At 58.5% G+C, this 57,671-nt stretch carries 47 protein-coding genes, 3 tRNA genes and 1 riboswitch (2 of these 51 only partly in view); of the genes, 42 read left to right on the top strand and 8 right to left on the bottom strand.

From position 1 onward, the window contains the following. The 11 genes from SELSP_RS08225 to SELSP_RS08175 form a co-directional block, all read left to right on the top strand. Window positions 1–62 (top strand) — tRNA-Asp (locus SELSP_RS08225); it begins 15 nt to the left of the window's first position. A gap of 6 nt (window positions 63–68) precedes the next feature. Further along, window positions 69–143: transfer RNA gene (locus SELSP_RS08220), tRNA-Gly, on the top strand. Between the two features lie 3 nt (window positions 144–146). After that, window positions 147–221: transfer RNA gene (locus SELSP_RS08215), tRNA-Cys, on the top strand. A 104-nt stretch (window positions 222–325) separates the two neighbouring features. Then, window positions 326–1,945, top strand: a complete 1,620-nt coding sequence (locus SELSP_RS08210; RefSeq protein WP_006191403.1) for a peptide chain release factor 3 — start codon at window positions 326–328, stop codon at window positions 1,943–1,945. A gap of 112 nt (window positions 1,946–2,057) precedes the next feature. After that, window positions 2,058–2,936: a YicC/YloC family endoribonuclease gene (locus tag SELSP_RS08205; protein ID WP_006191404.1), complete on the top strand. Its 879-nt coding sequence runs from the start codon at window positions 2,058–2,060 to the stop codon at window positions 2,934–2,936. A 9-nt stretch (window positions 2,937–2,945) separates the two neighbouring features. Continuing rightward, complete coding sequence (gene remA, locus SELSP_RS08200; RefSeq protein WP_006191405.1) at window positions 2,946–3,224, top strand: extracellular matrix/biofilm regulator RemA; 279 nt, start codon at window positions 2,946–2,948, stop codon at window positions 3,222–3,224. Next, window positions 3,221–3,838, top strand: coding sequence for a guanylate kinase (gmk, locus tag SELSP_RS08195; RefSeq protein WP_006191406.1), 618 nt, complete (start codon window positions 3,221–3,223; stop codon window positions 3,836–3,838). The genes remA and gmk overlap by 4 nt, the downstream gene beginning before the upstream one ends. Then, window positions 3,835–4,047 carry a DNA-directed RNA polymerase subunit omega gene (rpoZ, locus tag SELSP_RS08190; RefSeq protein ID WP_006191407.1) on the top strand — a complete coding sequence of 71 codons (213 nt, stop codon included), beginning with the start codon at window positions 3,835–3,837 and terminating at the stop codon, window positions 4,045–4,047. The genes gmk and rpoZ overlap by 4 nt, the downstream gene beginning before the upstream one ends. Continuing rightward, the gene (coaBC, locus tag SELSP_RS08185; protein ID WP_006191408.1) at window positions 4,047–5,249 is read left to right on the top strand and encodes a bifunctional phosphopantothenoylcysteine decarboxylase/phosphopantothenate--cysteine ligase CoaBC; all 1,203 of its coding nucleotides are present in this window, start codon (window positions 4,047–4,049) and stop codon (window positions 5,247–5,249) included. The genes rpoZ and coaBC overlap by 1 nt, the downstream gene beginning before the upstream one ends. A gap of 46 nt (window positions 5,250–5,295) precedes the next feature. After that, a riboswitch (SAM riboswitch) is annotated at window positions 5,296–5,400 on the top strand. A 192-nt stretch (window positions 5,401–5,592) separates the two neighbouring features. Further along, a complete protein-coding gene (metK, locus tag SELSP_RS08180; RefSeq protein WP_013740916.1) occupies window positions 5,593–6,780 on the top strand; it encodes a methionine adenosyltransferase in 1,188 nt (395 codons plus the stop codon). A gap of 115 nt (window positions 6,781–6,895) precedes the next feature. Next, window positions 6,896–7,096: a hypothetical protein gene (locus tag SELSP_RS08175; RefSeq protein ID WP_006191411.1), complete on the top strand. Its 201-nt coding sequence runs from the start codon at window positions 6,896–6,898 to the stop codon at window positions 7,094–7,096. Between the two features lie 85 nt (window positions 7,097–7,181). Here the strand turns inward: SELSP_RS08175 and SELSP_RS08170 are convergent, their stop codons facing one another. The 3 genes from SELSP_RS08170 to SELSP_RS08160 all read right to left on the bottom strand — a co-directional run bounded on the left by SELSP_RS08170 (window position 7,182) and on the right by SELSP_RS08160 (window position 10,700). Continuing rightward, a complete protein-coding gene (locus SELSP_RS08170) occupies window positions 7,182–8,423 on the bottom strand; it encodes an ATP-binding protein (RefSeq protein ID WP_006191412.1) in 1,242 nt (413 codons plus the stop codon). A 15-nt stretch (window positions 8,424–8,438) separates the two neighbouring features. After that, window positions 8,439–9,668 (bottom strand): LL-diaminopimelate aminotransferase, encoded by a 1,230-nt coding sequence (locus tag SELSP_RS08165; RefSeq protein ID WP_006191414.1) that lies wholly within the window; start codon window positions 9,666–9,668, stop codon window positions 8,439–8,441. Between the two features lie 150 nt (window positions 9,669–9,818). Next, on the bottom strand, window positions 9,819–10,700 hold the full coding sequence (locus SELSP_RS08160) for a LysR family transcriptional regulator (protein WP_006191418.1): 882 nt from the start codon (window positions 10,698–10,700) through the stop codon (window positions 9,819–9,821). Between the two features lie 596 nt (window positions 10,701–11,296). On the opposite strand from SELSP_RS08160, the gene motA reads away from it, so the two are divergent. From motA to SELSP_RS08105, 11 genes are all read left to right on the top strand, one after another. Next, window positions 11,297–12,073, top strand: a complete 777-nt coding sequence (motA, locus tag SELSP_RS08155) for a flagellar motor stator protein MotA (RefSeq protein WP_013740915.1) — start codon at window positions 11,297–11,299, stop codon at window positions 12,071–12,073. 3 nt (window positions 12,074–12,076) lie between these two features. After that, entirely contained in the window at window positions 12,077–12,988 is a 912-nt protein-coding gene (locus SELSP_RS08150; RefSeq protein WP_006191421.1) for a flagellar motor protein MotB, read from the top strand. Between the two features lie 116 nt (window positions 12,989–13,104). Then, the gene (acpS, locus tag SELSP_RS08145) at window positions 13,105–13,503 is read left to right on the top strand and encodes a holo-ACP synthase (RefSeq protein ID WP_037367426.1); all 399 of its coding nucleotides are present in this window, start codon (window positions 13,105–13,107) and stop codon (window positions 13,501–13,503) included. Further along, on the top strand, window positions 13,481–15,022 hold the full coding sequence (locus SELSP_RS08140; protein WP_006191423.1) for a bifunctional ADP-dependent NAD(P)H-hydrate dehydratase/NAD(P)H-hydrate epimerase: 1,542 nt from the start codon (window positions 13,481–13,483) through the stop codon (window positions 15,020–15,022). Before acpS ends, SELSP_RS08140 begins: the two co-directional genes overlap by 23 nt. A 108-nt stretch (window positions 15,023–15,130) precedes the next feature. Beyond that, a complete protein-coding gene (cdaA, locus tag SELSP_RS08135) occupies window positions 15,131–15,964 on the top strand; it encodes a diadenylate cyclase CdaA (RefSeq protein WP_006191425.1) in 834 nt (277 codons plus the stop codon). Continuing rightward, window positions 15,961–16,917, top strand: coding sequence for a CdaR family protein (locus SELSP_RS08130; RefSeq protein ID WP_006191426.1), 957 nt, complete (start codon window positions 15,961–15,963; stop codon window positions 16,915–16,917). The genes cdaA and SELSP_RS08130 overlap by 4 nt, the downstream gene beginning before the upstream one ends. Then, window positions 16,914–18,530, top strand: coding sequence for an NAD(P)/FAD-dependent oxidoreductase (locus SELSP_RS08125; protein ID WP_006191429.1), 1,617 nt, complete (start codon window positions 16,914–16,916; stop codon window positions 18,528–18,530). Before SELSP_RS08130 ends, SELSP_RS08125 begins: the two co-directional genes overlap by 4 nt. 36 nt (window positions 18,531–18,566) lie before the next feature. Continuing rightward, on the top strand, window positions 18,567–19,916 hold the full coding sequence (gene glmM, locus SELSP_RS08120) for a phosphoglucosamine mutase (protein ID WP_006191431.1): 1,350 nt from the start codon (window positions 18,567–18,569) through the stop codon (window positions 19,914–19,916). Next, on the top strand, window positions 19,916–20,710 hold the full coding sequence (locus tag SELSP_RS08115; RefSeq protein WP_006191433.1) for a sirohydrochlorin cobaltochelatase: 795 nt from the start codon (window positions 19,916–19,918) through the stop codon (window positions 20,708–20,710). The genes glmM and SELSP_RS08115 overlap by 1 nt, the downstream gene beginning before the upstream one ends. A gap of 131 nt (window positions 20,711–20,841) precedes the next feature. Beyond that, window positions 20,842–21,180 carry an OadG family transporter subunit gene (locus tag SELSP_RS08110; protein ID WP_013740913.1) on the top strand — a complete coding sequence of 113 codons (339 nt, stop codon included), beginning with the start codon at window positions 20,842–20,844 and terminating at the stop codon, window positions 21,178–21,180. A gap of 27 nt (window positions 21,181–21,207) precedes the next feature. Further along, window positions 21,208–22,344, top strand: a complete 1,137-nt coding sequence (locus SELSP_RS08105) for a sodium ion-translocating decarboxylase subunit beta (RefSeq protein ID WP_006191438.1) — start codon at window positions 21,208–21,210, stop codon at window positions 22,342–22,344. A gap of 276 nt (window positions 22,345–22,620) precedes the next feature. Here the strand turns inward: SELSP_RS08105 and SELSP_RS08100 are convergent, their stop codons facing one another. Continuing rightward, window positions 22,621–23,790, bottom strand: a complete 1,170-nt coding sequence (locus SELSP_RS08100) for an FprA family A-type flavoprotein (RefSeq protein WP_006191441.1) — start codon at window positions 23,788–23,790, stop codon at window positions 22,621–22,623. A gap of 130 nt (window positions 23,791–23,920) precedes the next feature. Continuing rightward, complete coding sequence (locus SELSP_RS08095; protein ID WP_232362317.1) at window positions 23,921–25,231, bottom strand: SGNH/GDSL hydrolase family protein; 1,311 nt, start codon at window positions 25,229–25,231, stop codon at window positions 23,921–23,923. 264 nt (window positions 25,232–25,495) lie between these two features. Here SELSP_RS08095 and nifJ point away from each other — a divergent pair, with 264 nt between their 5' ends. From nifJ to glyS, 5 genes are all read left to right on the top strand, one after another. Next, window positions 25,496–29,020: a pyruvate:ferredoxin (flavodoxin) oxidoreductase gene (gene nifJ / locus SELSP_RS08090; protein ID WP_006191446.1), complete on the top strand. Its 3,525-nt coding sequence runs from the start codon at window positions 25,496–25,498 to the stop codon at window positions 29,018–29,020. Between the two features lie 239 nt (window positions 29,021–29,259). After that, entirely contained in the window at window positions 29,260–31,008 is a 1,749-nt protein-coding gene (locus SELSP_RS08085) for an ABC transporter ATP-binding protein (protein ID WP_006191451.1), read from the top strand. Further along, the gene (locus tag SELSP_RS08080; RefSeq protein ID WP_013740911.1) at window positions 31,001–32,776 is read left to right on the top strand and encodes an ABC transporter ATP-binding protein; all 1,776 of its coding nucleotides are present in this window, start codon (window positions 31,001–31,003) and stop codon (window positions 32,774–32,776) included. Before SELSP_RS08085 ends, SELSP_RS08080 begins: the two co-directional genes overlap by 8 nt. A 303-nt stretch (window positions 32,777–33,079) precedes the next feature. Beyond that, window positions 33,080–33,961 (top strand): glycine--tRNA ligase subunit alpha, encoded by an 882-nt coding sequence (gene glyQ, locus SELSP_RS08075; RefSeq protein WP_013740910.1) that lies wholly within the window; start codon window positions 33,080–33,082, stop codon window positions 33,959–33,961. Then, window positions 33,958–36,024 (top strand): glycine--tRNA ligase subunit beta, encoded by a 2,067-nt coding sequence (gene glyS / locus SELSP_RS08070; RefSeq protein ID WP_006191458.1) that lies wholly within the window; start codon window positions 33,958–33,960, stop codon window positions 36,022–36,024. Before glyQ ends, glyS begins: the two co-directional genes overlap by 4 nt. 83 nt (window positions 36,025–36,107) lie before the next feature. On the opposite strand, the gene SELSP_RS08065 is transcribed toward glyS, so the two are convergent. From SELSP_RS08065 to SELSP_RS08055, 3 genes are all read right to left on the bottom strand, one after another. Further along, window positions 36,108–37,136 carry an AI-2E family transporter gene (locus SELSP_RS08065; protein ID WP_006191460.1) on the bottom strand — a complete coding sequence of 343 codons (1,029 nt, stop codon included), beginning with the start codon at window positions 37,134–37,136 and terminating at the stop codon, window positions 36,108–36,110. 99 nt (window positions 37,137–37,235) lie between these two features. Beyond that, the gene (locus SELSP_RS08060) at window positions 37,236–38,411 is read right to left on the bottom strand and encodes an aminotransferase class I/II-fold pyridoxal phosphate-dependent enzyme (RefSeq protein ID WP_006191462.1); all 1,176 of its coding nucleotides are present in this window, start codon (window positions 38,409–38,411) and stop codon (window positions 37,236–37,238) included. Next, entirely contained in the window at window positions 38,408–38,887 is a 480-nt protein-coding gene (locus tag SELSP_RS08055; protein ID WP_013740909.1) for an Lrp/AsnC family transcriptional regulator, read from the bottom strand. The genes SELSP_RS08060 and SELSP_RS08055 overlap by 4 nt, the downstream gene beginning before the upstream one ends. 174 nt (window positions 38,888–39,061) lie before the next feature. Between SELSP_RS08055 and SELSP_RS08050 the strand changes: the two genes are divergently transcribed. From SELSP_RS08050 to SELSP_RS07980, 15 genes are all read left to right on the top strand, one after another. Then, window positions 39,062–39,544: a YhcH/YjgK/YiaL family protein gene (locus tag SELSP_RS08050; RefSeq protein WP_006191466.1), complete on the top strand. Its 483-nt coding sequence runs from the start codon at window positions 39,062–39,064 to the stop codon at window positions 39,542–39,544. Window positions 39,545–39,595: 51 nt separating this feature from the next. Then, complete coding sequence (locus SELSP_RS08045; protein WP_013740907.1) at window positions 39,596–43,381, top strand: phosphoribosylformylglycinamidine synthase; 3,786 nt, start codon at window positions 39,596–39,598, stop codon at window positions 43,379–43,381. An 88-nt stretch (window positions 43,382–43,469) separates the two neighbouring features. Continuing rightward, window positions 43,470–44,003: an acyl-CoA thioesterase gene (locus SELSP_RS08040; RefSeq protein WP_006191477.1), complete on the top strand. Its 534-nt coding sequence runs from the start codon at window positions 43,470–43,472 to the stop codon at window positions 44,001–44,003. A 378-nt stretch (window positions 44,004–44,381) separates the two neighbouring features. Next, window positions 44,382–45,287, top strand: coding sequence for a DUF2156 domain-containing protein (locus tag SELSP_RS08035; RefSeq protein ID WP_006191479.1), 906 nt, complete (start codon window positions 44,382–44,384; stop codon window positions 45,285–45,287). Window positions 45,288–45,327: 40 nt separating this feature from the next. Continuing rightward, a complete protein-coding gene (locus tag SELSP_RS08030) occupies window positions 45,328–46,248 on the top strand; it encodes a DMT family transporter (protein ID WP_232362340.1) in 921 nt (306 codons plus the stop codon). A 110-nt stretch (window positions 46,249–46,358) separates the two neighbouring features. After that, on the top strand, window positions 46,359–47,498 hold the full coding sequence (gene ftsZ / locus SELSP_RS08025) for a cell division protein FtsZ (protein WP_006191481.1): 1,140 nt from the start codon (window positions 46,359–46,361) through the stop codon (window positions 47,496–47,498). Window positions 47,499–47,526: 28 nt separating this feature from the next. After that, window positions 47,527–48,267 (top strand): tRNA threonylcarbamoyladenosine dehydratase, encoded by a 741-nt coding sequence (locus SELSP_RS08020; protein WP_006191482.1) that lies wholly within the window; start codon window positions 47,527–47,529, stop codon window positions 48,265–48,267. A 136-nt stretch (window positions 48,268–48,403) separates the two neighbouring features. Beyond that, window positions 48,404–49,363 carry a TAXI family TRAP transporter solute-binding subunit gene (locus SELSP_RS08015; RefSeq protein WP_006191483.1) on the top strand — a complete coding sequence of 320 codons (960 nt, stop codon included), beginning with the start codon at window positions 48,404–48,406 and terminating at the stop codon, window positions 49,361–49,363. Next, the gene (locus SELSP_RS08010) at window positions 49,364–49,897 is read left to right on the top strand and encodes a DUF1850 domain-containing protein (RefSeq protein WP_006191484.1); all 534 of its coding nucleotides are present in this window, start codon (window positions 49,364–49,366) and stop codon (window positions 49,895–49,897) included. After that, window positions 49,897–51,840: a TRAP transporter permease gene (locus SELSP_RS08005; protein ID WP_407635840.1), complete on the top strand. Its 1,944-nt coding sequence runs from the start codon at window positions 49,897–49,899 to the stop codon at window positions 51,838–51,840. Before SELSP_RS08010 ends, SELSP_RS08005 begins: the two co-directional genes overlap by 1 nt. Window positions 51,841–52,066: 226 nt before the next feature. After that, entirely contained in the window at window positions 52,067–53,809 is a 1,743-nt protein-coding gene (locus tag SELSP_RS08000; protein ID WP_006191488.1) for a putative bifunctional diguanylate cyclase/phosphodiesterase, read from the top strand. Then, entirely contained in the window at window positions 53,785–54,282 is a 498-nt protein-coding gene (queF, locus tag SELSP_RS07995) for a preQ(1) synthase (protein WP_013740906.1), read from the top strand. The genes SELSP_RS08000 and queF overlap by 25 nt, the downstream gene beginning before the upstream one ends. Beyond that, the gene (locus SELSP_RS07990; protein ID WP_006191490.1) at window positions 54,279–54,851 is read left to right on the top strand and encodes a cob(I)yrinic acid a,c-diamide adenosyltransferase; all 573 of its coding nucleotides are present in this window, start codon (window positions 54,279–54,281) and stop codon (window positions 54,849–54,851) included. Before queF ends, SELSP_RS07990 begins: the two co-directional genes overlap by 4 nt. A 194-nt stretch (window positions 54,852–55,045) precedes the next feature. Beyond that, window positions 55,046–55,897, top strand: a complete 852-nt coding sequence (locus SELSP_RS07985) for an RpnC/YadD family protein (protein ID WP_006191493.1) — start codon at window positions 55,046–55,048, stop codon at window positions 55,895–55,897. A gap of 130 nt (window positions 55,898–56,027) precedes the next feature. Continuing rightward, window positions 56,028–57,671, top strand: partial view of an ATP-binding protein gene (locus SELSP_RS07980; protein ID WP_232362318.1) — the 5' portion only. It continues 312 nt past the right edge of the window; the window shows 1,644 of its 1,956 coding nt (coding positions 1–1,644); its start codon is at window positions 56,028–56,030; its stop codon lies off the right edge, out of view.

The raw sequence follows: 57,671 nt of genomic DNA, 5'->3' as shown, positions 1-57,671 counted from the left end.
TTGGTTAGAATGCCGCCCTGTCACGGCGGAGGTCAGGGGTTCAAGTCCCCTTCGGGTCGCCACTTCATGCGGAAGTAGCTCAGTGGTAGAGCACCACCTTGCCAAGGTGGGGGTCGCGAGTTCGAGCCTCGTTTTCCGCTCCATACGGCGACATAGCCAAGCGGTAAGGCAGGGGTCTGCAAAACCCTCATTCCCCAGTTCGATTCTGGGTGTCGCCTCCAAAACGATAGGTAAAGGAAGCACAGGTTTTCGGTGATTCCTTAGGACTGCTGCAGAGATTCTGCGGCAGTCTTTTTTCAAATATAACGGTGTGGGAGGATGTATTTTGTCGCAGGAAGAATTGAAGAAGGAAATAGAGAAAAGGCGCACGTTCGCCATCATTTCGCACCCGGACGCGGGCAAGACGACGCTGACGGAGAAGCTCCTGCTCTACGGTGGGGCAATCCACCTCGCAGGATCGATCAAGTCGCGCAAGACGCAGCGCCACGCCGTGTCCGATTGGATGGAGATCGAGAAGCAGCGCGGCATTTCCGTCACGTCGAGCGTGCTGCAGTTCGACTACGCGGGCTGCCGCATCAACATCCTCGATACGCCCGGGCATCAGGATTTCAGCGAGGATACGTACCGCACGCTGATGGCGGTCGACAGCGCCGTCATGATCCTCGATGTGGCGAAGGGCGTCGAGGCGCAGACGAAGAAGCTTTTCAAGGTCTGCCGTGAGCGCCATATTCCAATCTTCACCTTCGTCAACAAGCTCGACCGCTTCGGCAAGGCGCCGCTCGACCTCATGGCGGAGCTGGAAGATGTGCTGGGCATTCGCTCTTATCCGATGAATTGGCCGGTCGGTACGGATGGCAATTACAAGGGCGTCTACGATCGCGCGAAGCGCGAGGTCGAGCTTTTTGCCGCCGATGCGAGCCACGGGCAGACGGAACGCGTCTCCGTCTGCGGCTCGATTGACGACGAGGCTTTCATGGCGCAGCTGACGGAAGAGGAGTGCCGGACGCTCGCCGATGACATCGAGCTTCTCGATGCGGCGGGCGAGGACTTCGACCGCGGGAAGGTCGATCGCGGCGAATTGACGCCGACGTTCTTCGGTTCTGCCATGACGAATTTCGGCGTCAAGAATTTTCTGGAGGAGTATCTGCGACTCGCACCCGCGCCTGCGCCGCGCGCTTCATCCGACGGCGTCATCGAGCCGACGGACGAGCGCTTCTCGGCTTTCGTCTTCAAGATCCAGGCGAACATGAATCCCGCGCATCGCGATCGCCTCGCCTTCATTCGCATTGTGTCGGGCGCGTTCGAGCGCAACATGAGCGTCTGGCACGAAAAGAGCGGCAAGCTGATCAAGCTCGCGCAGCCGCAGCAGTTCCTCGCGCAGGATCGGCAGATCATCGACGAGGCATTTCCGGGCGACATCGTGGGGCTTTTCGATCCCGGCATCTTCTCGATCGGCGATACGCTGACGGACGCCTCGCACAAGTTCAAGTACGAAGATTTTCCCGTGTTTCCGCCCGAGAAGTTTGCACGCGTCTCGGCGAAGGACACGATGAAGCGCAAGCAGTTCGTCAAGGGCGTCGAGCAGCTCACGCAGGAGGGCGCGATCCAGCTTTTCATGCAGGAGGGCGCGGGCGCGGACGCATACATCGTCGGCACGGTCGGCACGCTGCAGTTTGAAGTGCTCGAATACCGTCTGAAGAACGAGTACAATGTCGATATCGTGCTGCAGATGCAGCCCTACGAGGTCGCGCGTTGGATGACATTCGCCGATGGGCGCGAAATCACGCCCGCAACCCTGCGCGGCGCAGACCGCGGCATGTTTGTGCGCGACCGCCGGGGCAATCCCGTGCTGCTCGTGAGCAACGAATGGGCGCTCGGCTGGATCACGGAGAACAATCCCGACCTCCTGCTTCATGCCGTACCCGTCGACCGTACGGAGGCATAAAGCCTTGTCGAAGAGGCGAAAAGTGTGGTAGAATACCATGATGTAACAAAATGAAGGAAACGCTGATGAGATTGGCGGTTCCCTGAATGAGCAGGAATGGGGGGCTGTTGGAATGAAGAGCATGACGGGGTTCGGCGCGGCGGGCCGGGAGAACGAGGATTACAAGGTTCATGTGGAAGTGAAATCGGTCAATCAGCGGTATCTGGACATATCGTTTTCCATGCCGCGCGCTCTCAATGTCTTTGAGAACGATATGCGCCATGTCATCAAGAAATTCTCGGCGCGCGGCAAGATCGATGTGAACATCGCCTTTCATGACAAGCGCGAAAAGGAAGCGACCATCGTCGTTGACAAGAACTTGGCACGCGCCTATCAGACGGCGCTTTACGAACTTGGCGATTTCCTGCATTTGACACCGCCCGCCGATGTATGTAAAATAGCCTTGTATCCCGACGTCCTGCGCGTGCACGAGGAGAGCCGCGATGTGCTTGACGCCCGCGAACTCGTCTTTGACGCCTTGGAAAACGCTTTGGAGCATTTCGCCCAAATGCGAAAGAAGGAGGGCGAGCATACGCGCCTCGACTTTGAGCCGCGCCTCGATTTCCTTGCCGAGGCAATCGAAAAACTCTCGGCCTTCGAGCCGGAGATCGTCGAGCGCTACCGCACGCACCTGAGGAACGTCCTCAGCGAGATGCTCAAGGGACAGGGAATTGATGAGATGCGCATCCTGCAGGAAACGGTGCTCTACGCTGACCGCATCAGCTACAATGAAGAGGTCGTGCGCCTCAAGAGCCACATCGCCCAGTTCCGTGAGACGATCGAGGTGGAGGAAGCGCCCATCGGCAGGAAGCTCGACTTTCTGATTCAGGAGATCAATCGCGAGACGAACACGATTGGCGCGAAGGCGAACTTCACGCAGGCGGCGAAACTTGTCGTCGAGATCAAGAGTGAGGTCGAGAAGCTGCGCGAGCAGGTGCAAAACATCGAGTGAGGGGTCAATATGGACATCAAGCTCATCAATATCGGGTTTGGCAACATCGTTTCGGCGAACCGCGTCGTGGCGATCGTCAGCCCTGAATCGGCGCCGATCAAGCGCATCATTCAGGAGGCGCGCGACGGCGGCAGGCTCATTGACGCCACTTACGGCAGACGGACGCGCGCCGTTGCCATCATGGACAGTGATCATGTGATTCTTTCTGCCGTGCAGCCGGAGACCGTGGCGCATCGCGTTCTTGAGTCAGACACTCCGGAAACGAAAGAAAGAGAGGACGGAAAATGAGAAAAGGACTTTTGGTCGTCGTTTCCGGCCCGTCGGGTGCGGGCAAGGGCACGATCTGTCAGGCGCTCTTGGAAAAGACGCCGCTTGCCTACTCCGTTTCCGCTACGACGCGAAAGCCGCGTGCGGGCGAGGTCGACGGCGAGAGCTACTATTTCCTCTCGGTCGAGGCGTTCGAGAAAATGATCGAAAAGGACGAATTGCTCGAATGGGCAAAGGTCTACGACAATTATTACGGAACGCCATTGAAAAAGGTGGAGGAAAAGCTCGCGGCGGGCGAGGATATCTTGCTTGAGATCGACACGCAGGGCGCGATGAAGGTGCGCGAGAAGTTTCCTGAGGGCGTCTACGTCTTCATCTTGCCGCCGTCGCTCGCCGAGCTGGAAAGGCGCATCCGCGGGCGCGACACGGAGACGGAGGACGTCTTGCAGAAGCGCCTCGCTGCGGCGATCGATGAGATTGAAGCGGGAAAGTGCTACAAGTACGTCGTCACGAACGACGAGGTCGATGGCGCGGTCGATTCCGTCTGCGCCATCCTTGCGGCGGAGAGGCGCCTTGTCGCACGCAATGGAGAGCTTTTTGACGAAATAGAAAAGGGAAGGGAAGATCCGATATGAGCATGGCAGATCCTTCGATCAACAAACTCTTGGAGGTAGTCGACAGCCGCTACACACTCGTCGTCTTGGCGGCGAAGCGTGCGCGTCAGCTTTTGAGCGGCGATGAGCCGAAGGTGGTGGCGAAGTCCTCGAAAGATGTGACGATTGCTCTGGAGGAGATTTCTGAAGGCGACATCCTTTATCGACGCAGCAAAGGCGGCATAAAGTAATGATTCTTGCGGACAAGAAGATCCTTCTGGGCGTCACGGGCGGCATCGCCGCCTACAAGGCGGTGGAGATTGCGAGCCGCCTGCGCAAGAAAGGGGCGGAGGTTCACGTCGTCATGACGAAGGAGGCCGCCTGTTTTGTCACGCCGCTGACCTTCCGCGAGATTACGGGACAGCCCGTGTCGCTCGACATGTGGGAAGAGCCTGCGCATTGGAACGTCGAACATATCGCTCTGGCGCGTCTGGCGGATCTTGTGCTCATCGCGCCCGCTACGGCGAACATCATTGCCAAGGCGGCGGCGGGCATAGCCGACGACATGCTGACGACGACGCTGCTTGCTGTCACATCGCCGATCTTCTTCGCTCCGGCGATGAACAGCGCGATGTATGAAAATCCCGTGACGCAGGAAAATATGGCAAAGCTCCAAGCGCGTGGCTGGCATAAGATCGAGCCGGCAGCGGGATACTTGGCTTGTGGCGTCTCGGGCGTCGGGCGTCTGCCTGAGCCTCAGGACATCGTGCGCGAGCTGGAAGAAGCGGGCGCGCGCGGCAAGACGCTCGCCGGCAAGAAAGTGCTCGTGACGGCGGGCGGCACGCTTGAAGCCATCGATCCCGTACGCTTCATCGGCAATCGTTCGAGCGGCAAGATGGGTTATGCCATCGCGCAGGAGGCGGCGCGGCGCGGCGCTGACGTCGTGCTCGTCGCGGGCGGCACCGTCGCGCTCGCCGATCCCGACGGTGTGCGCGTCCTGCGTACGGAATCGGCGCTCGCCATGCGCGATGCCGTGCTGCAGGAAGCCGAGGACGCTGCGATCGTCATCAAGGCGGCCGCCGTCGCCGACTATCGCCCGAAGACGCGGCAAGTGCAGAAGATCAAGAAGAACGACGCTGAACTCACGCTTGTCTTGGAGAAGAATCCCGATATTTTGCTGGAACTGGGCGGCCGAAAAAAGGAGAAGCAGATCCTTGTGGGGTTTGCGGCAGAGACGCAGAATCTCCTCGACTATGCGAAGGCGAAGCTCCAAAAGAAGAATCTTGACCTCATCGTGGCGAACGATGTGACATGCCCCGACGCGGGATTCAATACGGAGACGAATCTCGTGAAGATCGTGGCGCGTGACGGCTCCGTCGAGGAAGTTCCTTTGATGAGCAAGCAAAAAGTGGCAGAGGTTCTCCTCGACCGCATCGAATCCCTACAAAAATAGTTGACAATTGAAATATTTTCTCGTATAATAAAGCCGAATCGAATATCACTCATCAAGAGCAGTGGAGGGACTGGCCCTATGAAACTGCGGCAACCGTTGGCGTAGGCCAAAAAGGTGCCAATTCCTATAGGTATTGCCTATGAGATGGGAGCGAAGGAAGACTCTCTTTTCGTAGGAAGAGAGTCTTTTTTGATGGATGATGTATGCTGCGAATCGGCTTCTGCCGAAGACGTTTCGCGGACGATCTCATGAAAGCGGCGCTTTGAGGCCGCCGGGCAGGGAAGGTCGCACCTTGCTTTTCCAGATATTTGCTGCAGGCGACAGCGGCGGAATGGAGCATACCATGAGCAAAACGATGTTGTTCACTTCCGAGTCGGTGACGGAAGGTCATCCCGACAAGATGGCCGATCAGATTTCTGACGCCATTCTCGATGCGATCCTTGCAAAAGATCCGCAGGGGCGCGTGGCGTGCGAGACATTGGTGACGACGGGACAGGTGCATGTCGTCGGCGAGATCTCGACTTCGTGCTACATCGACATCCCGCACATCATCCGCAAGACTGTGGAGAAGATCGGCTACACGCGTGCGAAGTATGGCTTCGATGCAGCGACGTGCGGCATTCTCGTATCGCTCGATGAGCAGTCTGCCGATATCGCACTCGGTGTTGACAAGGCGCTTGAGGCGAAGGAAGGTGAGTCCGATGTCGCCGACTCCATCGGCGCGGGCGATCAGGGCATGATGTTCGGCTATGCGGCGAACGAGACGCCTGAGCTCATGCCGCTGCCGATTGCACTCGCACATCGTCTGGCACGTCGCCTTGCAGAGGTGCGTAAGAACGGCGAACTCGGCTACCTGCGCCCCGACGGCAAGACGCAGGTAACGGTGCGCTATGAGGACGGCAAGCCCGTCGCCGTCGATACCGTCGTCATCTCCACGCAGCACGATCCGGAAGTCGACCTGGCAACGATCCGCAAGGATATGATTGAAAAGGTCATCAAGGTCATCATTCCGGCAGAACTTCTGACGGCAGACACGAAGTATTTCGTGAACCCGACAGGCAAGTTCGTCATCGGCGGCCCGCAGGGCGACTCGGGCCTCACGGGCCGCAAGATCATCGTCGATACCTACGGCGGCATGGCACGTCACGGCGGCGGCGCCTTCTCGGGCAAGGATCCCACGAAGGTCGACCGCTCCGCTGCCTACGCCGCGCGCTATGTGGCGAAGAATGTCGTCGCCGCAGGACTCGCCGATCGCTGCGAGATCCAGCTCGCCTACGCCATCGGCGTCGCGCGTCCCGTATCGATCATGGTCGATACGTTCGGCACGAACAAAGTGGACGAAGCTCTGATCGAAAGGCTTGTGCACGAGAACTTCGATCTGCGTCCGGCCTCGATCATCAGCAACCTCGACCTGCGCCGCCCGATTTACGAGCAGACGGCGGCCTACGGCCACTTCGGCCGCACCGATGCCGATCTGCCGTGGGAGAAGACGGACAAGGCGGACGCCTTGAAGAAAGCTGCGGGAATCTGAAAAGGATACATATACAAAACGGGACAGCTGCAAGGCTGTCCCGTTTTGTCGCGCATCATAGCTTCCCTTGTAATGAAGATGTTTTCATGGTATAATGGCAATAGGAGGTGATTCCATGAAGAAGATGCTTTGCGCCGCCCTTCTGGCTATGCTTGCGGTGAGTGCGGCTCCTGTTTTTGCGGCTTCGATGTCATCGGCGAAAGATACGACAGGCGTGCAGCGCTATAATTGCTGCGGCAGCAGATACTATCGCGACAGCGAACAGAGCGGCCCCTACTGTGACGAGAACGGCTACTGCACTTACGATCGCAGATAAAGCCGAGGCTATGGAGCATTGCTCCGTGCGCCCCGCAGGAAAAAATCCCCTTCGCGACTCTTTTGAGAGAAGCGAGGGGGATTCTTCATTTCCGCATTTGTCCTAGATAGTGCACGACGAATTGCTGCGCCGTGCGTCCGCTGCGTCCGGAGTGCTCAAGCTCCCAGCGATGCGCGAGGATGCGAAGCTCTTCGGGGGCGAGACGGACGCCCTCTTTTTCAAGGTAGTGGGCGATGATGGCATGATATTGCTCTTGGTCGGGCGCGAGGAAGGTGATGATGAGACCGAAGCGGTCGGAAAGAGAGACGGTTTCGTTCACGCTGTCCTGACGATAGAGTTCGTCCTGCGCCTGATCGCGGTCGCGCCAGCTTTCCTTGATGAGGTGGCGGCGGTTGGACGTCGCGTAGATGAGCACGTTTTGGGGACGCGCCTCGACGCCGCCTTCGATGGCGGATTTCAGATACTTGTACTCTGTCTCAAATTCCTCGAACGAGAGGTCGTCGAGGAAGAGGATGAAGCGCTTGGAGGGAAATCGGCGAAGCGCTGCGAGAATGCGCGGCAGTTCGCCGAGCTGCGATTTCGCGAGCTGCACGAGTCGAAGACCGCGACCATAGTATTCGTGAGCGAGAGCCTTGACGGAGGAGGACTTGCCCGTGCCGCGTGCGCCGATCAAAAGGACGTTGTTGGCGGGACGCCCTTCAAGGAAGGCTTCTGTATTGTCTGTCAGCTGCTTCTTCTGGCGGTCGTAGCCGATGACGTCAGTGAGAGGAAGCGCTTCGAAGTGCTCGACGCCTTGAAGCTTGTGCTCTTTGTCGTTCCAGGAGAACGCCTTGCAGCTCGAAATCTCGCCGCAGCCGTAGCGCTGGTAAAAATCGAGGAAGGCGTCTGAGACTTCCTCTGCCGATGCCGCAGATGCCATGCGTTCGTGGAGGAAGGAGGACGCTTCGTTCGTGCAGCGCTTCGTCGGTTCGTAGTCGTCAAGGAGGTCGCATGGAAGCATGGCGCTTGGCGGCTCATGAAAGACATCGGCGAGGATTTCCATATCGCGCACGAAGGCGCGGCGAAGACTCTTGCCGACATTGCCGGAAGCTTGTTCCACCGTGCATGCGAAGGTGTTTTCCACATGAGCGAGCACATGGAGAAAATAGGAGCGCAGGATATTTCCGGAGAGACCGAGCGATTCCGCCTTCTCGATGAGCCCTGCGGTGAAATCGTAAGCGTGCGAAGTGTTCTCGGGATTTTCCAGAAAGCACAGGAATTTCCCGATGAGCGTATCCTCTAATATGGGACGGCAGATGCAGAGTTCCTGCAGGCGAGGTTTGAGCATGTCTTTCTCCTCTCGTCAGAACGTCAGTTTTTCCTTGATGCGCTCGACCGCTCGCTTCGTATTCTCTCGGTTGCCGAAAGCCGTGAGGCGGAAATATCCTTCGCCGCATGGACCGAACCCTGCGCCCGGCGTGCCGACGATGTCCGCGCCTGTGAGAAGGCGGTCGAAGAAGTCCCACGAGGAGAGTCCGTGCGGTGTCTTGAGCCAGATGTAGGGCGCGTTTATGCCGCCGTATGCCTCAAGACCGATGGATTCGAGGCCCTCGCGGATGAGTCGGGCGTTTTCGAGGTAGTAGGAGATGGCAGCCGCCGTCTCTCGCTTCCCTTCGGGTGTGAAGATGGCCTCTGCGCCGCGCTGGATGATGTAGGAGGTGCCGTTGTACTTCGTCGTGTGGCGGCGATTCCAGAGCGGGTTGAGGCTCTTCTTCGTGCCGTCGGCGCTCCTGCCCTGCACGCTCTTCGGCAGCACGATGTAGCCGCAGCGCGTGCCCGTGAAGCCCGCTGTCTTCGAGAAGGAGCGGAATTCGATGGCGACGTCCTTCGCGCCCTCGATCTCGAAGATGGAGTGCGGCAGATCGTCCTCGGTGATGAAGGCCTGATAAGCGGCATCGAAGAGAATGACAGACTCGTTCTCTCGCGCGTAGGCGACCCATCGGGAGAGAGACTCGCGCGTCATCGCCATGCCCGTCGGGTTGTTCGGCGAGCAAAGATAGATGATGTCGACATGCTCCGTGGGCAGCTCGGGCAGGAAGCCGTTCTCTGCCGTGCAGGGCAGGTAGACAACCCCCGAGAAGTGTCCGTTTTTCTGCAGTGCGCCCGTGCGTCCCGCCATGACATTCGTGTCGAGGTAGACGGGGTAGACGGGGTCGGTGATGGCGATTTTCGCTTTTTCGCTGAAGATTTCCTGGATGTTGCCGCAGTCGCTCTTGGCTCCGTCAGAAATGAACACCTCGTCCGACTCGATGCCGAGTCCCGGGAAGTTGTTTTCTATGATTTTTTCGATGAGGAAGCCGTAACCCTGCTCGGGCCCGTAGCCGCGGAAGGTCTCGGCTGCAGCCATCTCGTCAACCGCCTTGTGCATGGCGGCGATGCAGGCGGGCGGCAGGGGCTGCGTCACGTCGCCGATGCCGAGCGAGATGACGTCGGCCGCAGGGTTCTTTTCCTTATAGTCAGCGACACGGTGCGCGATCTCGCGGAAGAGATAGCTGCCGGCGAGTTTCAGATAGTTTTCGTTGATGTAAGCCATTGTGATTCCTCCTGTTGCTTCATGCAAGGCGGGCGGATACGGTTCGCGTCCGTCAGAGTTTACGGCTATCATTGTAGCACATTTCCCGCAAATTCCCATAAAATTTTTGAAAAAAAGACCGCCCTCTTCGGGGCGGCCGCCTAAAAGCGCTTATTTTTCTTTTTTCAGCGTGTTCTGGCAGAAGTCGATGAAAGCCTGCGCGGCCTTGGAAACGTAGCGATCCTTCTTCCACGCAAGCCCGACGTCGACGAAGACGGGCTTGTCGAAGGGCAGCGTCACGATTCCGGGCGTCTCCTCGACGATGAAGTCGAGCAGGAAGGCGATGCCCGCGCCGCTTGCAATCAGCCCCTTGATGGTCTCGATCTGGTTCGATTCGAGCACGATGTCGGGCGTGATGCTCTCCTGTTTGAAGGTGTCGAGCATGAGCTTTCGCAGGAAGGAACCGTCCTTGAGCATGATGAGGTTCACGTCTTCGATGTCGTGCAGGGAGATGGTCTTTTTTTTGGCAAGGGGGTGTTGCTCGGGCAGGCACGCGACGATCTGGCTCTTCGCCATGGGCAGCGTCTGCAGGCTCGCCGCCGCGTTGGAGAGGATGACGATGCCGAAGTCCAGCTCATCGCGTTCGAGCTGCTCGCGGATGCGCATTGAGCCTTCTTCGTAGAGATAGACGTCGAGATGCGAGTATTTCTTTTGGAAGCTGGAGAAAATCTTGGGGAAGAGGTAGGCGCCGATCATCGACGGAATGCCGATCTTGATCGTGCCTTTCTGCAGCTGTTTGTAGTCGTTGACTTCGAGCACGGCGTCCTGGATGTTGCGCAGCGCAAGCTCGATGCGGGTCAGAAATACAGCGCCCTCGGGCGTCAAAGACAGCTGTTTCTGACTGCGGTCGAAGAGCTGGATGCCAAGTTCCGCCTCAAGCTTCTTGATCGCGACGGTGATGTTCGGCTGTGATACGCGAAGCCTTTCAGCGGCGCGCGTGATGTTTTTTAGTCGGCTTGCCATTTGAAAGTATTCGAGTTGTCTTAGTTCCATGCTTGATCGCCACCCATTCCCTGTCGTCCATAAAAATGAATTATTTTCGTTAAACCTATCATACTTCAAAATCATCTATGATACAATAAGAAAAATTTATTTTTTATGATTAAAAACAGATGTAATTTTTTTGAAAATCTTCCTTTACAGCGACTCCAATCTAGTGTACACTGTAAAGGAATCACTGATAAATTCCGTCCCGCATCTTCGTACATCTAGGAGATTTCGTTTATCAGCGGTTCCTAAAGTACAAGCTTGAGGTTCGCGAGGACGGAAGTTCAAAGAAAAATAGTGGCAAAGTCCTTTAGCCGGTCATGAATTTTTTTTGCATTTGTTTCGATATATATTAGGCAGTGGATTGTGCTCTGCACTTTTGCCATGAAGTTTCGACGGTCATGACCTGCACAGGTCGAGCGGGCTTCGTGCGAGAGGAAGGGCAGCCAAGATGCTCTATCCGACGTACTTCGTCGGTCGCAAGCAAGGATGAAGACGCCGCAAAAATCATCTGCATCGTTTGCGGGTGCTGGATGCAAGTGGGCAGACGGCGTTGCAGGAGACGCCCTGCGTCTCTGCCATTAGGGAAGAGGGGGATTTTTTTGGAAAAATCAACGCTAATCGGACTGTTGTCGGGACTCATCGCTATCTTCGGCGGTATGATCCTCAAGGGTGCGCCAATTAGTTCGCTGAACAATCCGGCGGCATTCATGATCATCATCCTCGGCACGTTTGCCTGTCTTTTCACGGCTTTCCGCATGGATGAGATGAAGATGCTGCCGAAGCTGATCAAGATGACTTTCCAGGCGCCGCCTTCGCATCAGAAGGGCGAGCTTCTGCAGCTTTTCATCGAGCTTTCGCAGATTGCGCGTCGCGAAGGCATCCTGGCACTGGAGAGCCGCGTCGAGGACATCTCCGATCCGTTCTTCAAGACGGGTCTTAGCATGGTCATCGACGGCATGGATCCGGACTTCGTCAGCGACGTTCTCGACGCTGAGATTTCCGTCATGCAGGAACGTCACTCCCTGGGTCGCCTGATGCTCATGCAGGCAGGTACCTACGCGCCTACGCTCGGCGTTCTCGGCGCCGTTATCGGTCTGATCGCAGCTCTGAGTAACTTGTCGGACGTCAACGTCGTCGGTCACGCCATCGCGGCCGCGTTCGTCGCTACGATTCTCGGTATCTACACGGCATACGTCCTCTGGCTTCCGTGGGCGAACAAGCTCAAGATCATGTCGGATTCTGAAATCGGTCAGAAGCGCATGATCGTCGAGGGCATCCTGTCGCTGCAGGCAGGTGATTCGCCGACGGCCATCGAGGCGAAGCTCATGGTCTTCATCCCGCAGTCGGAGCGCGAAGTGTTGAAGAAGGAGGCGTAAGGCATGGCGAGAAAGAAGCGGCATGCACCGCATGAAGAAGAAGCGGGCGAGGCTTGGCTGCTGCCCTATTCCGACCTCATGACGCTGCTCCTTGCCACGTTCATCGCCCTCTATGCCATGTCTGCCACGGACTCGTCCAAGATGGCGCAGATGGCGCAGGCGTTCACGGCGGCTTTCAATACGGGCGGCCCTTCGTTCTTCAGTCAGATGGGGCCGAGCGAGAGCCGCCATGCGGAACGCGTGGCGACGGAGGACAAGGGCAACAGCGCCTACATCCAAGAAGCGAAAGCCTTGGAAGAGGTGCAGAAGGAGCTTGACAATTACATCAAACAGAACGGACTGCAAGGTGAGCTGAACACGACGATGACCGATGACGGACTGATGATCCGCATCAAGGAAAAGGCGCTTTTCCCCTCGGGCTCGGCGGAGCTCGTAGGCGAGGCGCAGAAGATCGGCCCTGTCGTCGCAGGCCTTCTCGCGAAGATTCCCGAGCGTGTCGTCATCTCGGGTCATACGGACAATGTGCCGATCGCTACGGCGCGCTACCCGTCGAACTGGGAACTGAGCTCGCAGCGCGCCTTGAATTTCATGAAATTCCTCTTTGCGAGCAATACGTCGCTCAATCCGGCACGTTTCAGCTCCATCGGCTACAGCGAGTATCGTCCGATCGCGGACAACAAGACGGACGAGGGCAGGTCGCAGAACCGCCGCGTCGAGGTTCTGATCGCTCGGACGTACCAGTTCAATCCCGACAGTTCGTCGACGGAGATATTGACGGCAAAACCTGAGCTGCCTGACGCTTCGCCCAACCTTTCGGGCGGCGGCACGAATCCCGTCATCACGCCGATGCGCCCGACGGCGCCCGGCAATGTGGAGCAGCCGCAGGCACCCGCGCCTGCACGGCAGGAACAGTAGAATAGTGGATGAAAGCTGGCTTTATCTGTTTCCGCATAAAGCCGGCTTTTCTTGTGGGATGTCTGATGCGCCGTGCAGTTTGGCGATGGACGGGGATTGCGAACTGGGGTGATGCAATGGTTTTGGGACTCGGCACGGACATCGTTGAGATCGGGCGCATGGAAAAAGCGATGGGAAAAGAGGCATTCCTTGCGCGCGTTTTCACGCAGGAAGAGCGCTCTTACTGCGATGGACGCGGTGCAGGGCGTGCGGCCTCGTATGCAGCACGCTGGGTCGGCAAGGAGGCTGTCTTGAAGGCGTTTGGCACGGGACTGCGCCGAGGAACGCTGCTGGACGTTGAGATCGTGCCCGATGCGCTCGGCGCGCCCGAGGTTCATCTTTCCGGGTTCTTTGCGGCGCTCGCGGAAGAAAGGGGCGTGCGGCACATACATCTTTCCTTGAGCCATGCTAGGGAATATGCCGTTGCACAATGTATTCTGGAGGGGGAGAAGCATGAAGATCGCTTTGGCAGATGAGATGAAGAAGATCGACAAGAGAGCCATCGAGGAATACGGCGTGCCGGAGATTCTGCTGATGGAGAATGCGGGACGCGAAGTCGCCGCCGCCTTTGAGGAATACTTGGGCGGCGTTTCGGGCAAGCGTATATGCGTGCTCGCGGGAAGCGGCAACAACGGAGGCGACGCCTTCGTCGCTGCACGCCACCTGATGAACCATGGCGCGCAGATCAGCATATTCCTCGTGGGCAGTCCTGCGCATCTGACGAAGAGTGCGGCGCTCAACCGCGACATCATCGTCAAGATGGGCATTGTCGTACACGTCCTTGAAACGGAGCGCGATTGGGACAAACTGCAGGTGACGCTGCGCTTCGTCGACGGTGTTGTCGACGGCATCTTGGGCACGGGATTCAAAGGCGGTCTGCGCGATGCAGCCGCACGCGTCGTGCGCATGGTCAACGGTCACGGCAAGCCGGTCGTCGCCGTCGACATTCCGACGGGCGTCGAGGCGGATACGGGGAATGCCTCTCCCGAGGCGATTCGCGCGGATCTTACCGTGACCTTCGGGCTGCCGAAGTTCGGGCATATGATTGGCGCAGGCGAAACGGCGACGGGAAAACTGCTCGTCGATGACATTGGCATACCGAAGGCCTTGCTCGAAGACGATACGATCCGCCAGACCTACCTTGACGATGTGACGGTGGCGCCGGTTCTGCTGCCGCGTCCGCTCGATGCGCACAAGGGCTCCTGCGGACGCATCCTCGTCATCGCGGGTTCGCGCGGCATGACGGGCGCGGCGGCGCTCGCCGCTTCTGCCGTTCTCAGAAGCGGCGCGGGCGTTGCTGTGCTGGCTCTGCCGCGGAGTCTGCAGGAGATGATGGCGGGAAAATTGACCGAGGTCATGACGAAGCCTCTTCCCGAGACGGACGAGGGCGCGATCGACATCGCGGCGCTCGGCGAGGCGCTGGCACTGGCGGAAGGTTTCGATGCCGTGCTCATCGGGCCGGGGCTGGGCAGGGCACAGGAGACGCAGAAGTTCGTGCAGGATTTCTGTGCCGCCGTCAAGAAGCCTTTGATTCTCGATGCCGATGCCATTTATGCGTTTTGCGGCAAGACGGACGCGTTCAAGGGCTTCGCTTTCGTGCCGATCTTGACGCCGCATCTCGGCGAGATGGCGCATCTCTTGGAGCTCTCTGTCGACGAACTGCGTGCGTCGCTCCTCGACATGACGCGCGAGGTGGCGCGTGAGTATCATGCCGTCTTCGTCGTCAAGAGCGAATGCACGATCATCGTCTATCCGGACGGGCAGGCGTTCCTTACATCGAAGGGTAATTCCGGCATGGCGACGGCAGGTGCAGGCGATGTGCTCGCGGGCGCTGTCGCGGGGCTTATGAAGCAGACAGCGGCGGGACTTGCGCCGCTCGCAGGCGTCTACATCCACGGTCTTGCCGGCGATCTGGCGGCGAAGGAGAAGGGATACGGGCTCATCGCTTCGGATATTCTGGAAAATCTGCCGCGTGCGCTCTGCACGCTGCTTTGAAATAGGTCTTTCGGGCAAATTCGTTTTTGCGAAAGGATTTCCCTGCACACGGGAAGAAGTAGGTTTTATGTTCAACTATGATGGGATGCTTTCCTAGGGGTTTTGTTTATGCCGTTCCATATTCCGATTCAATTTCAGGGAATCCTGTCGACGATCACCTTGCTGGACGTTCTTGACATCCTGATCGTGGCATTGATTCTCTACAAACTCTATATGATGCTGCAGGATACGCGCGCCATCACCTTGGTGAAGGGGCTGCTTGTGCTCCTAGGGCTCACGCTCGTCTGCAACTGGCTGTCTCTGCACGTCATTTACTGGCTCTTGCAGCAGACGCTGACCTTGCTCTTTGTCGCACTTCCCATCGTATTCCAGCCGGAACTTCGCCGCACGCTTGAGCATCTGGGGCAGGGACGCTTCTTCGGCAAATCGCTTTTCCTCGATGACAGTGAGGCGCGCTCACTCGTCAATGAGCTGGATAAGGCGGTGATGCTCCTGTCTTCGCGCAAGATCGGCGCCTTGCTCGTCTTTGAACGCGAGATGGGACTCAATGACATCAGCGCCACGGGCGTCCAGATCGACGGCCTCATCACGGCGGACTTTCTCATGAACGTCTTCATTCCGAACACCCCCCTGCACGACGGAGCCGCCGTCATACGCGGCAAGCGCCTGATCGCGGCGGGCTGTCTGTTGCCTTTGACAGAAAATCGCACGCTGAGCACGGAGCTTGGCACGCGCCATCGTGCCGCCATCGGCCTTTCTGAGCAGTGTGACGCCCTCATCGTCGTCGTCAGCGAGGAAACGGGCACGGTCTCCGTCGCGGAAAACGGCAGGATCGTGCGCCGTCTTAGCTCAGAGCATCTGAAATCTTATTTGCGTCCCATCTTCACGCCCAAGACAACAGGCATCAAGGACATGGTTCTGAATTGGAGGAAGGGGAAATGATGACACGATTGCGCGCTCTCTTCCAGCGCAACCTCCCGGCAAAGATCATCGCCCTTGTTGTCGCTGTCGTGCTCTGGCTCTTCGTCATGAATGAGCAGAACCCGCAGATAGAGGGAAGTTTCACCGTTGCGGTCGACCTCCGAAATGTACCCGAAGGATACAAGGTCACGCAGACGGAAAAAAGCGTGAAGCTCAAGGTGCGCGGAGCGCGCTCTTTCTTTGTTTCGTCAGAACGGGAAGGGTTCAAGGCGTATGCCGATCTTGAAGGGCTTGGCTCAGGCGAGCACGAGGTCAAGGTCAAGGCTGTTCTGCCGCAGGGATTCGAACTCGTCGACGCGCAGCCGGAGACCGTTTCGGTCACCTTGGACAAGATCGTGCGGCGAGCGGTTCGCATCGATCTCATCGTCACGGGTTCGGCGTCTGCTGGCTACACCGTGGGCAAGATTTCGCAGTCGGCGAACACCACGGTCATCGAGGGCCCCGAGTCGCGCGTAGCGGAGGTCGACCGCGTCATCGGCTACGTCGGCCTTTCGGGAAATCGTGACGACTTCACCTTGCAGGTGCCGTTGACGCCGATCAACAGCGACGGCAAGGCGGTCGACGATGTCGAGCTTCTCGCGCGTACGGTTGAGGTTTCCGTACAGCTTGCGCGCGGGCTGACGCGCAAGATCGTCAGCGTCCGTCCGGTTCTCGATGACGTTCTGCCCGAGGGCTTCACTCTGGGCGAAGTGCAGGTTGAGCCGACGAAGATCGAAATCGCGGGCGATGCCGCGCTCATCAGCAAGGTGGCGAGCATCGACACGGAGAAGATCGTCATCTCGGACATGAAGGAGAGCGGCAAGAAGATCGTACATCTTGCGATACCCAATGGCGTTGCGATTTCCAATCGAGAGGTCACGGTCACGGTCGAGCTGAAACCGAAGGCGCAAGCAAAGGGAGCGGACGCGCCATGATCCGAATCAGCAGTTATGCCGTTCCCTTGAGCGACGAACGCCCGCTTGCAGCTCTTGCCGCTGAGCGTTTGGGTATTGCTCCAGACGATATTCTTGCAGTGCGCATCGTGCGCAGGGCGCTCGATGCGCGACGCTACCGTGGAGCGCCGCTCGCCTTCCTCTATACGCTTGATGTGCGCATCCAGGGCAGTGAGAAAAAGCTTTTGGCGCGCTTGCGGCGCGACCGCCATGTTGCACTTGCCGAAAAAGAAGAGAAGCTCGACCTTGCACGCTTTTCCCCGCTCGCGCAGGGCGAGGCGCGCCCTGTCGTCGTGGGCTTCGGCCCTGCCGGCATGTTCGCCGCGCTGACGCTCGCACGCGCGGGTCTTTCCCCGCTCATCCTAGAGCGCGGCTATGATGTCGAGGCGCGTTATGCGGCGATCGAGCGCTTCTGGCAGACGGGAACGCTCGATGTGCGCTCCAACGTCCAATTCGGTGAGGGCGGTGCGGGGACGTTTTCCGACGGCAAGCTGACGACGCGCATCGGCGACTCTCTCGTGAGCGAGGTGCTCGACGCTTTCGTGGCGGCCGGTGCACCCGAGGAAATCAAGTATCTGCACAAGCCGCATGTCGGCACCGACCTCCTGCGCGGCATCGTTAAGAACATCCGTGAGGAGATCCGCCGCTTGGGCGGCGAGATTCGCTTCTTGGCGCAAGTGACAGACATCGAGCTGAAAGACGGTGCGCTCCTCGCGCTCATCGTCAACGGCGAGGAGCGCGTGAAGGTCGGAGCGGCTTTCTTCGCCATTGGACATTCGGCGCGCGACACATACGAGATGCTTCTTTCGCGCGGTCTTTTTCTGGAGGCGAAGGCGTTTGCCGTGGGCGTGCGCATTGAGCATCCACAAGGATTCATCGATCGCGCGCAGTACGGGGAGGATGCCGGGAATGTGCGCCTGCCTGTCGCCGACTACAGCCTCACGTATCAGGACAAGTTGCGCGGCAGGGGCGCGTACTCCTTCTGCATGTGCCCGGGCGGGCAGGTCGTTGCGGCGGCGTCCGAGCTTTCCCGCGTCGCGACGAACGGCATGAGCTGCTACAAGCGCGATTCGGGCGTGGCGAACGCCGCGCTTCTCGTGCAGGTCGGCCCGAAGGATTTCGGCGGCGGGGTGCTCGCAGGAATGGAATTTCAGAGGCAGTGCGAGAGCCTCGCCTTCAAGCTGGCGGGTGCAGACTACCGTGCGCCCGTGCAGTCCGTCGGCGACTTTCTCGCACACCAAAAGGGCGCAGCGGACTTCCTTGTGCAGCCGACGTATTTGCCCGGCGTGCGCCCTGCCGACTTGCACGAGTGCCTGCCGCGCTTCGTTACGGATACGCTCGAAGACGCGCTTCGCGCCTTCGAGCGGCGCATGAAGGGATTTTCCGCGCCCGATGTGCCGCTGACGGGCGTCGAGACGCGCTCTTCCGCACCGTGCCGCATCGTGCGCGAGAAGGAAAGCTTTTTGGCGCATGGCCTTTCGGGGTTTTATCCCATCGGCGAGGGTGCGGGATACGCGGGCGGCATCATGAGCGCCGCCGTCGATGGCATGAAGGCGGCGCTCGCATTCATGGAGCAAAGGGAGTCTATGGAATAAGATCGCCAGGGGCGATGAAGAATAGGAGAGAATTTCATGGCAAGACTTTTTGGTACGGACGGTGTTCGCGGAGAAGCAAATGTGGCGCTCTGCCCGGAACTCGCATATCGTCTCGGCTGGGCTGCAGCCCTGTACTTTGGCGAGAAGGTGCAGCAAAATCCCTTGATCATCATCGGGCGCGACACGCGCATCTCGGGCAACCTCTTCGAGTCCGCCCTTGCGACGGGCATCTGCTCGGCCGGCGGGCGCGTCGAGATCGTCGGCGTCTGCCCGACGCCCGCCATCGCCTATCTGGCGAGGACGCACGAGGCCGCTGCGGGCATCGTCATCTCGGCTTCGCACAATCCCTTCTATGACAACGGCATCAAATTCTTCGGCGGCGACGGCTACAAGCTGCCCGATGCTGTGGAGGACGAGATCGAGAGCCTCGTGCGCCGCATCGAGGCGGGCGAGAAGCTGCCGCGTGCGACGCGCGAGAACATCGGCCGCATCAAGCGCCGCAAGGAGTATGTGCGCGAGTACATCGACTTCGTGCAGGGCACGGCAGGCGTGCAGCTCGACGGCTTGAAGGTCGTGCTCGACTGTGCGAACGGTGCGGCGTACGACTGCATGCCGCGCGTCTTGCGCCGCTTGGGTGCCGATGTGCATGTGATCCATGCAGAGCCGGACGGCGTCAACATCAACGAGGCTTGCGGCTCGACGCATCTTGAATCGCTGCAGAAGACGGTGCTCGCGGATGGCGCGGACATCGGCATCGCGCACGACGGAGATGCTGACCGCTGCCTGTGTGTGGATGAGAAGGGCGAGGTCATTGACGGCGACCACATCCTCGTCATGTGTGCCAAGGACATGATGGAGAAGGGAACGCTCGCGGGGAATACCGTCGTGACGACGGTCATGGCAAACATCGGCTTTCACAAGGCGATCGAGAAAGCCGGCGGGCGTGCGGAGATCACGCAGGTCGGCGACCGCTATGTGCTCGAAAACATGCGCGAGCACGGCTACCGTCTCGGCGGCGAACAGTCGGGGCACATCATCTTTTCTGACTTCAGCACGACGGGCGACGGACTCATCACCGCCCTGCAGGTGCTCGCAGCGCTGAAGCGCACGGGTCGCAAGGCGTCGGAGCTTTCCGCCTTGATGAAAAGCTATCCGCAGCTTCTCGTCAACGTCGTCGTCGCTTCGAAGGAAGGCTGGGAGGAGAATGCGGCGATTGCTGCGGCCATTCGCGCGGGAGAAGAAGAACTTGGCAGCGATGGCCGCATCCTCGTGCGCCCGTCGGGCACGGAGCCTTTGATCCGCGTGATGGCAGAAGGCCCTGACCAGGCGCAGCTTGAGACGATATGCCGCCGCATCGCCGACGTCGTCAAGAAGGAGCAGGGCTGATGCGCCCTGCTATCGTCGTCACGAGCTTTGGCGTCAGTGCGTCCGAGGCGCGGGAGAAGAGCCTTGTGCCAATCGTGCGCGAGATCGCGGAGGGCTTTCCGGAGTTCACGGTTGTCGAGGCGTATACGTCCGCTTTCATCCGCCGCCGCCTGCAGGAGGCGGGAATCGATATGGCTTCTCTGTCGGAGCGCTTGGAAGAACTTTGCCGGGCGGGTGTGCGTGAAGTCTATGTGCAGCCGACGCATCTGACGCCGGGCGAGGAATACGAGAACAAGATTCTCAAGGAAGCGGAAGCGTTCTCTTCGCGCTTCGACGTGCTCAAGGTCGGCGAGCCTGTGTTCTTTCGCGCAGACGGTACGGAAAACGATGATATTGCGCACGGTTTGGCCGCGATCTTTTCCGGTCTTGCAGCGCAGGAAGGAGAGGGGATGGTGCTTCTCGGCCACGGTTCGCCGCACAGGCACAATCCCGTCTACGCGCTGCTGCAGCAGCGTGCCGATGAGGAGGGGCTTCCCGTACACATCGGCGTGCTGGAGGAGGCGGATGTGCCGAACTTCGCCATGGTGCTCGATCGCCTTGAAAAGAGCGGGGAAAAGCGCGTGCTGCTCGCCCCACTCCTCCTGGCGGGCGGACGCCATGTCACGCACGATCTGGCAGGGGATGAGCCCGCTTCGTGGAAGAGCCGCTTGCAGAAGGCGGGATTTTCCGTGCGGCTCGACAAGCGGACGCTTGGGGAAAGAGCTGCCTTTCGGAGAATCTATATGGAAAAAGTATGTCGTCTTATTGGAGGATAACTAAAAGTTATTCTATTTATTCGTATAATGTATTTTAAGTTTTTTGAAAATTCATCTATAATAGAAATGAGGAAACGATACACTTCCTTGCAAGACGCAGCATTTTCATCTATCAAGAATGAGGTGAGTGTATGTCACAGCCAGTAACAACGAATCCTTTGATCATCATGCTGATCAACATGACCGTCGTATTCATCGTCTTGATTTCGCTGAGTCTCCTGATTCGGCTGATCCATGCCGTTGATCCGACGCGCAAGAAGGAAACGCCGGTTTCCGTTGCAGCCCCCGCAGCAGCACCGATTGCCGCGCCGGAGCCTGTGCGCGCTCCCGAGCCGGAAGGCCTTTCGGCGGAGGTTGTCGCGGCGATTGCGGCGGCCGTCACGCTCGCGGGATTTTCGGCAGGCGCGATCCGCACGATCCGCCCGCTGGCGCGCGATGGCTGGAAGAACTCCGGCCGCGCCCTGCGCTAGACCATCGGATGCAAAGGAGGCAAAATCATGGAATTCCTCAATGCTTTTATCGTATCGCTGCAGGCCGTCTGGGCAGGATCGGGCTTTTCCCACTTCACGATGGGCAACGGCATCATGATTCTCGTCGGACTCGTGCTTCTTTATCTGGCCTTTGCCAAGGAGTTCGAGCCGTTGCTCCTTGGCCCGATCGCTTTCGGCTGTATCTTGGCGAATTTCCCGGAGACGGGCTTCTTCGCCGAAGAGATGAACGTCATGAAGGCAATCAACTTCGGCATCACCTACGAAATCTTTCCGCCGCTGATCTTCCTCGGCATCGGCGCGATGACGGACTTCGGCCCGCTGATCGCCAATCCGAACACGCTCCTCTTGGGAGCGGCGGCGCAGATCGGCGTCTTCGTAGCCCTTGGTCTCGCCATGGTCTTCGGCTTCTCCGTCGAGGAATCCGCCGCCATCGGCATCATCGGCGGCGCTGACGGACCGACGTCCATCTATCTGGCGACAAAGCTCGCGCCGAATCTCTTGGGGGCGATCGCTGTCGCAGCGTACTCCTACATGTCGCTCGTGCCGCTCATTCAGCCGCCCATCATGAAGCTCTTCACGACGAAGACGGAGCGCGAGGTTGTCATGGAGCAGCTGCGTGACGTCACGAAGTTCGAAAAGGTCATCTTCCCGCTCGTCGCGACCATCTTCATCAGCTTGCTGCTGCCGTCGATTGCAGCGCTTTTGGGCATGCTCATGCTCGGCAACCTCTTCCGTGAGTCGGGCGTCACCGACCGCCTTTCGGATACGGCGCAGAATTCGCTGTGCAATATCATCACGATTTTCCTCGCCACGGGCACGGGCATGACGATGTCGGCGGAGCACTTCCTCACGCGCGACACGCTGCTCATCATCATGCTCGGACTCGTCGCCTTCATCGGCGGCACGGCGGGCGGTGTCATCTTCGGCAAGATCATGTACGTCGTCTCGGGCGGCAAGGTCAATCCGCTCATCGGCTCCGCCGGCGTTTCCGCCGTGCCGATGGCAGCGCGCGTTAGTCAGGTCGTCGGTGCAAAGGCGAAGCCTGGCAACTTCCTCCTCATGCACGCCATGGGACCGAACGTCGCCGGTGTCATCGGCACCGCCGTCGCCGCAGGCACGATGCTCGCGATGCTCGGACGGTAGAGGTGGAATTTCATACGATTTATGTTGAAGCGGCAGGAGTTCGGACTCCTGCCGCTTTTATGTGGGATAAAGGAAGCACTGATAAATTCAGCCACCCATCTTCACACATCTGCGCTGTCCTCTCGTCGTCGACAAATCCTCGACGTAGCACCGCTACGCCTGTGGTTTGTCTCCTCGATAGATACAGCGCATCTGTGCAAATCTGGGCGACCTCATTTTATCAGCGCTTCCTAAAGAAAAACGCTGCTGAGCATTTTCAGCAGCGTTTTTGTATCGTTATTTCATCTCGATTCCCTTGACCTTCTCACGGACTTCATCGAGCTGCTCCTTGCTCGGCACGTTCGCGATGCGGATCATGTCGAGGCAGATGTTGCAGCCGGCGGCCTTGAGTTCGTCCTCGACGAGCTTGATGCTCTGTCCGCCCCAGCCGTAGGAGCCGAAGGCGAAGGCTTCGCGTCCTTTCGGCGCGAGTCCCTTGAGGTAGCAGAGGAAGCCCGCGATCGGCGGCATCATCTGATTGTTGATGGTCGGCGAGCCGACGGCAAGGTAGCGGCTCGTGAGGACGTCGACGACGATGTCGGACATGTGTGTCTTCTTGATGTCATAGAACTGCGTGGGCAGACCTTTTTCGGCGAAGGCCTCGGCGATGGCGCGTGCCATCTTTTCCGTCGAATGCCACATGGAGTCGAAGACGACGACCGCCTTGTCTTCCAGCTCGCCCGTGCTCCACTTCTGGTAGGCTGCGAGGATGTCGGGGATATGGGAGCGCCAGAGCCGGCCGTGTCCCGTGGCGATCATCTCGATGTCGATCCCTGCGAGCGCTTTCAAGGCCGTCTGTGCCTGGCGTCCGTAGAGCATGAGGATGTTCGCATAGTACTTCTTCGCCTCTTCCATGAGTACGGCGAAGTCCACTTCATCGTCGAAGAGCTTGGAAGCGGCAAGGTGCTGACCGAAAGCGTCGTTCGAGAAGAGGATCTTCTCTTCGGGGCAGTAGGTGACCATGCTGTCGGGCCAGTGGAGCATGGGCGTCGGCACGAACGTGAGTGTGCGCTTGCCGAGGCTCAGTGTGTCGCCTGCCTTGACGCCGTGGTAGGGAAGATCGCCGTAGTGGGCGGTCAATCCCTTGAAGCCGTTGGGATCGCTCGTGTAGATTTCCGCCTTGGGGCAAAGCTTCATCATCGCAGGGATGGAACCCGAGTGATCGGGCTCGACATGGTTCGAGACGATGATGTCGATCTTGGCAGGGTCGATGACGGAGGAGATGCGTGAAATCAGCTCATCGCGGAACGGTTCCTTCACCGTGTCGATCAGCGTAATTTTCTCGTCGAGGATGAGGTAGGCATTGTAGCTTGAACCGCGTCCCGTCTCGTAGCCGTGAAAACTGCGCATCGACCAGTCGATGGCGCCGACCCAGTAGATGTCCTTCTTGATTTCGATTGCCTGCATGATGATAGTACCGCCTTTCTTTTGGAACGGAGCATGTCCGTGTATTTTGAATCTATACTCTCTATTCTATATCGGAAGAGAGATAAATACAATATATTCTCCCTAATATATTGTCACCGCGCCCCAAAACCTACTGCGCAGGAAGTCGGTCAGCCTGCTGCTTAGCTTCCGGCCAGGCGCGGTTGACCGTCTGGGCGATGAGCTGCTTGCCGATCACGTCCTCGTGCAGTCCGTCCAGAGCCAGTTCCGTCGGCAGCAGGGGATGGGTGGAGAATGCCGCCGCCACATCGATGTGCACCTCGGTGCGCAGGAAGGCGTTGACGAGGGAGAACTGCGTCTGCCAGTCATCCGCTGTCGGCTCGTCAAAGGCGCGTGCGATGTTCTCGGGGTTGATCGGCGGCAGCGTGAGGAAGATGGGGCGGATGCCGTTCGCGAGGCAGCGCGTCTTGAGTTTTTCAAGGTCGGCGATGACCTCGGCGGCACTGACGCCTGCACGCAGGCTGTTCGTGCCGTTCAGAATGAGCAGGTAGCGCGGATGGAAGGGCAGAACATCTGCTTCGAAGCGTTCGAGCATTGTTTCGCTCGTATCGCCGCTCATCGAGAGGTTGATGGCGGGAAAGTTGAGATAGGAGAGCCAGCTGAATTCGTGGTCGGCGGGTCCGTAGGAGATATGGCCGCCGCCGTGGCTGATGCTGTCGCCGAAGACGGCGATTTCCCAGTTGTCCTTGGGGTCGTTGCGGAACTTCAGCACGGGAGACCAGTCGCTTGCGGGTTCGTCTGCCTCGTCGAGCGAGCGCACGTGCCAGTAGAAGAATCCAGGGCCGATGCGGGGGTTCTGATCGTAGATTTCAGAAAGCTGCGTCGTCATCGTGTCGATCGGCTCGGCGTCGGGATTTTCCGTCGGATCTTCTGCGTAGAGCGCGACCTCGAAGGCATGCGCACGATAGGGGCGCACCCAATGGTAGACGGGATAGAGAAGAGGTGCTGTGAGCTCGGAGGAGGCGATGGGAAGAGGCACGGTCATGACGCTCGGCGCGACGGCGGCGCTCGTATAGAGCGGCATGACGGCGCTGAAAAGCGATACGGGCGTGCCGTCGAAGTCGAGGGCGCGCACGCGCCAATAGAGCGGTGCGCGCCCCAAGAGATCGGCAGCGAAGAGGAAGAGCGGCGGGTTGTAGCTGCTCGCATAAACTTCATCGGAGTGCCAGACAGCTTCGGAGGACGCCGTATCGGGATAGCAAATGGCAGGCTGTTCGCGGAAGAATTCGATCTCGTAGTGCGTGGCATTGACGTTCTTCTCCCACGCGAGAATGGGGGAGAAGGACAAAGGATGCAGCATGGACGTCTCCGTTATGGCGCGAAGAGGCGCTTTGGCATAGAGCGCTTCGTCACTTTCGATGACGGTCGCCCAAAGGATCAGAGGGACGATGAGTGCGGACACGAGAGGCCTCAGGCGGTGAAGGTGATGCAAGCGATTCCACTCCTAGCTTTCTTGGCGGTCTTGGTGCAGTTTTCATAATGGTTTCTATTATATCGGGAGGCAGGCGTAAGGTCAATAAATCTGTGATTTTCTCCTATTTTTCCGAATTGTTCCTCATGCTGTTTATTTACAACAGGAATGGTTCGGTGTATAATAGGTCATAGCGGGTATTACCCACATTTATGTGTTTTGTATCTTTTTATAAAGAGGGGAGCAATTCAAAACATGAGCAAAAAAATGAAGACCATGGACGGCAACACGGCTGCGGGATATATTTCCTACGCATTCACCGATGTTGCAGCCATCTACCCGATCACGCCGTCCTCGCCGATGGCGGAGCATGTCGACGCTCTGGCGGCGAAGGGAACGAAGAACATCTTCGGCCAGAAGGTGCGCGTCATTGAGATGCAGTCCGAGGCAGGCGCTGCAGGCGCTGTGCACGGCTCTTTGCAGGCAGGCGCCCTGACGACGACGTACACGGCTTCGCAGGGCTTCCTGCTGATGATCCCGAACCTCTATAAGATTGCCGGTGAGCTCCTTCCCGGTGTCTTCCATGTGAGCGCCCGTGCTCTGGCGACTTCCTCCCTCAATATTTTCGGCGATCAGCGTGACGTCATGGCAGCGCGTCAGACGGGCTGTGCGATGCTGTGTGAGGCGAGCGTGCAGGAGGTCATGGATCTCGCCGCTGTCGCGCATCTCGTCGCCATCAAGGGCCGCGTGCCTTTCATCAACTTCTTCGACGGTTTCCGCACGTCGCATGAGATTCAGAAGATCGAAGTCATCGACTTTGACGATCTTGCGAAACTCCTCGACTGGGATGCGGTCAAGGAGTTCCGTGCACGCGCACTGAACCCGAACCATCCGGTCGTCCGCGGTACGGCGCAGAACCCGGACATCTACTTCCAGTCGCAGGAAGCCGCCAACAAGTACTATGAAGCGCTGCCTGAGCTTGTCGAGGAAGCCATGGCAGATCTCGCGAAGATCACGGGACGCGAGCACCATCTCTTCGACTATCATGGTGCAAAGGATGCCGAGCGCATCATCATCGCTATGGGCTCGATCTGTCAGACGGCCGGCGAAGCCGTGGATTATCTCAATTCCAAGGGTGAAAAGGTCGGCCTTCTTTCCGTGCATCTCTATCGTCCGTTCTCGCTCGAACATTTCTTCAAGTATCTGCCGAAGACGGTCAAGAAGATCGCCGTCCTCGACCGCACGAAGGAGCCGGGCGCGATCGGCGAGCCGCTCTACCTCGATGTCAAGGCGGCATTCTACAACTCCGACATGAACCCTGTCATCGTCGGCGGCCGCTATGGTCTCGGCGGCAAGGACACGACGCCCGATCATGTCCTCTCGGTCTACGAGGAACTCAAGAAGGACGATCCGAAGCACGGCTTCACGATTGCCATCGACGATGATGTCACGCATACGTCGCTCGCTGAGTATCCCGAGGATGTCGATCTCACGCCGGAAGGCACGACGGCCTGCAAGTTCTGGGGTCTTGGCTCGGACGGCACGGTCGGCGCGAACAAGAGTGCCATCAAGATCATCGGCGACAAGACCGACATGTATGCGCAGGCGTATTTCGCCTACGACTCGAAGAAGTCGGGCGGCATCACGATGTCGCATCTGCGCTTCGGCAAGTCTCCGATCAATTCACCGTATCTCATTCACAACGCGAACTTCATCTCGTGCTCGCAGCAGTCGTATGTGACGAAGTACGATCTTCTCGCCGGCCTCAAGCGCGGCGGCAAGTTCCTGCTCAACACGGTCTGGAACGAAGAGGATCTCTCGAAGCACCTGCCCGCCTACATGAAGCGCTACATCGCGAAGAACAACATCGAGTTCTACACGGTCAACGCTGTCGAGATCGCCAAGGAGCTCGGACTCGGCGGCCGCTTCAACATGGTCATGCAGTCTGCGTTCTTCAAGCTCGCGAACATCATTCCGATCGAGACGGCTGTGCAGTATCTGAAGGACGCCGTCGTTGCCTCTTACGGCAACAAGGGTCAGAAGATCGTCGACATGAACAACGGCGCCATCGACAAGGGCATCGAGGCTCTGCATCGCGTCAATGTTCCTGCGGACTGGGCGAATGCTGAGGACGAGAAGGAAGAAGCGCATGATATTCCGGCGTTCATCACGGGCGTTCAGAACGTCATGAACCGCCAGGAAGGCGATCGTCTCAAGGTTTCGCAGTTTGCTGAGGAAATGGTCGACGGCACGTTCCCCGTCGGCGGCGCGGCTTACGAGAAGCGCGGCACGGCGATCAATGTTCCCGTGTGGAACGCCGAAAAGTGCATCGGCTGCAACCAGTGCTCCTACGTCTGCCCGCATGCGACCATTCGTCCTGTGCTCACGACGGATGCCGAGAAGGATGCGGCCCCCGCTGGCTTCCCGTGGAAGAAGTCCAAGGCGATCAAGGACTACAACTTCACGATTGCCGTCTCCACGATGGACTGCCTCGGCTGCGGCAACTGCGCACAGGTCTGCCCGGCGAAGGCTCTCGACATGAAGCCGCTCGACGACGACCTCAAGGCGCAGCAGGTCTACTTCGATTACGGCGTCGACGCGAAGAAGGTCGCACCGAAGAAGAACCCGATGAAGAAGGACACGGTCATCGGCTCGCAGTTCGAGAAGCCGCTGCTCGAATTCTCGGGCGCTTGCGCAGGCTGCGGCGAGACACCGTACGCGAAGCTCCTCACGCAGCTCTTCGGCGACCGCATGATGATCTCGAATGCTACGGGCTGCTCGTCGATCTGGGGCGGCAGCGCGCCGGCGATGCCGTACACGAAGAACGAGAAGGGCTATGGCCCGGCTTGGGCGAACTCCCTCTTCGAGGACAACGCAGAGTTCGGTCTCGGCATGTTCCTCGGCGTTCGTGCGATCCGCGACCGCGTTGCGGCAGATGTCGATGCGGCTCTTACAGATGGCAAGGGAAGCGCAGACCTCCAGGCTGCTTTGAAGGACTGGAAGGACAACATGGCCGAGGGCGAGGGCACGCGCGAGCGCGCCGACAAACTGACGGAACTTCTCGAAAAGGAGAAGGGCACGGACGAGCTTCTGAACAAGATTTACGATGAGCGCGACTACTTCGTGAAGCGTTCGCAGTGGATCTTCGGCGGCGACGGCTGGGCTTACGATATCGGCTACGGCGGCGTCGACCATGTACTCGCTTCGGGCGAGGATGTCAACATCTTCGTGTTCGATACGGAAGTCTACTCCAATACGGGCGGTCAGGCTTCGAAGTCCACGCCGGCGGCTGCGATCGCAGAGTTCGCTGCGACGGGCAAGAGGACGAAGAAGAAGGATCTCGGCATCATGGCGATGTCCTACGGCTACGTCTACGTCGCGCAGGTCAACATGGGCGCCGACCACAACCAGGTCTTGAAGGCGATCAAGGAAGCCGAGGCTTATAAAGGACCGTCGCTCATCATCGCCTATTCGCCGTGCATCAACCATGGCATCCGCATCGGCATGGGCTGCAGCCAGGAAGAAGGCAAGCGCGCCAATGCTTGCGGCTACTGGGCGAACTATCGCTTCAACCCGACGCTCGTCGGCACGGACAAGAATCCGTTCACGCTCGACTCGAAGGAGCCGGATTTCAGCAAGTTCCAGGAATTCTTGCAGGGCGAAGTCCGCTATGCTTCCTTGAAGCGCAGCTTCCCCGAAGCAGCCGAGGCGCTCTTCGAGAAGACGGAGAACGACGCAAGGATGAGAATCGAAGGCTACAAGAAGCTCGCCGGCAAGTAAGGCGAGGTTTGCTGCAAAGAAAAGAGGCTGCCGCACAATTTGTGCGGCAGCCCTTTTTTCTTTGACGGATGCTGTTTTGTGTCGCAGAAAGGCGTTAATAAAACTTTATTCTTGAATTGCAGCGCGAAGTATGATATAACGATATAGATTATCATTGATAGTAGATTTGCATATCATTGCCCAAAGATTCGCTAAACTTATCATGGAATCCAACCGGAAAATATTGAGGAGGTGCGGATATGGATGCAAAAAGTGCTTTGCTGCGTCTGTGGGAGTTGGATGAAGAGGAGCATGGCAGGCTTCTCTTTTCGATTTTCCTTTCTGTTACGGCAGTGCTCTGCGGACTTGTGCCGTATTTCGTCGTATCGTCACTCCTCGCGGCGCTTCTGGCAGGACAGGGTCTGCAGAGGGATGAGGTTTTTCTGCTGTGCTTCGCCGCGTTCGTCGGCTATCTTCTGCGCAGCGTTCTCTATGCGTACGCGCTTTCCGTCTCGCATAAGGCGGCGTTCTCCGTCCTGCGCGAAGTTCGTTGGAAGATCCTGCAAAAATTGCCGAAGCTGCCGCTCGGCACGGTCACGGATCTGCCTGTCGGCGAGGTCAAGCACATCATCGTCGACCAGGTGGAGAGCACGGAGCGCACGCTCGCGCATCTTCTGCCCGAGTTGACGGCGAATCTCGTCGGCCCTTTCTGCATCTTCTTCTATCTACTTGTGCTTGATTGGCGCATGGCGCTCCTGGCAATCGTTTCCATCCCCGTCGGGCTCTTTTGCCTGAGCTTTGCCATGCGCGATTACAAGGAGCGCTTCGAGGCGTCGGTGGCGGCGACGGAGACGATGAATGCCGCTATCGTTGAGTACATCGGCGGCATCGAGGTCATCAAGGCGTTCAACCAGGGCGCGGCGTCCTACGAGAAATTCTCGCGCAGCATCGCGGCGAACGCCGCATATTTCTATCAGTGGATGAAGGACTGCCAATTTCCCATCTCCTTGGCGATGACGATTGCGCCGACGACACTGCTGACGGTTTTGCCCGGCGGCTGGCTTCTTTACATGCAGGACTGCATGAGCATGGAAGTGTTCGTGACGGCGGTGATTCTTTCTCTGGGAGTCGCAGGGCCGTTGATCGAGGCCATGGGGTTCATTGACACGGTGTCGCAGGTCGGGACAGTCGTCGCTTCGACTGACAAGCTGCTGAGAGCGGAGGAGCAGCATCATGGCACATCGGATGTCGAGCTTTTCGATGCGGGCATCGAGCTTACGGATGTGCGCTTTTCCTACCAAGACGGCAAGGAAGTGCTGCACGGCGTGAGCCTTGCGCTTGCACCGCATACCTTGAACGCATTCGTCGGACAGAGCGGCAGCGGCAAGACGACGCTCGCACGCCTGATTGCCGGCTATTGGGATATAGATTCGGGCAGCTTGAAGATCGGCGGCAGGGAGAGTACGGATATTCCGCTCGCGCAGCTCTATGATCTCGTTTCCTTCGTTGCACAGGATGCCTATCTCTTCGACGACAGCATTCGTGAGAACATTCGCATGGGCAGGCCGCAGGCCTCCGACGAGGAGGTCGAGCGCGCCGCGCGAGCTGCGGGATGCGAAGACTTCATCCTGCGGCTTGCGCATGGTTATGACACGCGCGTCGGCACGGGCGGCAGTCATGTATCGGGCGGCGAGCGTCAGCGCATCGCCATCGCGCGCGCCGTCTTGAAGGATGCGCCGATCGTCGTGCTCGACGAGGCGACGGCCTATGTCGATCCTGAGAACGAGGCGATCCTGCAGCGGGCGGTCGCACGCCTCATCGCGGGGAAGACGGTCATCATCATCGCACATCGGCTGTCGACGATTACGGACGCCGACAAGATCTTCCTCATAGAGGCGGGCATGGTTGCGGCGAGCGGCACGCACGAGGAGCTGCTTGAAAAGAGCGCAGCGTATCGCGCGATGTGGCACGCGCATGTCGGGGCAAAGGATGGTGATTGCCATGCTTGAAGCGCTGAAGATGATTTGGCATTTTGCGGGAAAGGAGCGGGGAAACCTCAACAAGTCGCTCGCTCTGGGCGTTGTTTACGCACTCTTCCACATCCTGCAGATCACGGCGATCTACATCGTCTTGCAGGCCTTGGTCGAAGGAAGGGCTACGGCGGAGGCGGCGCTTTCTTCTCTGGGGCTGCTCACATTGAGCGTGACGGGCAGGGCAGTTGCCCATTATTTTTCGCAGCTGCAGCGCGTCCATGCCGGCTACTTCATGGTGGCACAAAAGCGCATCGCCATCGGCGACAAGCTCAAGGCGGTTCCCATGGGCTATTTTGACGAAAGCAGCAGAGGTGAGCTTACGGGTGTTGCGACGACGGTTCTGAACGATGTGGAGAACACGGCGCCGCGCCTCTTGGTCACCCTTTTGAGCGGCTTTTTGAATACGCTGATCCTCATGCCCATGCTGCTTTTCTGGCAGTGGCGCATCGGCGTGCTCTTTATTCTCGGCGTCTTTTGCTACTTGTTCGTGACCTCCTCGGTGGAAAAGAAGTCGCGCAGCCTTGCACCGAAGCGGCAGAAGGCGCAGGCGAAACTGGTCGAGGCGGTTCTGGAGCAGATCGAGGGAATGCCCGTCATCAAGGCGTTCAACCTGCGCGGCAAGGGCGATGCGCGCGTGCGTGAAGCCCTTGATGAGAGCCGTGCGGCGAATCTCGCCATCGAAAGGATCTTCACGCCGTACGCCATCGCGCAGGAGACGACGCTGCGCCTCTTCAGCGTCTTGATCATGCTCGTCGCATTGTTTTCTCACGAGGCAGGTACGATGGATCTTCTGACAGCTCTCATGGGAATGGTGCTCTCGTTTCTGATTTTCTCGCAGATTGAGTCGACGGGAAGCATGTTGATGATCCTGCGCGTTGTGACAAGCTCCATCGAGCAGGCGGAGCGGGCGGCGGATCTGCCGCAGATGGATTCGGGCGGCACGGACATTGAGCCGGAGCATCACGATGTTTCCTTCGAACACGTCGACTTTTTCTACGGTACGCGCAAGATTCTTGATGATGTTTCATTGACGATTCCTGAGCGCGCCTTGACGGCGATCGTCGGCCCGAGCGGCTCGGGCAAGACGACGCTCTGCCATCTCATCGCACGCTTCTGGGATGTGGCGGACGGCAGCATCAAGGTCGGCGGACATGATGTGCGCGACTACACGCTCGAATCTTTGATGCGACAGATCAGCATCGTCTTCCAGAATGTCTATCTTTTCTGTGATACGGTAGAAAACAACATCCGTTTCGGCAAGCCGACGGCAACGCACGAGGAAGTTGTCGCCGCTGCACGCGAAGCATGCTGCCACGACTTCATCGAGGCGCTGCCCGAGGGCTACGATACCGTGATTGGAGACGGCGGTGCGAGCCTTTCGGGCGGTGAGCGCCAGCGTATTTCCATCGCGCGTGCCATCTTGAAGGACGCGCCGATCATCATCTTCGATGAGGCGACGGCGAATGTAGATCCCGAGAACGAAGACCGTCTGCAAAAGGCGATGGAATCGCTGACGAAAGGTAAGACGGTCATCATGATCGCGCATCGACTCAACACCGTGCGGAACGCGCGGCAGATTATCGTCGTCTCTGAGGGAAGGATTGTGCAGCGCGGCACGCATGAGGAACTTTTGCAAGAGCGCGGCATCTACGCCGATTTCATCCGTGCGAGGCAGGCGGCGCTCGGCTGGAAGGCGGCGCGTGGGGAAACGGGCGTTGGAACGAAGATTCATTCCTGCCATTGACAGCCGTCATGTCCTTTGCTAAACTAAACATGCGATGAAGGAGAAAAGGAACTTCCGTACAGCGAGACGGTGGCAGTGGAAGACCGTCAGGGCGGCGCACGATTTTTGCGCGGTTCTTGGGAGTGACGGGCGCTTTGGAGCAGCAGTTCAATAAAATTCAAGGTGGGCGTTTGCCGTAGCGTGCTTTGCTGTGCGGCGACGCCAATCAGGGTGGAACCGCGGGATACGTCTCGTCCCTGTGACATTTTTGTTGCGGGGCGGGGCGTTTTTTTGTCCGTTTCGCGAGATAAGGAGTTGTTCGATTTGAAGTTTCAGGAGATCATCCTCGCTCTGCAGAAGTTCTGGAGCGAGCAAGGCTGCATCCTGGCGCAGCCGTACGACGTGGAGAAGGGCGCGGGCACGATGAATCCGTCAACCTTCCTGCGCGTCTTGGGGCCGGAGCCGTGGAACGTCGCCTATGTCGAGCCTTCGCGCCGCCCGGCGGACGGGCGCTACGGCGACAATCCGAATCGTCTGTATCAGCACCATCAGTTCCAGGTCATCATGAAGCCGTCGCCTGACAATATTCAGGAGCTTTACCTCGAAAGTCTTGAAAGCCTCGGCATCGATCCCAAGCAGCACGACATACGCTTCGTCGAGGACAACTGGGAGTCGCCGACTTTGGGTGCATGGGGTCTTGGCTGGGAAGTCTGGCTCGACGGCATGGAGATCACGCAGTTCACCTATTTCCAGCAGGTCGGCAGCGTGGACGTCAAGCCCGTCTCTTCAGAGATCACCTATGGGCTGGAGCGTCTTGCCATGTACATCCAGGGCGTCGAGAACGTCTTCGACATCCAGTGGACGGCAGATTATACGTACGGCGACGTCTTCCATCAGAACGAAGTCGAGCAGTCGGCGTATTCCTTTGACCTGTCGGATGAGGCTCTTCTCTTCGATCTTTTTGACAAGTACGAGAAGGAGGCCGTGCGCATCATTGAGCTGGGGCGCGTCCATCCCGCCTACGATTACGTTTTGAAGTGCTCGCACGCCTTCAATCTGCTCGACGCGCGCGGCGCGATCAGTGTGTCGGAGCGCACGGCGTTCATCGGGCGCGTGAGAAGGCTCGCGCGTCTCTGCGCCCAGTGCTATCTGAAGCAGCGCGAGGAACTCGGCTATCCGATGCTGAAGAGGGGGGCAAAAGCATGAGCAAGGATTTGTTGTTGGAGATCGGTACGGAGGAAATTCCGGCACATGCGATGCCCGGGATGCTTAAAGAGCTTGGCGAGAACGCGAAGAAGGCTCTGAAGGAACTGCGCCTCGCGCACGGCGCGGTGCGGACGCTCGGCACGCCGCGCCGCCTCGCGCTCGTCGTCGAAGGACTCGCAGAAAAGCAGGAGGACGTCGCCGAGGAGAAGCGTGGTCCCTCCGTGCAAGTGGCGTTTGATGCGGCAGGCAAGCCGACGAAGGCGGCGGAAGGCTTCGCGCGCGGGCAGGGAATCAAGGCGCAAGATCTCGTCGTGCGAGACGGCTACGTCTATGCGCTCGTCGAAGAAGCGGGAGAGAGTGCGGAAAAGGTGCTGGCAAAGATGCTGCCCGAGCTCATTTCAGGTCTTCCGCTTCCGAACAGCATGCGCTGGGGCGACCTCGACTTCCGCTTCATTCGTCCCCTGCGCTGGCTCGTCGCGCTCTACGGCGATAGGATCGTGCCCTTCGAGCTTGCATGTGTCAAGAGCGGCAATACATCGCGCGGCCATCGTTTCCTCAGCACAGGCGACTTCACGATTGAGGATGCCGCGCATTACGAGGAGGCGTGCGAGAAGGCCTTCGTCATCGTCGATCCCGCGCGGCGCAAGGCTCTCATTGAGGAGGGACTCGTCGAAGCGGCGAAGGCGCATGGCGGCACGGCGGAAATCACGCCGAACCTCCTCGAAGAGGTGCTTTACCTCGTCGAGTATCCGACAGCGCTCGCGGGAAGCTTCGAGGACAAGTATCTCGCTCTGCCGCCCGACGCCGTCATCACGCCGATGCGCGACCATCAGCGCTACTTCCCCGTGAAGTCGGCGGACGGCAAGCTCCTGCCGCTCTTCCTCACGGTGCGAAACGGCGGGAAAGAGTACCTTGAGACGGTGCAGCACGGCAACGAGCGCGTGCTGCGCGCGCGCCTCGCCGACGCGCAGTTCTTCTTCGACGAGGACAGGAAGAAGAGTCTTGCAGAGCATTTGGAAAAGCTCAAGACCGTCGTGTTCCAGGAAGGGCTTGGCACGGTCTACGACAAGTCACTGCGTCTCGAAAAGCTCGCAGGAAAAATCGCTGACGCCATCGATGCGAATGATGCCGAGAAGAAAGCGGCGATGCGTGCAGCGCTCCTTTCCAAGGCGGATCTCGTGACGGGAATGGTCACGGAGTTCACGGAGCTGCAGGGCGTCATGGGCAAGGAGTACGCGCGTCTCGACGGCGAGGGCGAGGACGTAGCCCTCGCGATCGACGAGCACTACATGCCGCGCTTCGCGGGCGATGCGCAGCCAAAGACGCGTGCGGGACTCGTCGTGAGTCTCGCGGACAAGATGGACAACATCGTCGCGACGTTCAGTCGCGGCCTGATTCCGACGGGTTCTCAAGATCCCTTTGCCCTGCGCCGCCAGGCGCTCGGCATGGTGCACAGCATCATCGAGGCGGGCGTTGCCATATCCCTGCATGACCTCGTGGACTGGACGATGGATCTGCTCAAGATCACGGATGCGGCGGTGTGCGAGAAGATGCAGGCGGACGTCGCCGATTTCATGCGTCTGCGCCTCAAGAACGTGCTCGCCGAAGAGGGCATACGCTACGACATCGCTGACGCTGTGCTCGGCAATGTCGACGACGTGCGCCGCGTGCTGCTCGCGGCGAAGGCGGTCAGAGAGCAGCTTGCCGCGCCCGGCATGGCGGACGCCGTGCAGGCCTTCGTGCGCGTGGCGAACCTCGCGGCGAAGGCGGAGAAGGGCGAAGTGCACGTCGATGCAGCGCTCTTCGAGACGGACGAGGAGAAGGAACTGATGAAGGCCTACACCTCCGCTAGGAGTGCAGCTGAGAGCCTCATCGAGGCGCACGACTTCGTTGGCGCCATCGACGATTTCAAGGATCTCGCCGAGCCGATCAACGCCTTTTTTGACGCCGTCATGGTCATGGCAGACGACGAGAAGATTCGAAGAAATCGCCTGAGCCTCTTGAAGGGGATCGACGATCTCCTGCGCGAGGCCGCTGACTTCAGCAAGATTGTGCAGGCGTAAGAAACGCGGAATAGAAAAAGGGGCTGCTGCATGAGTCGAATCTGACTCATGCAGCAGCCCCTTTTTTAGATGCAGTGTTGTAATTACGTTTCTTCATCATTTTGCCGCACGACTTCTTGACGATCGTGGTAGATGTCGGCAATCACGAGCTTCACGATGACGATGAAGGGAACGGCCAGGAACATGCCGGCAGGCCCTAAGATTTCGCCTCCGAAGATGACGCCGAGGATGATGGCGACGGGGTGGAGGTTCAGCGATTTGCCGATGAGCGTCGGGTAGACGAAGTTGTGGTTGACCTGCGTGAGCACGATGTAGAAGAGGGCGGTCTGCAGAACGAGGCCGCGCGATTCGGTGGCAGTCAGAAAGATGCCGAATGCTGAGGCCGCCGTCGGTCCGAGCACGGGGACGAATTCACCGAGTCCCGACAGAAAGGCGAAGACAGAGGCGTAGGGAAGTCCCGTGAACTCGAAATAGAGGAAGACGACCGTGCCCGTGATGGCGCACATGACGATCTGGCTGAATATGTAGACGCGCAGCGCGCGCAGGATATCGTTGAAGAGGTTGAGCACGCGTCGCCGCGAGGCTTGTGGGAAGAGTCCGGCGAGCCAGTTTCGTATGTTCTTTCCATCCTTCAAGAGGTAGAAGGTCACGAAGATGATGATGACGAATGCCATGAACTTCCCGAAGATTTCCAGGAGGAAGGTCAGCGAGGATTTCAGCAGGTCTGTGCCGAGGCTGCGCAGATCTGCGAGGACGTCGCTCAGTTCGCTGCGCAGCAAGTCGGAATCTGACACGAAGGGGATGTTCTGCAGGCTCAAGGTGATGTTCGGCAAGTCGGAGACAAAGTTTCGGAAGGTAGGAACGAAGGAGAGTGAGAGAAGGACGACCAGACCCGTGAGAAGTGCGATGAAGGCGATGACAATGAGTCCCGCCGCGAGTACGCGCGGCACTCGTTTGCGCTGCAGGAAATCGACGGGGGGCTGCAGGAGGAGCTGCAGGAGGAGCGAGAGAAAGATGATGAAGGCGAGATCGGGAAAGAACCAGAAAGCGGAGAGCAGGAGCGTGAAGGTGATTGCCAAGATGATGGATGTGCGGTAGTTTGCAAAATGCATAGAGTGAACTCCTTTTTCTTGGAATCAGGAAGAGATGAGAAAGCCCCGCTTTGAAGGCCTCTCAGGCGAGAGGACGCATAGGCGAGGCTTTTCTTTCTCTTATTTCCGATGATTCTTGAGGAAGTTGCCGATCCTTGCGAGGGCCTCGGAAATCTTGTCGATGGAAGTCGCGTAGGAACAGCGGATGTGTCCCTTGCCGCTTTCGCCGAAGGCGCTGCCGGGGACGAGGGCGACGTGCTCCTTGATGAGCAGGTTTTCGGCAAATTCTTCATCCGTGTAGCCGCTCGACGTGATGTTCGGAAAGATGTAGAAGGCGCCTTTCGGCTCGAAGCACGAAAGACCGAGTTTCTGGAAACCGTCGTAGATGAGGCGGCGGCGGCGGTCGTATTCGGCGACCATTTTTTTCATGTACTTTTCGCCGCGGCGCAGAGCTTCGACGGCGGCGATCTGCGCCGTGATGGGTGCGCAGAGCATCGTGTACTGATGGATCTTCGTCATGGCGGCGATGAAGTCGGGGTTGCCGAGCGCATAGCCGATGCGCCAGCCCGTCATGGCGTAGGCCTTGGAGAAGCCGTTCAAGAGAATCGTGCGCTCCTTCATGCCAGGCAGCGAGGAGAATGCCGTGTGCTCCATGCCGCCGTAGGTGAGGTCGCCGTAGATCTCGTCGGAGACGACGATGAGATCGTGCTTTTCGGCGAAGGCGGCGATCTTCTGAAGGTCGTCCTTCGCCATGACGGCGCCCGTCGGGTTGTTCGGGTAGCCGATCAGAAGCGCCTTCGTTCGCTTCGTCACGTGCGGCTCAAGTTCTTCGGGCGTGATGCGGAAGTCGTTTTCGAGTTTTGCGGCGACGGGCACGGGCTTGCCGCCCGCAAAGGTCACGCAGGCTTGGTAGGAGACGTAGCAAGGCTCGGGAATCAAGACTTCATCGCCGGGCGAGAGTATGGCGCGCATGGCGATGTCGAGCGCCTCGCTGACGCCGACGGTGATGAGGATGTCTTTTGCCGGTTCATAGGAAATGCCGTAGCGGCTCGCGTAGTGCGCGGCAATTTCTTCACGCAGTTCGAGCATGCCGCGGTTCGCCGTGTAGGAGGTGTAGCCCTGTTCAAGCCCGTGGACACAGCTTTCGCGGATCGACCACGGCGTGATGAAGTCCGGTTCGCCGACGCCCAAGGATACGACGTCCTCCATCTCGGCGGCGATGTCGAAGTATTTTCTTATGCCTGAGGGCGGCACGGCATGGACGGCGGGTGAGATGCGCTCCTTCCAGTTCGTCATGGCGACACCACCAGCCGGCGATCCTTCTCCTTGTCGTCGATAATCGTGCCGTCCTTCTTGTACGCCTTGAGCATGAAGTGACTGCGCGTCTGCGTGACGCCATCGATCGTCGAGAGGCGCGTCGCGACGAAGTTGGCGACGTCCTGCAGCGATTTTCCCTCGATGATGACGAGGAGATCGAAGCTGCCGCTCATGAGGTAGACGGTGCGCACCTCTTCAAAGCGATAGATGCGCTCGGCGATGGCGTCGAAGCCGACTTCACGCTCGGGCGTGAGGTTGACCTCGATGATCGCCGTGACCGTGTCGTCGCCAAATTTCTGCCAGTTGATCAAGGTGTTGTAGCTGAGGATGATCTTGTCCTGCTCCAGCCCCCGGATGTCCTTTTCCACCTCGTACTCGCTTTTCTTGAGCACGGCAGCGATCTCGCCGACGGGACGGCGGGCGTCGTGCTCTAAGAGTTCCAAGAGTTCGCGCATAGTCATTTCTCCTTCTCTGCCCCAATTCACGCACTTGCGGATATTGGTCTTTCATCATATAATATAAAAGAAACGCTATAAAGGATAATAGCATAGAATAAATGGGGAAATCAATCGCTTTTTTGGGGAAGCGCTGAATTTGTCTGTGCTTCCTATAGCGAAGGAGGATTGCTTATGATGACGGGCATCATCGGGGTATCGAAGGATGAGCAGAAGGGATATTCGGCGGCTCTGATGAAAGCGCTTGCCTTCTTGCGCGCACAGGACTTCCGCAATATGCCGGAAGGGCGTCACGAGATTGACGGCGACAAGATCTTCGCGCTGCTTTCGCGCTATACGACGCGGCCGCAGGCAGAGTGCGCTCCCGAGGCGCATCGAAAATTCGTGGATGTTCAGTATGTCGCAGACGGCGAGGAGTTTCTCGGCTGGTGTCCGATGAGTCCCGACCTCGTGGAGATGGAGCCTTATGATGAGGCGCGGGACATCATCTTTTATCGCGCCCTGATTCCCGAGAGCAGCATCCTGCTCAAGGCGGGAAGCTATGCCGTGCTCTATCCGGAGGACGTGCATCGTCCGGGCGTTTCGGTGCTCGACGAGTATCCGGCGGACGTGACGAAGGTCGTCGTGAAGATCGATTTGGAGTTGATGAAGGGCTGACAAAACGAGAGAAGATCCAGGGGAACTGAACAGAGAGGATGGTTTGTGGGCATGAGTGTAAGAAGACTTTTTGTAGAGAAGAGGCAGGGTTATTTCGACATCCCCGCGCAGCAGCTTTGTGACGACCTGACGGAGACGTTCCGCCTGGCGACGGAGCTCAAGGCGGTGCGCATCTTCATTCGCTACGACATCGAGGGGCTTTCGGACGATGAATACAAGGCGGTGCGCGACGTCGTCTTCGTTGAGCCGCCCGTCGATACGGTCTACGAGGAGAAACTGCCCGACTTTCCTGAGTCGAAGGCGTTCGCCGTCGAGTATCTGCCGGGGCAGTACGACCAGCGTGCCGATTCGGCGGCGCAGTGCGTGCAGCTCGTGACGCAGAAGGAACGTCCGACGATTCGCACGGCGATCGTCTACGTGATCGTCGGCACGATTTCGGCAGATCTTTTAGCGAAGATTAAGGCGTACTGCATCAACAAGGTCGAAAGCCGTGAGGCCGCTTTGCAGAAGCCGGCGACGCTTGCGGAGAAGATCGAAGAGCCTGCCGATGTAGAGAAGCTTGCGGGATTCTGCCGCATGGATGCGGCGGCGCTCGGGAACTTGTTGAAAGAGCGCGGCTTTGCCATGAGTCTGGAGGACCTGCAGTTCTGCCAGAAGTATTTTGCCTCGGCGGAGAAGCGTGAGCCGACGATCACGGAGCTTCGCGTCATCGACACGTATTGGTCTGACCACTGCCGCCATACGACGTTCACGACGGTCATCGACAAGGTGGACTTTGGCAACGGCAAGTATGCGCCGATGCTCGCACAGGCATTGAAGCTCTACATGCTCGACCGCGAGAAGGTTCATGCGGGAAAGTCAGCGGACGTCTCCTTGATGGATCTCGCGTGCATCGGCATGAAGGCGCTGCGTCAGCAAGGGCTTTTGGAAGATCTCGACGCTTCTGATGAGGTCAACGCGTGCAGCATCGTTGTGCCTGTGGAGATTGACGGCAAGGAAGAAAATTGGCTCGTGATGTTCAAGAACGAGACGCACAACCATCCTACGGAGATCGAGCCGTTCGGCGGTGCGGCGACGTGCCTTGGCGGCGCGATCCGCGATCCTCTGTCGGGGCGTTCCTACGTCTATCAGGCGATGCGTGTGACTGGCGCTGCCGACCCGCGCGGCAAGATTGCCGATACATTGCCGGGCAAACTGCCGCAGAAGAAGATCACGCAGGGGGCGGCGGCAGGCTTCAGCTCCTACGGCAACCAGATCGGCCTTGCGACGGGCGAGGTGCATGAGTTCTACCACGAGGGCTACATGGCGAAGCGCATGGAGATCGGTGCCGTCATCGGCGCCGCGCCGCAGGCGGACGTCGTGCGCCAGGCGCCGGAGCCGGGCGACGTCGTCGTCTTGGTCGGCGGCCGCACGGGACGCGACGGCTGCGGCGGCGCGACGGGATCGTCGAAGGTGCACACGGAGGCCTCGCTGACGACGGCGGGCGCCGAGGTGCAGAAGGGCGATGCGCCGACGGAGCGCAAGATCCAGCGCCTCTTCCGCCATCCTGAGGTCAGCCGCTTCATCAAGCGCTGCAACGACTTCGGTGCGGGCGGCGTCGCCGTCGCCGTCGGTGAGCTTGCGCCGTCCCTGGCGATCGACCTTGATGCCGTGAAGAAGAAGTATGAGGGACTCGACGGCACGGAGCTTGCCATTTCCGAGTCGCAGGAGCGCATGGCCGTCGTCATGCGTCCCGAGGCTCTGCCCGTCCTCACGGCGTTTGCTGCTCGCGAGAATCTGGAGGCGACGCCGATCGCTCAGGTCACGGATACGGGCAGGCTTGAGATGGTCTGGCGCGGGCAGAGGATCGTGAGCCTCGCGCGGGTCTTCCTCGATACGAACGGCGTCAAGCAGCACGCGCGTGTCGCCTTGAAATCGCCCGACGTGGAGACGAATTATCTGCGCCAGCTGCCGCCTGCTGTCGTCAAGAACCAGCGCGACCTCACGGCGGCGTGGCATGCAAACCTTGCCGATCTCAATGTTGCCAGTCAGAAGGGTCTTGCCGAGCGCTTTGACTCTACGGTCGGCGCGGGCACGGTTCTGATGCCGTTTGGCGGCAAGGATCAGCTGTCGCCGCAGCAGGGCATGGTCGCAAAAATTCCCGTGAAGAAGGGCGAAACGGATACGGCGACGGCGATGACCTTCGGCTTCGACCCGTATCTGTCGGAGTGGAGTCCGTTCCACGGGGCGCTCTATGCCATCGTCGAGGCGGTCACGAAGATGGTGGCGCTCGGAGCGGACGCGGCGACGGTGCGACTCTCCTTTCAGGAGTACTTTGAGAGTCTCGGCAAAGATCCCGAGAAGTGGGGCATGCCGTTTGCGGCGCTTTTGGGCGCACTGTGGGCGCAGCATGAGCTTCGTGTGCCTGCCATCGGCGGCAAGGATTCAATGTCGGGCACATTTGAGAGTCTTCATGTGCCGCCTACGGTCGTCGCCTTTGCCGTCAACGTCATGAAAGCGAGCGAGGCGATTTCCGCCGAATTCAAGTACGCGAACAGCAAGGTATATGCCATCGAGGTGCCGATCGATGCGAACGACCTGCCTGTTTTTGCCAACCTGCGGCGCAACTATGAGCGCGTGCACGCACTGATGCAGAGCCGCCGCGTGTTCTCGGCGTCGAGCGTCGGCAGGGGCGGCATCGCGGCCGCTCTGACGAAGATGTGCCTAGGCAACGGTCTTGGTTTCAAAGCGGCGCCCGGCGCGATCAAGTTCGAAGACCTTTTCCGTCCCGCCTACGGCACGATCCTCTTGGAGATGAGCGAGGCGGTCAACGTGACGGATGCGCTTGCCGGCGTCAAGTGGACGCTCCTCGGGCGCACGACGACGGTCGCGAGCATCGTCTGCAACGGCATGGTGCAGACACTCGACGAGCTTCGTGAATCTTATGTGGGAGCACTTGACGGCATCTTCCCGGCGACGGTCAGAAGCAAGGGGAGGACGGCCTCGGCAGCCGCGCCGTTCCGCCGCGGCGTGCGTCAGCGCGCCAGCGATCGCTATACGAAGCCGCGCATCTTCATGCCCGTTTTCCCCGGTATCAACTGCGAGTACGAGACGCAGCGCGCCTTTGAGAAGGCGGGCGGCGAGGTCGATGCGCTCGTCATCCGCAATCTAACGCCGCAGGCGGTCGAAGAATCGGTGCAGGCAATCACCTCGGGCATCAATAAGGCTCAGATCCTCATGCTGCCGGGCGGTTTCTCGGGCGGCGACGAGCCGGACGGCTCGGGCAAGTTCATCGCGGCGACGCTCAGAAATCCGCGCATCGCTGAGGCGATCATGGAACTTCTGCAGAAGCGCGAGGGACTGATCCTCGGCATCTGCAACGGCTTCCAGGCGCTCGTCAAGCTTGGTCTCCTGCCCTATGGCAAGATCATGCCGCTCGATTGGGAGTCGCCGACGCTCACGCGTAATACGATCGGCAGACACGTCTCGTGCATGGTGCAGACACGCATCATGTCGAACCTATCGCCGTGGTTCAACAATGTCTCAGTCGGCGATATTCACACGATTCCTGTTGCGCACGGCGAAGGAAGGTTCGTCGCCGACAAGGAGGTCATCGCGAAGATGCGCATACGCGGGCAGATCGCGGCGCAGTATGTCGACGATGCGGGCGAGCCGACGATGGAGTCGCCGTTCAATCCGAACGGCTCGACGGAAGCGATCGAGGCGATCACAAGCCCCAACGGCCGCATCCTCGGCAAGATGGGGCACTCCGAGCGCGTCGGCGACAACATCTCGAAGAACGTTCCGGGCAACAAGGATCAGGGACTCTTCGACGCGGGTGTGCGTTTCTTCCGCTGAGATGGTGTCGAAGAAAAGGTAATAAGGAAGATGAAACTGCCGCATGAGTTATTTTTGCTTGTGCGGCAGTTTTGATAGGAGGAAATACATGAAGCATTTCAGTATGCAGGAAAGCCGCATCGTCATCAGCGAGGTCATGATGCCGAGCCAGGCGAACCCCAACGGCAACGTCCACGGCGGCGAGATCATGAAGCTCATGGATTCGGCGGCTTACGCGGCGGCGCGGCGCTATGCGCGCTCGAACGTCGTGACGGCGCGCGTCGATGAACTGGAATTCCATCTGCCGATCCGCATCGGCGATCTCGTCGTTGTGACGGCGGACGTCGTCTACGTCGGGCACAGCTCTATGGAGATCGCCGTCCATGTTATCGTCGAAGATCTCGATGACGGCAGCGAGCCGCAGCTCGGCCTGTCGGCGTATTTCACAATGGTGGCGCTTGACCGCAACGCACGGCCGAAAGCCGTGCCGCCCCTGGAGCTTGATACTGAAGAGGCACGCGTCGCTTTCGAGGAAGGAAAGCGACGCTATGAGGAGCACAAGGCGCGCAAGAAACGCAAAGTGGCAGTGCCGGCGGGAATTGTCAAGCGCGGTCAGGGGAAGTCTGAGGACAACGGGAAATAGATAAAAAAGAAGGGCAAGCCGCAAGGCGAGCCCTTCTTTTTCGGGATAGAGAAAGAATTAGATTTTCAAGCAGCAGGGAGGCACAGAAGTGTGGAAAGGGCCGCCGTTGCCGCTGGCATCGAGCCGGCTGCTGGATTCCTGCTCGATATAGAAAGTATAGCATGACAAGATTAAAGGAAAGGGGCAAGTGCAATTAAAAAGCAATTAACAATCCCGACTGAAATAGAAGGGATTGTTAATTGCTTGACATAGTTGATATAATGATAGGACAACAGGGCAAGAAAATTACTGAATCGTGAGGTTTTGCAGCGGGAGTTCATGCGAGAAAAAGGCGCACGCTTCTTGTTCGCAGAACTTTGGTGACTGAGCGAGAGAGGAATGAGCATCATAGATTTCAAGGTTTTGCAAAAAGAGGACAAGCCGCTGCTCGACTGTTTTTTTCGGGCGCGTTACTATGAGAATTCGCACTTCAACTTTACGAATCTCTACATGTGGCACGAACCGTACAAGATCATGTGGGCGAAGGAAGACGATGTGCTTTATATGAAGGCTGAGTGGGAGGGGAGAGAATTTGCCATGCAGCCTTTCGGGCCGGAGGAGAAGATGGCGGCTGCCGTCGGACGCTTCATCGACTACTTTAGGGCGCAGGGAAAGCCCGTACGCTTTTCGGGCGTCGAGCGCTCCTTTGCGGACATCCTTGAAAATTACGAGGGCGCAGATTTCGCTGTCGAGTCTGACCGTAACAACTTCGACTACGTCTACCTCGCCGACGATCTGATGAAGCTGGCAGGGCGCAAGTTCCATTCGAAGAAGAACCATCTGAACAGCTTCCGCAAAAATTATCCCGAGGCCGAGTATCAGCCCATTACGGATGAGATCGTCACGCAATGCAAGCTGACGATCAACAGCTGGTACAAGCAGCATGCGCAGGAAGCTCCCGACGATCCGTTCATCGCGCTTGAGCGTCAGGCGATCATCGAGGTCTTGAACAACTTCGAGGATTTTCAGCTCAAGGGCGGCGCGATCCTCATCGGACAGCGCGTCGTCGCCTTCACCTTCGGCGAGCAGCTCAACGACGACACGGCGGTCATCCATGTGGAAAAGGCAGATCCCGAAGTGCGCGGCGCGTACCCTGCGATCAATCAGGCGTTCGTCGAGCACGCGTGGTCCGATATGACGTACATCAACCGCGAGGAGGACATGGGCATCGAGGGGCTTCGACAGGCGAAGGAGTCGTACAAGCCTGTGAAGCTCATTGAGAAGTTCAATGCTTGGATGAGATGAAGAAGCACTGAAATTGTCATGACTTCTCTAAGAAAGTGTGGTGAGACCTGTGCGTTTGCGCGGCAGCTTGGCTCTCTTTGTCGCCGCCTTCATCTGGGGTACGACATTTGTCGCTCAGTCCGTCGGCATGGAGGGCATCGGGCCTTTCACATACGGTGCGGCACGCTATGTCGTCGCCGTTCCCGTCGTCCTTCTCCTGTGGCTCTTTTTCGCGCCCAAAAGACGCGCGGCGAAGGCGGCGGGCACGTATCGTCCGGGCTTTAAGGCGGGCGCTCTCGTGGGCGTGATTCTCTTTCTGGCGACGACTTCGCAGCAGGTGGGCATGCAGTATACGACGGTGGGAAAGACGGCGTTCATCACATGCCTTTATCTCGTCCTCGTGCCGCTTGCCGCCGTGTTTTTCGGCAGCCGCATCCGTCCGCTTCATTGGGGCGGCGCGGTTTTGGCGCTCAGCGGACTCTATCTGCTCTCGATGAAGGATGGCTTTTCTCTCTCTTACGGCGATGCGATCATGGTGGGAAGTTCGCTCCTCTGGACGATGCACATCCTCTGCGTCGGCCGCTTCGCGTCCTTCGTCGATGCGGTGGAGCTTTCCCTCGCGCAGCTCTTCGTCTGCGCCTGTGCGAGTCTGGCGCTCGCTTTTCTCTTCGAGCAGCCGACCGTCGCGGGCATCGAGGGCGCGGCGACGGCGATTCTCTATGCAGGGATCATGAGCTCGGGCGTCGCCTTTACGCTGCAGATCGTCGGACAGCAGTACGCTGAGCCTGCCTTGGCGGCCGTCATCATGAGCCTTGAGTCCGTGTTTGGCGCGCTTTCGGGCGCAATCCTCCTCGGCGAGTCGATGAGCGCCGCCGAGCTTTCAGGCTGCGCCTTGATGCTCGCGGGCATGCTCCTCGCGCAGCTTGCGGGAGTTTGGGGGATGAAACGTCCTCGAATGGAGGGGGAGAACGGGACGAATTAAGCATTTTCCCTCTTTTTGCAGGAATGGCGAGAAGAACGGCGAATAAAAGCAAGTGGATAATTGACAAAGAGGGATGGATCTGCCAGGCATAGAGAGGGGGAACCGCTTCCATGATAACGGATGATACGAAGATCAAGAGAGCGGTAGTCACGATAAAGATCATCGGCGTGGGCGGCGGCGGCAACAGCGTCATCGAGCGTATAGCCGAGGGAAACGAGCTTGATGTGGAGCTGATCGCGATCAATACGGATGCGAAGCAGCTTGCCTATATGGAAGAGGCGGGCGTCAAGGCGCTCGCCATCGGACGAGAGTTGACGAAGGGGCTCGGCACGGGCGGCGTGGCGGATCTCGGGGAAGCAGCGGCGAAGGGCGACGAGGCGAAAATCAAGGAAGTTTTGAAGGGCGCCGACCTCGTATTCGTCACGGCGAGCATGGGCGGCGGCGCGGGCACGGGCGCGGCGCCCGTCGTCGCAAAAATTGCCAAGGACATGGGCATACTGACGGTCGGCGTCGTGACGGTGCCCTTTTCCTTTGAGGGCGCGCGCAAGAAGCGCATCGCCAATGAGGGCATCGCGAAGATGCAGGGAAATCTTGACGCCTTGATCGTCGTACATAACGACAACCTCATGAAGCTTCCCGAGAACAAGCACATGACGCTCGTCAACGCGTTCAAGGCGGCGGACGACGTCCTCCGTCAGGCGATCAACTGCATCGCGGAATTGATTCTGACGACGGGCGAGATCAATGTCGATTTCGCCGATCTCACGTCGACCTTCCGGCAGAGCCAGAGCGGCGATGCGCTCCTCGGCATCGGCGAGAGCCAGAGGAGTGCGATCGAGGCCGTGCAGAAGGCGGTGGAAAGCCCGCTCGTCGAGAAATCCCTGACGGGTGCACGCGGGCTGATTCTGAACCTCAGCGGCAGCGAGCGCATGACGCTCGACGACGTGGGCGAGGCGACGAACTACATCCGGGAAAACACGCACCCCGATGTGAATATCATCCTCGGCACGGTCATCGACTCTTCCATGGGGCAGACGATCCGCGCGACGATCATTGCGACGGACTTCGTCGATGGCGTCGTCATGAAGGCTCAGCGCATGGAGGCGCCCGAAAGCAAACTCAAGACGGAGAGCATCGCCTCCTTGGAACCGCCGTCTTTCATGAAGCAGCCGACGGAGAAGGTTCCGGCCTTCGCCTCGCGCAGCGATTTTACTCTGCCGAAGTTCGACCCGTTCCATCCGAAGAAGTAGGGAAGGCTTGCAGGAAAGGAGAGTCTTGATGGAAGAGTGCTTTTGCCGCACGGCGATGCTCATCGGCGAGGCGGGACTTGTGCGACTCAAGGCGGCGCGCGTCGCCGTCTTTGGCATCGGCGGCGTCGGCTCGTTTGCGGCGGAGGCGCTCGCACGCGCGGGCGTAGGGCGTCTCGTGCTCATCGACAACGATGCGGTCGCCGCCTCGAATCTCAATCGTCAGCTTGTGGCGCTCTATAGCACGCTCGGGCGCAGCAAGGCGGCGGTCATGAAGGCGCGCATTGAGGACATCAACCCTGCTGCTGAGGTCGAGATCGTTGAGGACTTCTTCCTGCCCGAGCGGGCAGGTCTTTTTTTTCACGGGTCTTATGATTACATCGTTGATGCCATCGATACCGTCGCGGGTAAGATCGGGCTCGTTATGGAGGCGAAGAAACGGACGATTCCCATCGTGAGCAGCATGGGGGCGGGCAACAAGCTCGACCCGACGAAGTTCGAGGTCGCCGACATCTATGAGACGAGCGTGTGTCCTCTGGCGCGCGTCATGCGCCGCGAGCTGAAATCGCGCGGCGTGGAAGCTCTGAAGGTCGTCTATTCCAAGGAAAAGCCGCGAAAGCCGCTCTTCGCGCTGCGAGAAGAAAGCGCAGAAAAAGGCGGGCAGGCTTTTTCCAAGCAGCCGCCGGGCAGCATCTCCTTCGTGCCATCCGTCGCCGGGCTCATTCTCGCGAGCGTCGTCGTGCGCGAACTTGCGGGACTGGCGTTGGAATGAGCAGTCATTTTGTGTGCGCGGTATCTGCGGGCAAGTGGATGCCTAATCTGTACGGAAAATTTGCATGGATATGCAAGATATGTTATAATAGCATACGTAGTATATAATAGAATTATATTTGTAGGAGGTATGAACCATGCATTTGGGCAAACTAGGGAGAATCCTCTCAGCGGCGGCGCTCCTGATTTTTTGCGCATTGCTCCTCGTCGGCTGCGGCGGCTCGGGAAGCAACAAGTTCATCAACATCGCCACGGGCGGCACGGCGGGCACGTATTACCCGATCGGCGGCGCGATGGCGGAGATCCTGAACAAGGCGATTCCCGGTATGAATGCGAGTGCGCAGTCCACGGGAGCGACGGTCGCGAACATCAACATGCTGAAGGAAGGCTCGGTCGATCTCGCCATCGTGCAGAACGACATCACCTATTATGCCGTGAACGGCACGGAGATGTTCAAGGACAAGAAGGTCGAGAACCTGCGCGGCATCGCGGCGCTCTACCCCGAGACATGCCAGATCGTCACGCTTGAGTCGACGGGCATCAAGAGCATCGCCGACCTCAAGGGCAAGCGCGTCGCCGTCGGTGCGGCGGGCAGCGGTGCGGAGGCCAATGCGCGTCAGATTCTTGAGGCGTACGGCATCACGTATGATGATATCGATGAGCAGTTCCTGTCCTTCGGCGAGGCGGCGAGTGCCCTGAAGGACGGCAACGTCGACGCGGCTTTCGTCACGGCGGGATTCCCGACGGCGGCGGTGCAGGACATCACGTCGCAGAACAAGGTGCGTCTCCTGCCGATTGAGGCGGACAAGGCGGACGCCTTGATCGCAAAGTACCCGTTCTACACGAAGACGAAGATTCCGGCGGGCACCTATGCGGGCTTCGATGAAGAAGTCCCGGGAATCTCCGTCATGGCGATGCTCGTTGCGACGGACAAGGTGGACGAGAAGCTCGGCTACGACATCACGAAGGCGCTTTTCGACAATATCGAGAAGCTGCAGGCGGCGCATTCGGCGGCGAAGCAGATTACGAAGGAGAGCGCGAAGGACGGCATGTCCATTGAGTTGAATGCCGGTGCAGAGCGCTACTACAAGGAATAAATGAAGAAGCGGCTGGGTGTGAGGCTCTTCCTTGCGGCTCTCGTGCTCGCGGCGCTTGCAGATTTCTTGGCACGCCCCCTGCTCGTCGTGGAAAGCGAGCAGGGGGCGCTCCTTTATGCGGAAAAAGCGTACGCGGGGATGCCTGTTGTGATTCGTTTCATCCATTCGGTGCAGAAGACGCCCGTGGAGGAAGACCTGCGCGTGGATGACGAAGTTTCGGGTTTCGTGCTCGACAGGACGCGCTACCAATCGTTCGGCGTGGGGCTGCCCTTTCTCGCGAGCGAGGGCGAGTTCCGCGCGGAAGGCGACTTTTTCGTCATGGACGGCATGGAGCGCCGCTTCCCGCGTCTTTCCCTGCGCACGGGCGTGGGCACGGAACTGACGCTCGTGCTCGACGGCACGGAGGAGAGGCTTTTTGAGAAGCTTCCGGCAGGAAGCCGCGTCGATCTCGCGGTCATCGCCCCGTGGCGCTGGGGCATGGAGAAGCTCTTCGGCAAGGAGCTTGGAGCCGCTGCTGCGGCAGGAAAGGAATGATGTTCATCATGCCGGACAAGAAGCATGAGGAACTTGCAAAAGAAGTTCTGAAAAAATACGATAAGGAATCCGACGTCATTGAGCACAAGGGCTTCATGGCGAAGGTCGTGGCGGTTCTCGCCATCGCGTTCTCCCTCTTTCAAATCTATACGGCGGTCTTCGGCGTGCTCGATGCGCAGCTGCAGCGTGCCGTTCATCTGGGCTTCGGCCTGACGCTCGTCTACCTGCTCTTCCCCATGCGGCAGGTCTGGTCGCGCGAGAAGGTGCATGCCGTCGACGTCGTCCTCGCCATCTTGGGCGCGGGCGCTCCCGCCTACATCATCTTCGCCTATCGAAGCCTCGTGATGCGCGCGGGAACGGTCAATTCGCTCGATCTCGTCGTAGGTCTCATCGGCATCGTGCTCGTCATCGAGGCGACGCGCCGCGTCGTCGGCATGCCGATGGTCTGCGTCGTGCTCTTCTTTCTCACCTATGCATTCGCAGGGCCATACCTTCCGGGCGTTCTCGCACATCGCGGACTGAATCTCGACCAGCTCGTCTCGCATCTCTTCTTCACGACGGAGGGCGTGTTCGGCATACCGCTCGGCGTATCCTCGACCTTCATATTCCTCTTCATCCTTTTCGGCGCTTATCTGGAATCGACGGGACTCGGCAAGTTCTTCATCGACCTTGCGAATGCTGTGGCGGGCTGGGCGCGCGGCGGCCCGGCGAAGGTCGCCGTGCTTTCGAGCGGCCTCATGGGCACGGTATCGGGCAGCTCGGTCGCCAACGTCGCGGGCACGGGCGCCTTCACGATTCCCATGATGAAGAAGCTTGGCTACGAGCGCAACTTCGCGGGCGCGGTCGAAGCGGCTGCCTCGACGGGCGGACAGCTCATGCCGCCTGTCATGGGAGCGGCGGCGTTCCTCATGGCGGAGTTCGTCGGCGTGCCGTACTTCGACGTCGTCAAGGCGGCGACGATTCCTGCACTCCTCTACTTCCTCGGCATCTGGCTCGGCGTCCACTTCGAGGCGCGCCGCAGCAATCTCAAGGGCGTGCCGCGAAACGAACTGCCCAAGCCGTGGGAGATTCTGAAGGAGCGCGGCCATCTCGCGATTCCTCTCATCGTCATCATCTATCTGCTCGTCTCGGGCTTCACGCCGATGCGTGCGGCTCTGTGGGCGATCGTGCTCGCCATCGCGGCCTCGTCTTTGCGCAAGTCGACGCGCATGAAGCCCGTAGAAATTGTGCGCGGTCTTGAAAACGGTGCGCGGAACGTCCTCGGCGTCCTCGTCGCCTGCGCTTCAGCGGGCATCATCATCGGCGTCGTGACGAAGACCGGCGTGGGCCTCAAGCTCGCGTCGGCTCTGCTCGATCTTTCGGGCGGCATGCTTTTGCCGACGATGTTCTTCACGATGATCACGTCGATCATCCTCGGCATGGGCGTGCCGACGACAGCGAACTACGTCATCACTTCGACGATTGCCGCTCCTGCACTCGTCCAGATGGGCGTGCCCGTGCTCGCGGCGCACATGTTCGTCTTTTACTTCGGCATCATCGCCGACGTGACGCCGCCCGTGGCTCTCGCCGCCTTCGCCGGGTCTGCCATCAGCGGCGGCAAGCCGCTGAAGACGGGCATCAATGCCTCGAAGCTCGCGATTGCCGCCTTCATCATTCCGTACATCTTCGTACTGTCGCCCGTCGTCCTCATGATCGATGCGACGCCCATATCGCTCATCACGGTGCTCGTGACCTCGGTCATCGGCATGATCGGTTTGAGCGCGTCGATGATCGGCTGCCTTGTGAAGCCGTTGAACGGACTTGAGCGCGTTATGCTGTTCGTCGGCGGTCTTTTGATGATTCAACCAGGACTTGTGACCGATCTCGTGGGATTCCTTCTCCTGGCATCCGTGCTCTTCTTTCAGCAGAGGCGCAGCAAAGCGGAGGCGAGCAGTCTTGGCTGAGGGCAGTAATCACGGATAGGACGAAAAATCGTTGATAAATGAGGTATGCACCTCGCAAGGCCTTCGATTGCCGCTTTGGCGTCGAAGGCCTTTTCTTTGGGTCGGAAGATGAATTTCCTCCATAAAATTTATGGAGGAAATCTTTGTCAAGTCTTGCATTTAGGAAATTTGTCGGCTATTATATACTCATAAGATAATCGGGTACGCCCGACAACAGGAGGTCGCCATGCGCCGAATCCCGCGAACTGCTTTGAGCCCCTTGCTGAAGCGTCTGAAGATTTATTTTGATGTGCTGAAGAGGACGACGTCCGGCTATCTTTATGTGGTGGATCTGCAAAACAAGGTGGCGATGACGTCGCCGAACATCGTGCGGGATTTCGGCATACCTGCGGAAACGATGGGCTTTTCCGCCTTTCGCCAGGCGTGGCAGGAAATCATGCATCCGACGGAGCGCGAAAGCGCCACGAAGGTCTTTGACGATGTGCTGCAGGGGCATACGAGAGAGGGCTGCGTTGAGTTTCGCGCGAGGACGCGCAAGGGGGAATACGAGTGGATCGAGTGCCGCTGCGCCGCTGCGCTCGACCATGAAGGAGAGAGGACGCTCTATGCGGGAATCTTTCGGCTCATGGGGCAGCGCATCCGTGCGGACGCCGTCACGGGACTTTTGAACAAGTATCGCTTGGAGCAGCGCATGAAGGCGGCGCTTGACGAGGCGCGCGAGACGGGCAGGGGCGGCGCGCTGATGATTCTTGGCATCGACAATTTCAAGATCGTCAACGAAGCCTACAACCGCGCCTTTGGCGATCAGGTTCTGCGTGAGGTCGCAAAGCGTATCAAGAAGATCCTCTCGACGGATTTTCGACTCTACAAGCTCGACGGCGACGAGTTCGGCATCGTCTATCCGGGGGCGGACGAGGCGGATGTTGAAACTCTCTATCGGAGTATACAGACGGCTCTCTTGAAGCCGCAGCAGATTAACGAACACAAGTATTTCTGCACGGTGTCGGGCGGCACGGTGTTCTTCCCGCAGTTCGGCAAGGACTACCTCGTGCTGCACAAGTATGCGGAGGCGGCGCTGACCTTGGCGAAGCAGGGGGGCAAGAACAAGAACTGCATCTTCTCGAAGGAGCTTTACAACCGCTGGCTGCGCTCTTTGACGGCACGCGAGGACATACGCCGCTCGGTGGAGGACGGTTGCCGCGGTTTCAGTCTGTGCTTTCAGCCGCAGGTGGGGGCGGACAGCCGACGCATCATCGGTGCGGAAGCTCTGCTGCGCTGGCAGAATTCCAAGGGGCGCATGGTCGCGCCTATGGAGTTCATCCCCCTTCTGGAAGAGTCGCAGCTGATGATTCCCGTCGGCAAGTGGATTGCCGATACGGCGGTGCGCATCTGTCGTGAGTGGCAGAAGATTGTTCCTGATTTCTGCATGAGCATCAACCTTTCCTATGTGCAGCTGCGCGACCCGTCCTTCAAGGAGGCTGTCAGGGAATGTATTGAGCGCTATGGCGTAGATCCGGCGAGCATCGTTTTGGAACTTACGGAGCACACGGTCATCTCGGACTGGGATTTCATCAATCGTCAGTTTGCCTCTCTGCGCGAGTATGGCCTGAAGATCGCCATGGACGATTTCGGCACGGGCTGCTCCTCTTTGGCGATGTTCAAGAACCTCTCGTGCGACATCGTGAAGATCGACCGAGTCTTCGTCAAGCAGATCTTGTGGTCGGACTTCGATCGCCGCATCGTGGACTACACGGTGGAGCTTTGCCACAGCATGGGCATGAAGGTCTGCATCGAGGGTGTGGAAACGCAGGAGGAATATGATCTTCTGGCGAAGACGTGCAAGGTCGATTCCATTCAGGGCTATCTCTTTGGCAGGCCGGAAACAAAGGAAGGATTCGAGGAAAAATTTTTGATGCGTCAAGAAGCGCACGGAGAGGAGCAGCTATGTCACGCACGAGCGATGAGATGAAGGGCGTCACGCATCTCGGCGAAAAGAACACGCAGTATGCGGCGGACTATGCGCCTGAGCTTTTGGAAACCTTTGAGAACAAGCATCCCGACAAGGATTACTGGGTCAAGTTCAACTGCCCCGAGTTCACGAGCCTCTGTCCGATTACGGGGCAGCCGGATTTCGCGACGATCACGATCTCCTACGTGCCCGAGCGGCGCATGGTCGAGAGCAAATCGCTGAAGCTCTATCTCTTCAGCTTCCGCAATCACGGCGACTTCCACGAGGATGTCGTGAACATCATCCTCAAGGATCTCGTACGCCTCATGGAGCCGCGCTACATCGAGGTTTGGGGCAAGTTCCTGCCGCGCGGCGGCATCTCCATCGATCCGTACACGAATTACGGCAGGCCGGGCACGAAGTATGAAGCGCTTGCCGAAAAGCGCTTTGCCGAGCATGATCTCTACGCGATGGACAAGGTGGACAACCGATGATCGAGGTCTATACGGGCGCGGGCAAGGGCAAGACGACGGCGGCGATCGGCCTCGCCGTGCGTGCCCTAGGTGCAGGACTTCGCGTCTACATCATGCAGTTCATGAAGAGCCTCGCCTACAGCGAGCAGAAAGTCCTGCAGGGATTTGCACCGCAGCTTGCGCTCTATACGACGGGCAAACCGTTCTTCATCGCGAAGGAAGGCATGCTGACGGAAGAGGAGCGTGCGGCATGGGGCGAAGACGTCGTCGTGTTTCCGCAAGGTGAGCCGCCCGCCGACTACCTGCAGCTGATGCAGGACGGTTTTGCCAAGGCTGCTAAAGCCGCACGCTCGGGCGCTTGGGACGTCGTCATCCTCGACGAACTGAACGTGGCCCTCTTCTTTGAACTCATCTCGCGCGAGGCGGTCGAATCCCTGCTCAATGATCTGCCGCCTGAGCGAGAGATCATCCTGACGGGCAGGAATGCGCCCGATTGGCTGATCGCACGAGCCGACCTCGTCACGGAGATGCGGGAAGTGTGCCACTATTATGCAAAGGGCGTGACGGCGCGCAAGGGCATAGAAAATTGAATTGGCAGGGAGATATGGTGGGAGTTGTCGCACATATACTTGTGCGGCATCTTTTTTTCGCGTGGTTTTCCTTATAGTGAGAAAGTGGAATAGGGAACTTTTCGCATGCGTGGAATGCGGTATGCTGTCTGACTGTACGGATTTATGCTATAATAAAAAGAAGTGAACAAGTTGACAAGAGTGGAGCATCGGTTATGGAAAAAGAGAAGAAAGGCAGGCAATACCAAGATACCGTCTTTCGCATGTACTTCAATGATGCAGCACGTCTCAAAGAAGTCGCGGGAGCCTTGCGTGAAAAAATCTACGCAGCGGAGGAATCCGTGCAGATTGTGACTTTGGAAGGGACATTTCTTTCACAGTTGAAGAACGATATTTCCTTTCTGATAGCAGGGAGTCATTTGTTTTTCGTGGAACATCAAAGCACAGCGAATCGAAATATGCCGCTGCGTTGTTTGTATTACGTTTGTGAACAATTACGGCAATATGTTCCGACAAAGAATCTGTACCAAAATAAGCCGATTCGACTTCCTGCACCAGAATTTCATGTTTTCTATACAGGGAGTCGGGACATGCCTGAAACGCATTCGATGAAGCTGTCAGATGCGTTTCTGAAAACGGACGGAGATATTCATTTAGAACTAAAAGTAAATTTTCATAACATTGCTTACGATAAAATGAAACCGCTTTTGAAAAAGAGTCGTTCGCTTCATGACTACAGTTTCTTTATGGATCGCATCAAGAGGAACATGGCAAACGGCATGGAAAGAGCAACAGCCATTCGCGAAGCCATGCGGTATTGTGAAGAACATGACATCATGAAGGAGTTCTTGCAGCGACATGAAGGGGAGGTCGTCGATATGGTAAACTTTGAATGGAACCAAAAGGACTTCGAGGAAGCTGTTTTGGAAGAGGGCATGGAGGCGGGAAAGGTGGCCGTCGTTTTGGAAATGCTGCGTGACAGGCTGCCGCTTGAAACGATTGCGCGACTGTCGAAGTTTTCGCTGGATCGAGTGAAAGAAATCGGCAAGACGCACAGCTTGCTTTAAGGAAGCGCAGATAAAATAAATTCTCACAGATGCACGTATCCGTGTTTCTTTAACGAGGTGAATCTTGGACTTTCCTTGGAAAAACTGGTATACTATAGCGTAGAAAACGGATGGCAGAGAGGTGCTGAATGTGCAGGAAGAAATGACGGGGGTTCGCGGCGATTTTGTGGAGCAGATCGTGGCGGAGAGCGGATCTTTTTTGAATACGGCCGTGGCTTTTGCGAATGGACGGGGCGGACGCATCATTTTCTACGGTGAAAGCGGCAGGGGATTTTCAGCAGAGGCGGAGCTCATTCCGTGCATAGATGAGATTACGCAGAAGATTTTCGACAGCTGCGAGCCGCGCATTTTCCCGCGCGTCGGTGTGGAACTGCAAGATGGGCGGCAGGTCGTCGTCGTGGAGATTTTCCCCGGTATGGAAAAGCCGTATTTCGTCAAGGAATTGGGCATGATGGACGGCACCTATGTGCGCGTCGGCGGCGCGACGCGCCTCGCTGAGCCGTATCAGGTGCAGGAGCTTCTTCTTTCGGGCACGAACAGCAGCGCCGATCAGCTCGCGGCCGAGAGCACGGTCAGTGATGTGGAGATCGAGGAATTCTGCCGCATGATGTACGGCGAGGCGGAGAAACGCCGCGCTGATGATGATGTCGTGCGCCTGCAGAAGGAGGATCTCCTGGCATGGAAGCTTCTGCGTGAGGAGGCGGGCGAGTGCCGCGCGACGGGCGGCTGGCATCTGCTCGCAGGAACGGCGGAGGAACTTTTTCCCGAAGGTTTCATCCAGTGCGCCGAGTATCTTGGTGCGACGCGCCTTGATTTCGTCGGCGGCGAAGAGTTTGCCGGTTCCTTGACGGAGCAGGTGGACGGTGCAGCGAACTATGTGCAGGAGCGCCTTTTGGCGCGGGGTCTCAAGGCGCGTGGACTGGAGGAGCTTCCGGAAGATCTCATGCGCCGCCTGCTTGCTCGCGCTGTCTGCCAGAGGAATTATGCGGCGCCGGGGCGCATCTCCCTCGTGCTTTACGAGGATCGCTTGGAAATCACTGTACCGGGATTGCTGGAAGAGGACATGACGATCTGGAAGCTCAAGACGGGTTTCTCCAAGATACGCAACCGCGCGATTGCGGCGGCGTTCCTCTACATGGGCATGATGACGGGCTTCCAGAGCATCCTGCCCGAACTCTATCGTGCGGCGAAGCGGGCGCGCCTGCCCGAGCCTGCCGTCATCACGCTCGGCGATTCCGTGCGCATCAATCTCTATTGCCGTGCCGAGGAAGAAGCACAGCAGCAGGAAAGCGTTGTTGAGGAAACTGAACTTGTGCAGACTGTTGAGGCCGCTGAGGAAGCTGAGCCTGTCCAAGAGCAGGAACTTGTCGGAGAAGCCGAACTCGTGCAGGATGTTGAACCTGTTGAGATCGTGGAGCCTGTTCAAGAGCAGGATCCTGTCGAGGAAACGGAGCTTGCAGAGGAAGCTGAATCTGTGCAGGAAGTTGAGCCTATAGAAGAAGCTGAACCTATACGGGAAGAAGAGCCTTTGCCGGAGGAAATAGAGGAAGAGCAGGCGCTGCTGCAGGAGGAAAGCGGTGCGGGCGATGTTTTGGCATCCGGGATTTCGCTGGAAGATGGACAAGATGCGAGACTTGTTCAAGAAGTGGAAGCCGATCATGAGCCGGATCTTGAGCCTGCGCCCGAGCTGAAACTTGAGCTTGAATCCCTTGCGGATCTCAAGGCAGATGATGTTGCTCTTGAGGAAGAGCCGACAGAGCCGCGGGAAGAGAAG

It is taken from the genome of Selenomonas sputigena ATCC 35185, assembly GCF_000208405.1.
GTDB lineage: Bacteria > Bacillota > Negativicutes > Selenomonadales > Selenomonadaceae > Selenomonas > Selenomonas sputigena.
Note: the sequence above shows the minus strand (reverse complement) of the source record. Positions and strands in the feature narration are given on the sequence as shown.

Excerpts from the sequence above, each read along its gene's own strand:
- SELSP_RS08205 (WP_006191404.1), top strand. The coding sequence starts at position 2,058 with ATGAAGAGCATGACGGGGTTCGGCGCGGCGGGCCGGGAGAACGAGGAT.
- remA (WP_006191405.1), top strand. The coding sequence starts at position 2,946 with ATGGACATCAAGCTCATCAATATCGGGTTTGGCAACATCGTTTCGGCG.
- gmk (WP_006191406.1), top strand. The coding sequence starts at position 3,221 with ATGAGAAAAGGACTTTTGGTCGTCGTTTCCGGCCCGTCGGGTGCGGGC.
- rpoZ (WP_006191407.1), top strand. The coding sequence starts at position 3,835 with ATGAGCATGGCAGATCCTTCGATCAACAAACTCTTGGAGGTAGTCGAC.
- coaBC (WP_006191408.1), top strand. The coding sequence starts at position 4,047 with ATGATTCTTGCGGACAAGAAGATCCTTCTGGGCGTCACGGGCGGCATC.
- metK (WP_013740916.1), top strand. The coding sequence starts at position 5,593 with ATGAGCAAAACGATGTTGTTCACTTCCGAGTCGGTGACGGAAGGTCAT.
- SELSP_RS08175 (WP_006191411.1), top strand. The coding sequence starts at position 6,896 with ATGAAGAAGATGCTTTGCGCCGCCCTTCTGGCTATGCTTGCGGTGAGT.
- SELSP_RS08170 (WP_006191412.1), bottom strand. The coding sequence starts at position 8,423 with ATGCTCAAACCTCGCCTGCAGGAACTCTGCATCTGCCGTCCCATATTA.
- SELSP_RS08165 (WP_006191414.1), bottom strand. The coding sequence starts at position 9,668 with ATGGCTTACATCAACGAAAACTATCTGAAACTCGCCGGCAGCTATCTC.
- SELSP_RS08160 (WP_006191418.1), bottom strand. The coding sequence starts at position 10,700 with ATGGAACTAAGACAACTCGAATACTTTCAAATGGCAAGCCGACTAAAA.
- SELSP_RS08150 (WP_006191421.1), top strand. The coding sequence starts at position 12,077 with ATGGCGAGAAAGAAGCGGCATGCACCGCATGAAGAAGAAGCGGGCGAG.
- acpS (WP_037367426.1), top strand. The coding sequence starts at position 13,105 with ATGGTTTTGGGACTCGGCACGGACATCGTTGAGATCGGGCGCATGGAA.
- SELSP_RS08140 (WP_006191423.1), top strand. The coding sequence starts at position 13,481 with ATGAAGATCGCTTTGGCAGATGAGATGAAGAAGATCGACAAGAGAGCC.
- cdaA (WP_006191425.1), top strand. The coding sequence starts at position 15,131 with ATGCCGTTCCATATTCCGATTCAATTTCAGGGAATCCTGTCGACGATC.
- SELSP_RS08130 (WP_006191426.1), top strand. The coding sequence starts at position 15,961 with ATGATGACACGATTGCGCGCTCTCTTCCAGCGCAACCTCCCGGCAAAG.
- SELSP_RS08125 (WP_006191429.1), top strand. The coding sequence starts at position 16,914 with ATGATCCGAATCAGCAGTTATGCCGTTCCCTTGAGCGACGAACGCCCG.
- glmM (WP_006191431.1), top strand. The coding sequence starts at position 18,567 with ATGGCAAGACTTTTTGGTACGGACGGTGTTCGCGGAGAAGCAAATGTG.
- SELSP_RS08115 (WP_006191433.1), top strand. The coding sequence starts at position 19,916 with ATGCGCCCTGCTATCGTCGTCACGAGCTTTGGCGTCAGTGCGTCCGAG.
- SELSP_RS08110 (WP_013740913.1), top strand. The coding sequence starts at position 20,842 with ATGTCACAGCCAGTAACAACGAATCCTTTGATCATCATGCTGATCAAC.
- SELSP_RS08105 (WP_006191438.1), top strand. The coding sequence starts at position 21,208 with ATGGAATTCCTCAATGCTTTTATCGTATCGCTGCAGGCCGTCTGGGCA.
- SELSP_RS08100 (WP_006191441.1), bottom strand. The coding sequence starts at position 23,790 with ATGCAGGCAATCGAAATCAAGAAGGACATCTACTGGGTCGGCGCCATC.
- nifJ (WP_006191446.1), top strand. The coding sequence starts at position 25,496 with ATGAGCAAAAAAATGAAGACCATGGACGGCAACACGGCTGCGGGATAT.
- SELSP_RS08085 (WP_006191451.1), top strand. The coding sequence starts at position 29,260 with ATGGATGCAAAAAGTGCTTTGCTGCGTCTGTGGGAGTTGGATGAAGAG.
- SELSP_RS08080 (WP_013740911.1), top strand. The coding sequence starts at position 31,001 with ATGCTTGAAGCGCTGAAGATGATTTGGCATTTTGCGGGAAAGGAGCGG.
- glyS (WP_006191458.1), top strand. The coding sequence starts at position 33,958 with ATGAGCAAGGATTTGTTGTTGGAGATCGGTACGGAGGAAATTCCGGCA.
- SELSP_RS08065 (WP_006191460.1), bottom strand. The coding sequence starts at position 37,136 with ATGCATTTTGCAAACTACCGCACATCCATCATCTTGGCAATCACCTTC.
- SELSP_RS08060 (WP_006191462.1), bottom strand. The coding sequence starts at position 38,411 with ATGACGAACTGGAAGGAGCGCATCTCACCCGCCGTCCATGCCGTGCCG.
- SELSP_RS08055 (WP_013740909.1), bottom strand. The coding sequence starts at position 38,887 with ATGCGCGAACTCTTGGAACTCTTAGAGCACGACGCCCGCCGTCCCGTC.
- SELSP_RS08050 (WP_006191466.1), top strand. The coding sequence starts at position 39,062 with ATGATGACGGGCATCATCGGGGTATCGAAGGATGAGCAGAAGGGATAT.
- SELSP_RS08045 (WP_013740907.1), top strand. The coding sequence starts at position 39,596 with ATGAGTGTAAGAAGACTTTTTGTAGAGAAGAGGCAGGGTTATTTCGAC.
- SELSP_RS08040 (WP_006191477.1), top strand. The coding sequence starts at position 43,470 with ATGAAGCATTTCAGTATGCAGGAAAGCCGCATCGTCATCAGCGAGGTC.
- SELSP_RS08035 (WP_006191479.1), top strand. The coding sequence starts at position 44,382 with ATGAGCATCATAGATTTCAAGGTTTTGCAAAAAGAGGACAAGCCGCTG.
- ftsZ (WP_006191481.1), top strand. The coding sequence starts at position 46,359 with ATGATAACGGATGATACGAAGATCAAGAGAGCGGTAGTCACGATAAAG.
- SELSP_RS08020 (WP_006191482.1), top strand. The coding sequence starts at position 47,527 with ATGGAAGAGTGCTTTTGCCGCACGGCGATGCTCATCGGCGAGGCGGGA.
- SELSP_RS08015 (WP_006191483.1), top strand. The coding sequence starts at position 48,404 with ATGCATTTGGGCAAACTAGGGAGAATCCTCTCAGCGGCGGCGCTCCTG.
- SELSP_RS08010 (WP_006191484.1), top strand. The coding sequence starts at position 49,364 with ATGAAGAAGCGGCTGGGTGTGAGGCTCTTCCTTGCGGCTCTCGTGCTC.
- SELSP_RS08005 (WP_407635840.1), top strand. The coding sequence starts at position 49,897 with ATGTTCATCATGCCGGACAAGAAGCATGAGGAACTTGCAAAAGAAGTT.
- SELSP_RS08000 (WP_006191488.1), top strand. The coding sequence starts at position 52,067 with ATGCGCCGAATCCCGCGAACTGCTTTGAGCCCCTTGCTGAAGCGTCTG.
- queF (WP_013740906.1), top strand. The coding sequence starts at position 53,785 with ATGTCACGCACGAGCGATGAGATGAAGGGCGTCACGCATCTCGGCGAA.
- SELSP_RS07990 (WP_006191490.1), top strand. The coding sequence starts at position 54,279 with ATGATCGAGGTCTATACGGGCGCGGGCAAGGGCAAGACGACGGCGGCG.
- SELSP_RS07985 (WP_006191493.1), top strand. The coding sequence starts at position 55,046 with ATGGAAAAAGAGAAGAAAGGCAGGCAATACCAAGATACCGTCTTTCGC.